This window comes from Streptomyces sp. NPDC096310 (genome assembly GCF_044763125.1).
In the GTDB taxonomy this organism is placed as follows: domain Bacteria; phylum Actinomycetota; class Actinomycetes; order Streptomycetales; family Streptomycetaceae; genus Streptomyces.
In genome coordinates this window covers 284,066-341,496 of record NZ_JBIWFO010000003.1, presented here as the reverse complement: position 1 = coordinate 341,496, position 57,431 = coordinate 284,066, and the positions used below count along the sequence as shown (strand labels likewise).

Below are 57,431 nucleotides of genomic sequence, written 5' to 3'. Positions count from 1 at the left end.
GCAGCCCTTCCTGGACCGCCGTGACCATCTCGGTGGGGCTCATCAGATAGGTGCCGTCGCCGACCAGCGCCCAGACCGGCCGGCCGGGCGCCGCGAGCTGGACGCCGATGGCCGCAGGGATCTCGTATCCCATGCAGGAGTAGCCGTACTCGACGTGGTACTGGTCGTGCGAACGCGCCCGCCACAGCTTGTGGAGATCGCCGGGGAGCGATCCCGCCGCGTTGATGACGATGTCCTCGCCGGTGACGAGGGCGTCGAGGGCCCCGAGGACCTGGGCCTGGGTGGGGCGTCCGCCGTCCTCGCCTGTGGTGAACGCGGCCTCGACACGCCGCTCCCAGCGCTTCTTGGCCCCGCTGTACTCGGCGGCGTACGCCGGTTCGACCCGGTGTCCTGCCAGTTCGGCGGTGAGCTGCCGCACGGCGGTACGGGCGTCCGCGACCAGCGGGTGCGCGGCGAGCTTGTGGGCGTCGAAGCCGGTGATGTTGAGGTTGAGGAAGCGGACGTCGGGGTTCTGGAAGAGGGTGGCGGAGGCGGTGGAGAAGTCGGTCCAGCGGGTGCCGACACCGATCACCAGGTCGGCCGCCGCCGCCAGTTCGTCGGCGGTGGCGGTGCCCGTGTGGCCGATCCCGCCGATGTCGCAGGGGTGGTCGTGGCGGAGCGACCCCTTGCCCGCCTGGGTGGAGGCGACGGGGATGCCGGTCGCATCGGCGAACTCGGCCAGCGTCTCCTCGGCCGCGCTGTGGTGGACCCCGCCGCCCGCGACGAGCAGGGGACGGCGCGCTTCCCGGACGAGCCGTACGGCGTCGGCGAGTTCGTCCGGGTCGGGCGGCCGGCGGCGGACCCGCCAGACCCGCTCGGCGAAGAACTCCTCCGGCCAGTCGTACGCCTCCACCTGGACGTCCTGGGGCAGCGCGAGGGTGACGGCGCCGGTCTCGGCCGGGTCGCTGAGCACCCGCATCGCGGCGAGCGCGGCCGGAACGAGCGCTTCGGGGCGGGTGATCCGGTCGAAGTGGACGGAGACGGGACGCAGGGCGTCGTTGACGGAGACATCCCCGGCGGAGGGGGCTTCGAGCTGCTGGAGGACGGGGTCGGCGGGGCGGGTGGCGAAGGTGTCGCCGGGCAGCAGCAGGACGGGGAGACGGTTGATGGTGGCGAGTGCCGCGCCGGTGACGAGGTTGGTGGCGCCGGGGCCGATGGAGGTGGTCACGGCCTGGGCGGAGAGGCGGTTGCTCTGGCGCGCGTACCCCACGGCCGCGTGGACCATGGACTGTTCGTTCCGTCCCTGCAAGTACCTCATGTCCTCGGAGGACTCGACAAGGGCTTGGCCGATACCCGCCACGTTGCCGTGCCCGAAGATGCCCCATGTGGCGCCGATCAGACGCTGCCTCCGGCCGTCCCGCTCGGTGTACTGCCGGGCCAGGAAACCGACCAGCGCCTGGGCGACGGTGCGCCTGCGGGTACGGGTTGCGGTGCTCGGGCGCCCACGTGCGCGACCGCTCGTACGGCCGGTCGTACGGCTGCTCATCGGGCGTCCTCCTGGGCTCCGCGCAGCGGCAGTCGGGCATCGGTCACAGTGAAGTCATACAGGGCACGGTCGGGCGGGGCGACCCGAACCTCCGGCACGGGGCCGTGACGAGCGGGGAACTTCGCTCGCGCCCCGCTCCTGCCAAAGCGAGGCGGGCTTCCGCACCGGAGGCGGTCACAGCAAGGTCTAACGGTCCTCCGGGACCATGTCAATGTTTTGTCTTTACATTCGGACCAAGGGCTTGACACTCTTTCCGTACGGGCTGAAAGCTGACCGGTATGACCTCCTCCGTACCCACGTTGAGTCGCATCCGAGTCGGGTCCGCCCCCGACTCCTGGGGGGTGTGGTTTCCCGACGATCCGCAGCAGGTGCCCTGGCGGCGTTTCCTCGACGAGGTGGCCGAAGCCGGCTACGAATGGATCGAGCTGGGCCCGTACGGATACCTCCCGTCCGATCCCGACCGGCTGAGCGAGGAGACCGCGCGACGCGGGCTGAAGGTCTCGGCCGGGACCGTCTTCACCGGGCTGCACCACGGCCCGGCGGTCTGGGAGAAGACCTGGGCGCATGTCGCCGACATCGCCGCGCTCACCCGGGCGATGGGCGCGGACCATCTCGTGGTCATCCCGTCGTTCTGGCGGGACGACAAGACCGGCGAAGTGCTGGAGGACCGGACTCTCACACCGCAGCAGTGGCGCGATCTGACCACCCAGACCGAACGGCTCGGCCGCGAGGTCCAGGACCGCTACGGCCTGAAGATCGTCGTCCACCCGCACGCCGACACGCATATCGACAGCGAGGAGAACGTGAGCCGTTTCCTCGACGCGACCGACCCCGGTCTGGTCTCGCTCTGTCTGGACACCGGGCACTACGCGTACTGCGGCGGCGACAGCGTCAAGCTGATCGAGACGTACGGCGAGCGGATCGGCTACCTCCATCTCAAGCAGGTGGATCCGGAGATCCTCGCGGATGTCGTCGCGAACGAGGTGCCGTTCGGACCGGCCGTCGGGCGCGGCGTGATGTGCGAGCCACCGGCCGGGGTGCCCGCGCTGGAGCCGGTCCTGGCGGCGGCCCAGCGGCTGGACGTCGAACTCTTCGCCATCGTCGAGCAGGACATGTACCCGTGCCCGCCCGACAAGCCGCTGCCGATCGCCACCCGCACCCGCCGGTTCCTCAGGAGCTGCGGCGCCTGACCCGGCGACATGCCGGACCGGCCGCAGACCGGTACGGCGGCCGGCCCGGCCCGGGTCGGCCCGGGGTCGGTGCCCCGCCCCGGTACGGCAGCCGCGCCGGAGCGAGCCGGGGCGCCGGGGACCCGGGGCGCCGGGACGAGCCGGGGCGCCAGGGCGAGCCGGGGTGCCAGGGCGAGCCGGGGTGCCGCTGCCGACCAGGCCCGGTACGCCGCTCGCGGCCTCCCGCGGGGCCGGGAGCGGCGGCTCCGCGCCCTTCCCCTCCCCTCAGACGCCCGCGGTGTCCCGGTCGCGGACGGGCGGTTCCGCCGGTCCTTCGGCGGGCGGCCGCGACTCCCCCTCGCTCAGCCCGAACCGCTCATGGAAGCGGCGCAGCGGTCCCGGCGCCCACCAGGTGGCCTTGCCCGTCAGCTTCATCACCGCGGGCACCAGCAGGCTGCGCACCACCATCGCGTCCATCAGGACGGCCAGCGCGAGACCGAGGCCCAGCATCTTGGTGTTGGCGACCCGTGAGGTGCCTATCGCCACCATGACCACCGCGAGGATCACAGCGGCGGCGGTGATCAGCCCTCCGGTGCGGCGCAGCCCGAACGCCACCGCGTGCTCATGGTCTCCGCTGTGGTCGTACTCCTCCTTGATCCGGGAGAGCAGGAAGACTCCGTAGTCCATGGAAAGCCCGAAGGCGACGCAGAACATCAGGACGGGCAGGCTCGTCTCGATGTCGCCGGTGGCGGTGAAGCCGAGCAGTCCTGACAGATGGCCGTCCTGGAAGACCCAGATCGTCGCCCCGAACATCGCCGTGAGGCTGAGGGCGTTGAGGACGACCGCCTGAATCGGTATCAGCACACTGCCGGTGAGCATGAAGACCAGGAGCAGGGTCACCAGCACGATGATGGCCAGGGCCCAGGGCAGCCGGTCGGCTATGGCGGCCTTCGAGTCGACCAGGACGCCGGCGATGCCGGTGACCGAGGTGTCGAAAGGGGCCGGCTCGGCACGGATGTCCTTCACGAGCCGCTGGGCGTTCTCCCCCACCGCTTGCCCCTTGGGCGTCACCGCGAAGTACGCGTGTTCGCCGGAGGAGGAGGGGACCGGTCCGTCGACCCGTGTCACGCCGGGCAGGGCCGCTATCCGGTCGCGGTAGTCGGCGTACTCGGCGGGGGTGGCGGCGCCTTCCGCCAGCACTTCCAGACCGCCGCCGGGGCTGCCGGGGAAGCCGGCCTGGATGTCCTCCTGGACCACCCGGGAGTCGGCGCCCGGCGGCAGCTGACGGTGGTCGGCGGTGCCGAACTTGACTCCCAGGAAGGGCAGTCCGAGCAGGATCAGCCCGGTGGCCGTGGCGACGGCGAAGAACGGGGCCCGCCGCATCACCACCGCGGCCGTCCGCGCCCAGCCGGCCCCTGGCTCCTCGCCCTTCTTCTCCGGCTCCGTCGCGGCGCGCCCGCGGCGCAGCGCCTTCCGCAGATCGAGGGCGTTGACCCGGTGCCCCAGCAGCATCAGTGCCGCGGGCAGCAGGACGAGGGCGGCGGCAGCGGCCAGGAGGACGACCGCGATGCCCGCGTAGGCGAAGGAGCGCAGGAAATGCTGGGGGAAGACCATCATGGCGGCCAGGGCCACGGCCACGGTCAGCGCCGAGAACAGCACCGTACGGCCGGCGGTCCGCAGCGTGGTGCCCACGGCGTCCCGTACCTCCGCGCCGTCCGCCAGCTCCTCGCGGAATCTGCGGACGATGAACAGGGCGTAGTCGATGGCCAGTCCGAGCCCGAGGGCCGTGGTGAGGTTCTGGGCGAAGACCGAGACCTCGGTGAGTTCGGTGAGCCCGCGCAGTACCGCGTTCGTCCCGAGGATGGCGACAACGCCCAGGCCCAGGGGCAGCAGGGCGGCGACCGCGCTGCCGAAGACCATGACCAGCAGGACGAGCGTCACCGGCAGGGCGATCAGCTCGGCCCGCAGCAGGTCCTCCTGGATGGTGCTCTGCATCTCGCTCCGCACGGCGACGGGCCCGCCGATGGAGACCTTCAGCGCCCCCTGCTCACCGCGGTACTCCGGCGCGATCCGGTCCAGGACCTTGAAGGCGTTGGTCTCGTCGCCCTCGATCCTCGCCGCGATCAGCGCTTCGCGGCTGTCCTCGGAGCGCAGCGCGGGGGATCCGGTCCGCCAGTAGGAGCCGACGCCGACGATTCCCTTCTCGGCCGCGAAGCGGTCGGTGAGCCGCTTGGCCGCCGCGGCCACGGCGGGGTCGTCGACGCTCCGGCTTCCGCTGTCGACCAGGAGCAGCAGGTTGGGCTGGGAGGCGGGGAATTCCCGCTCCAGGGCCTTGGTGGCGTAGGTGGACTCCGCGGTCGGGTCCTCCCAGCCCCCGTTGCTCAGCCGGTCGGCGACTCCGCTGCCGGCGACCACGGCCAGGGCCGTTATCACCAGCGCGACCAGCAGCGAGAGCCGTGGTCGTGCGGTGACCAACCTGGTCCAGCCTCCCGGACGCGGGCCAGTGTTGACTTCGGACATGGTGCGGTGTCCCCTTCACCGTGACCCGTGGCGCGGGTCAGCCGTTGCCATAGAATTGGCAAACACGAGTCATCGCTCGCATTGACCAAGAATGCGAGTCACCACTCGTGTTTGTCAAACGATTCCAGGAAGGCTGTGGATTGCCATGCCGGAGCCGACCCCGGGCCCAACTCCCGGACCGGACAGACCACGCCGCCGACAGGCCCGCGGCGAGCGCCGCGTCGCCCAGCTCCTGGAGGCGGCGGCCCGCGTCTTCTGCGCCACCGGCTACACCGCCGCGAGCACCAACTCCATCGCCCGGGAGGCCGGGGTGTCACCCGGCACGCTCTACCAGTTCTTCCCGAACAAGGAGGCGATCGCCGTCGAGCTGGGCGACCAGCTCCTGGCGCGCTGGCGCGAAACTTACGGTCAGGCCCTGATGCCGGACCACCTCGACCTGCCGCTCGACCGACTGATGGACGCCGTCGTCGACCCGCTGATCCAGTTCAACCGCGAGAACCCGGCCTTCGCGGTGCTGATGCACGGCTCCGACATCCCGGGCCAGGTCACCCGGGAGCACGACGCCCTGCACTCCTCGATGCTCGCCCGCGTCGAGGACATCCTCGGCGACTACCTCCCCGGCACACCTAGGGTCGAGACCGCCCGGATCGCACACATGCTCTTCACCGTGTTCAAGGCGGGCCTGACCCTGATCCTGGCCGCCGAGCCCGACGAGCGGGACGCGTACACGACCGAGCTGAAGAGGGTCCTCTTCCGCTATGTACAGCCGCTCGCCGAGGAGAGCGGCCTCCCCTGCCGTGCGGACGCGCCGACGTCGGCCGGCTGAGCGGGCCCAGCACGGCCAAGGGTTCGCTTTCATACCCCCTAGGGGTACAGTTCAGGAACGGGTCAGGGAGCCGTGCTGCCCACGCACCCCGGCCCGCCATGGACCGCCGCACCCGAGCCCTCGAAGAGGAGAACGTCATGACCGCAGAGACGAAGAGCCAGGTCACCACCGTCTACCAGGTCACCGGCATGACCTGCGGACACTGCGAGGGGGCCGTGACCGACGAGATCTCCGGGATCGAGGGCGTCATCTCGGTCCAGGCCACGGCCGCCACGGGACAGGTCACCGTGGTGTCCGGAGCGCCGCTGGGCGAGGCCGCCGTACGCGCCGCCGTCGACGAGGCGGGGTACGAACTGACCGGTCAGGTCTGATCCGGCCACACACCGAACCCGACCTGGGCGTACCCTCCATTTATGTGGTCGCGAACTCTCTGCACCCAAGGTCCTTCACAGGAACCACAGGACCTTCACAAAGAGATCTAGATCACATAGATTATGGGGTAACCATCGGGCCTGCTCGCGAGTCTAAGAGGACGATGCCAGAAGAACGTCTTGGGGGACGTTCGATGGGATCGCATGGGATGTCTTGGGGGACGTCTCGTGCAAGCGATTGGCCGGGGCACGTGCACCGGGGAGCTTTGAGCGGCCCTCCCGTACGTACCCCGGTCCGACCGCCCGAGTACCACTGATGGTTACGTCAGACGCCCGGCCCGGATCCCGTGGGGGGAATCCGCACCGGGGATATGGAAAGCGCCCCGTTCGCCGACCCGTGGGGGGATCGGCGGCGGGGCGCTTTTCGCTGTGTCCTGCGTCACCACCTGCGTGGTACGGATCCGGCGCCGGTACGGCGCCGCCGCCGCGCGGCAGGCACGCGGGCGGGTGCGGGATCCGGTGTCAGCGGCCTTCGACCGGGACGAAGTCGCGCAGGACCTCTCCGGTGTAGATCTGCCGCGGACGGCCGATCCGCGAACCGGGCTCCTTGATCATCTCGTGCCACTGGGCGATCCAGCCGGGAAGCCGGCCGAGCGCGAAGAGCACGGTGAACATCTCGGTCGGGAAGCCCATGGCCCGGTAGATCAGACCCGTGTAGAAGTCCACGTTCGGGTACAGCTTGCGCTCGACGAAGTAGTCGTCGGCCAGCGCGTGCTCCTCCAGCTTGAGCGCGATGTCCAGCAGCTCGTCGGACTTGCCGAGCGCCGAGAGGACGTCGTGCGCCGCCGCCTTGATGATCTTCGCCCGGGGGTCGAAGTTCTTGTAGACGCGGTGCCCGAAGCCCATGAGCTTCACGCCGTCTTCCTTGTTCTTCACCTTGCGGATGAAGGTGTCGACATCGCCGCCGGACGCCTGGATGCCTTCCAGCATCTCCAGCACCGACTGGTTGGCGCCACCGTGCAGCGGACCCCACAGGGCGCTGATGCCGGCGGAGATCGAGGCGAACATGTTCGCCTGCGACGAGCCGACCAGCCGCACGGTGGAGGTCGAACAGTTCTGCTCGTGGTCCGCGTGCAGGATGAGCAGCTTGTCGAGCGCGGCGACCACCACGGGGTCGGGCTCGTACTCCTGCGCCGGGACCGAGAAGGTCATGCGCAGGAAGTTCTCGACGTACCCGAGGTCGTTGCGCGGGTAGACGAAGGGGTGCCCGATCGACTTCTTGTACGCGTACGCCGCGATGGTCGGCAGCTTGGCGAGCAGGCGGATCGTCGAGAGGTGACGCTGCTTCTCGTCGAACGGGTTGTGACTGTCCTGGTAGAACGTCGACAGCGCGCTGACCACGGAGGACAGCATCGCCATCGGGTGGGCGTCACGCGGGAAACCGTCGTAGAAGCGCTTGACGTCCTCGTGCAGCAGCGTGTGCTGGGTGATCTCGTTCTTGAAGGAGGCCAGCTCGTCGACCGTCGGCAGCTCGCCGTTGATCAGCAGATACGCCACCTCGACAAAGCTGGAGCGCTCCGCCAACTGCTCGATCGGGTAACCGCGATACCGCAGAATGCCCTGTTCGCCGTCGAGATAGGTGATCGCGGACTTGTAGGCGGCGGTATTGCCGTAGCCGCTGTCCAGGGTGACCAGACCGGTCTGAGAACGAAGCTTCCCGATGTCGAAGCCCGTATCGCCGACGGTGCTGTCGATCACCGGGTAGGTGTACTCGCCGTCGCCGTACCGCAGTACTACCGCGTTGTCGCGTTTCTCGCTCACGTCATCCCTCACCGACGTAGTGCCTCTTCTTCGAGGTGCCCTGACTGTCTCTACCATCCCCCATTTGGCTCAGGAGAGTGCACTCGGGGTCGACCATTGGGCCTATTGGCGGCACTCAGTGCCGCCAACCTGCTCATCCTGCCCCCTTGGCCCCTGTTTCGAAAGTCCGCGACGCCCTCGTCCGCCGCGTGCCCGACCCGGTGCTCACCCTCGCGCCGCCAGCCGATGACCGAGGGCGGTGAAGCGCCTACCCGCGGAAACCGTACGTACCGCCTGGCCTATGGCCTTGCGCGAGCCGACCAGGACGACCAGCTTCTTGGCCCGGGTCACCGCCGTGTACAGCAAGTTGCGCTGGAGCATCATCCAGGCACCCGTGGTGACCGGAATGACCACGGCCGGATACTCGCTGCCCTGGGAGCGGTGGATCGTCACCGCGTACGCGTGCGCCAGCTCGTCCAGCTCGTCGAAGTCGTACGGCACCTCCTCGTCCTCGTCCGTCAGCACCGTCAGCCGCTGGTCCTCCTGGTTGAGCGACGTGACCACGCCGACCGTGCCGTTGAAGACCCCGTTCCGCCCCTTCTCGTAGTTGTTGCGGATCTGGGTCACCTTGTCGCCGACACGGAAGACCCGGCCGCCCAGCCGTTTCTCCGGCAGATCGGGCCTGCCGGGGGTGATGGCCTGCTGGAGCAGCCCGTTCAGAGTGCCCGCGCCGGCCGGGCCCCGGTGCATCGGCGCCAGGACCTGGATGTCACGCCGCGGATCGAGCCCGAACTTCGCGGGAATCCGGCGCGCCGCCACATCGACCGTCACCCGCCCCGCGTCCTCCGTCTCCTCCTCCACGAAGAGGAAGAAGTCGGACAGCCCTTCCGTGACGGGGTGCGCCCCCGAGTTGATCCGGTGGGCGTTGGTGACCACCCCCGACTGCTGCGCCTGCCGGAAGATCCGGGTGAGCCTGACGCTCGGTACGGGGCCGCTCTGGGCGAGCAGATCGCGCAGGACTTCTCCCGCGCCCACCGACGGCAACTGGTCCACATCCCCCACCAGCAGCAGATGCGCCCCCGGCGCCACCGCCTTGACCAGCTTGTTGGCGAGCAGCAGGTCCAGCATCGACGCCTCGTCGACCACCACCAGATCGGCGTCCAGCGGCCGGTCCCTGTCGTACGCCGCGTCCCCGCCCGGCCGCAGCTCCAGCAGCCGGTGGACCGTGGACGCCTCGGCCCCGGTCAGCTCGGCCAGCCGCTTGGCCGCCCGCCCGGTGGGCGCCGCCAGCACCACCTTGGCCTTCTTCGCCCGCGCCAGCTCCACGATCGAGCGGACCGTGAAGGACTTCCCGCAGCCGGGGCCGCCGGTCAGGACGGCGACCTTCTCCGTGAGGGCGAGGCGTACCGCCTGCTGCTGCTCGGGCGCCAGCTCGGCGCCCGTACGCCCGGCCAGCCAGGTCAGCGCCTTGTCCCAGGCCACGTCCCGGAAGGCCGGCATCCGGTCCTTGTCGGTCCGCAGCAGTCGCAGCACCTGGGCGGAGAGGGACAGCTCCGCCCGGTGGAAGGGCACCAGATAGACCGCGCTGATCTCCTCCTCCCCGCCCTCCGGCCCCGGCACCCTCTCCCGTACGACCCCCTCGTCCTCGGCCGCCAGCTCGGCGAGGCATTCGATGACCAGGCCCGTGTCGACCGTGAGCAGCTTCACCGCGTCGGAGATGAGCTGGTCCTCGGGCAGGAAGCAGTGCCCCTGGTCGGTGGATTGGGACAGCGCGTACTGGATGCCCGCCTTGACGCGCTCCGGGCTGTCGTGCGGGATACCGACGGCCTGGGCGATCCGGTCGGCGGTCAGGAAGCCGATCCCCCACACATCGGCCGCCAGCCGGTACGGCTCGTTCCTGACGACCGAGATCGACGCGTCCTCGTACTTCTTGTAGATGCGGACGGCGATGGAGGTCGAGACGCCCACCCCCTGCAGGAAGACCATGACCTCCTTGATGGCCTTCTGCTCCTCCCAGGCCGCCGCGATCGACTTCGTCCGCTTGGGGCCGAGGCCCGGGACCTCGACGAGCCGCTTGGGCTCCGTCTCGATGATGTCCAGCGTCTCCAGACCGAAGTGCTCGACGATCCGGTCGGCGAACACGGGGCCGATCCCCTTGATGAGACCGGAGCCGAGGTAGCGGCGGATGCCCTGGATCGTGGCCGGCAGGATCGTCGTGTAGTTCTCGCACATGAACTGTTTGCCGTACTGAGGATGCGAGGCCCAGCGGCCCTCCATCCGCAGTGACTCGCCGGGCTGTGCGCCGAGCAGCGAACCCACCACGGTGAGGAGGTCGCCACCGCGACCGGTGTCGACGCGGGCGACCGTATAGCCGTTCTCCTCGTTCGAATACGTGATCCGTTCGAGTACGGCTTCGAGCACTGCGGGTTGGGACATGATCCGACGCTACCGCCGACCTCCGACAGCGCGACCGCCCTGTGGACAACTGACGCCGCGCGGCGCCCCCGCGGCCGATGCCCCGAGGTGGGCCCACGCCCATGGTTCCCGCGCACTACAGGGGGCCCGGTCCCATGGACCGGGCCCCACGCGCTCCCCCTCCAGCAGGGCTTTCGATCCCCCCGGATCTACCCCCCGAAAGCCCTGATGACATATAGGACTCACGTCACCCCGGAAGGGTTGCACGGTTCCGCAGAGTTATTTCTTTCAGCGCGTGCCGCCTACAGCGCGTGCCGCACGTACCGCTCCGCGGTCTCCGTGAGGAGTTCGACGCCGTCCCGCTGCCAGAGGTCGTCGTTGAACAGCTCCACCTCGATCGGGCCCGAGTAGCCCGCGGCGTCGACCCGTTCGCGCCAGGCCCGCAGGTCGACGGCGCCGTCGCCGAGCTGGCCGCGCCCGTTCAGCACCCCTGCCGGGAGCGGTGTCGTCCAGTCGGCGAGCTGGAAGGTGAAGATCCGCTCCGCCGCGCGGGCGACCGCCGCGGGGGCCCGGTCGTCCCACCAGATGTGGTACGTGTCCACGGCCACCCCGACCTGGTCGGCGGGGAACCGTTCCGCCAGATCGAGTGCCTGGTCGAGGGTGGAGACCACACAGCGGTCGGACGCGAACATCGGGTGCAGCGGCTCGATGGCCAGCCTGACCCCGTGCTCCGCCCCGTACGGCGCCAGCTCCCCCAGGGCGTCGGCGATGCGTTCACGCGCCCCGTGGAGGTCCTTGTCGCCCTCGGGGAGGCCGCCGGAGACCAGCACCAGGGTGTCCGTGCCCAGGGCCGCCGCCTCGTCGACGGCGGCACGGTTGTCGGCCAGGGCCTCGGCACGCCGTGCCGGGTCGACCGCGGTGAGGAAGCCGCCGCGGCAGAGCGTGGTGACCGCGAGCCCGGCGTCCCGTACGAGCTTGGCCGCGGCCTCGACCCCGTACGCCCGGACCGGCTCGCGCCACAGGCCGACGCCCGGTACTCCGAGGCGTACGCAGGCCTCGGTCAGCTCGGGCAGGCCGAGCTGTTTGACGGTCATCTGGTTGATGCTGAAGCGCGTCAGGTCGCCTGTCGGTGATGTGTTCAATGGTCCACTCACTGCTCCACCCCGCCCACGCCGAGCAGGGATTTCATCCTGGCCGCGGCCACCGCGGGGTCCGGGAAGAGCCCCAGGCCGTCGGCCAGTTCGTACGCCGTCGCGAGGTGCGGCAGCGAACGCGCCGACTGAAGGCCGCCGACCATCGTGAAGTGGTCCTGATGGCCTGCCAGCCAGGCGAGGAGGACCACACCGGTCTTGTAGAAGCGGGTCGGTGTCCGGAAAAGGTGACGGGACAGTTCGACGGTGGGGTCGAGGAGTTCCCGGAAGCCCTTCGTGTCACCGGTGTCCAGGACCCGTACGGCCGCAGCCGCGAGCGGCCCCAGCGGGTCGAAGATACCGAGCAGCGCGTGGCTGAAACCCTGCTCGTCGCCCGCGATCAGCTCGGGGTAGTTGAAGTCGTCGCCCGTGTAGCAGCGCACGCCCTTCGGCAGCCGGCGGCGCAGCTCGATCTCGCGCTGGGCGTCCAGCAGGGAGATCTTGATGCCGTCGACCTTGTCGGGGTGTTCGGAGATGACCTGGAGGAAGGTTTCGGTGGCCGCGTCGAGATCGGCGCTGCCCCAGTACCCGTCCAGCGCGGGGTCGAACATCGGCCCGAGCCAGTGCAGCACGACCGGTTCCGACGCCTGGCGCAGCAGGTGGGAGTAGAGGTGCAGATAGTCGTCGGGGGTGGTCGCGGTGGCGGCGAGGGCGCGGGACGCCATCAGGATGGCCTGCGAGCCTGTGTCCTCGACGAGCGTCAACTGCTCCTCGTACGCGGCTCGGACCTCGTCCAGGGAACGGGGCCCCGGCGCGAGTTGGTCGGTGCCCACGCCGCAGGCGATCCGGCCGCCGACCGCCTTCGCCTCGGCGGCGGAGCGGCGGATCAGCTCGGCCGCGCCCGCCCAGTCCAGCCCCATGCCGCGCTGCGCGGTGTCCATGGCCTCGGCGACCCCGAGCCCGTGCGACCAGAGGTGGCGGCGGAAGGCGAGTGTGGCGTCCCAGTCGACGGCGGCCGGTTCGTCCGGGCTGATGTCGGCGTAGGGGTCGGCGACCACATGGGCGGCGGAGAAGACCCTGCGGGAGGCGAGGGCCGTCCCGCCCGCCGTACCGGCCACTACGAAGGGGGCCGGTTCCGAGCGGGGCGTATAGGCGCGCGATCCGCCGCCGGGGGAAGGAAGGCGGAGCGTGGTCACAGCGTCAGCTCCGGTACGTCGAAACGACGGCCCTCGGCCGAGGAACGGAGCCCCAGCTCCGCGAGTTGCACGCCGCGCGCGCCCGCGAGGAGGTCCCACTGGTAGGGCTCGTCCAGGACGACATGGCGCAGGAACAGCTCCCACTGTGCCTTGAACCCGTTGTCGAACTCCTCGTTGTCGGGCACTTCCTGCCACTGGTCGCGGAAGGACTCGGTGGCGGGGAGGTCCGGGTTCCAGACCGGCTTGGGGGTGGCGCTGCGGTGCTGGACCCGGCAGCGGCGCAGCCCGGCGACGGCCGAGCCGTGGGTGCCGTCGACCTGGAACTCGACGAGTTCGTCGCGGTTGACGCGGACGGTCCAGGAGGAGTTGATCTGGGCGACGGCGCCGCCGTCCAGTTCGAAGATGCCGTACGCCGCGTCGTCGGCGGTCGCGGCGTACGGCTTGCCGTGCTCGTCCCAGCGCTGCGGGATGTGCGTGGTGATGTGCGCCTGAACGCTGGCGACGCGGCCGAACAGCTCGTGCAGGACGTACTCCCAGTGGGGGAACATGTCGACGGTGATGCCGCCGCCGTCCTCGGAGCGGTAGTTCCAGGAGGGCCGCTGGGCGTCCTGCCAGTCGCCTTCGAAGACCCAGTAGCCGAACTCTCCCCTGATGGAGAGGATCTCGCCGAAGAAGCCGCCGTCGATGAGGCGCTTGAGCTTGAGCAGTCCCGGCAGGAAGATCTTGTCCTGGACGACGCCGTGCTTGATCCCGGCGGTGCGGGCCAGCCTGGCCAGCTCCAGGGCGCCTTCGAGGTCGGTCGCGGTCGGCTTCTCGGTGTAGATGTGCTTGCCCGCGTCGATCGCCTTCTTGATGGCCTCCACGCGGGCGGAGGTGACCTGGGCGTCGAAGTAGATGTCGATGGTCTCGTCCGCGAGAACGGCGTCGAGATCGGTCGACCACTCCGTGAGGCCGTGCTGTTCGGCGATCTCCCTGAGGGCGTGTTCCCTGCGGCCGATGAGGACGGGCTCGGGCCAGAGTGTCTCGCCGCCCCCGAGGTCGAGTCCGCCCTGTTCACGGAGGGCGAGGATGGAGCGCAACAGGTGCTGTCGGTACCCCATCCGCCCGGTGACGCCGTTCATGGCGATCCGCACTGTCCTGCGTGTCACGAAGTTCCTCCATAGGGCCGTGGCAGCCGTGGCGAGCGATATGGCCGTATGGCCGTAGCAAGCGCTTTCTATGAGGTAAGAAGCTAGCCTGCGACAGCGGTCCGGACAAGAGCCCGGCCCGATCACCGCCCGAACTCACCCGTACCCCCCCTCGGAGGAAAGCGATGACAGTCACCCTGGCGGATGTGGCGGCCCGCGCCCGGGTGTCACCCGCCACCGTCTCGCGCGTGCTGAACGGCAACTACCCGGTCGCCGCCGCCACCAGGGAGCGCGTGCTGCGGGCGGTGGACGACCTGGACTACGTACTGAACGGCCCCGCCAGCTCGCTCGCCGCCGCCACCTCCGACCTGGTGGGCATCCTCGTCAACGACATCGCGGACCCGTTCTTCGGGATCATGGCGGGGGCGGCGCAGACCGAGATCGGCGGCCAGGAGGGGGCCGGGCGCGCGGGCGGCGAGAAGCTGGCCGTCGTCTGCAACACCGGCGGGTCCCCCGAGCGTGAACTGACGTATCTGACCCTGCTCCAGCGCCAGCGCGCCGCGGCGGTCGTCCTCACCGGCGGAGCGCTCGAAGACCCCGAGCACATCGCCGCGATGACCACGAAACTGGCGAAACTCGCGGACGCGGGAACCCGAGTGGTGCTGTGCGGACGGCCGCCCCTGCCGGGCGGTGACTCGACCGTCGCCTCGCTGGCCTTCGACAACCGGGGCGGTGGACGGCGGCTGACGGAACATCTGCTGGCGCTCGGGCACCGCAGGATCGGTTACGTCGCCGGGCCGGCGGAGCGGACGACGACCCGGCACCGGCTGGAGGGGCACCGGGCGGCGCTGGAGGCCGCGGGGGCCGGCGGGAGCGGTGGCGGTGCGCGGGATCCACTGACGGTGCACGGCCCGTACACCCGCCGGTCGGGGTACGAGGCGACGCTGGAGCTGCTGCGGCGCGCGCCGGATCTGACTGCGGTGGTCGCGGCGAACGACACGGTGGCGCTGGGCGCGTGCGCGGCCGTGCGCGAGCGGGGGCTGCGGATCCCGCAGGACATCTCGGTGGCGGGCTTCGACGACCTGCCGTTCTCGGTGGACGCGACGCCGGCGCTGACAACCGTACGGCTGCCGCTGCACGAGGCGGGGGCGCGGGCGGGCCGGCTGGCGATGGGGACGGAGACGCCTCCGCCGGGCGGAATCGCGACGATCGCGGCGGAGCTGATGGCGCGGGCGTCGACGGCGCCACCACGGTCGGCCTGAGAGGCGGGCGGGGGCGCGGGGTCGGGCTCGCCTGTGCGCCCGGGCATGGCGGGCGAGTGACGGGGGCCGGTTGGCGTGTGGACGCCAAAGCGCCGGGAGGGCCTTGCCAGGCGTCGACGACCCGCCCTACCGTTGACTCAGTCAAAGGTATGGCGTGACGAGCGTCCGGAGGTGGACCATGGCTGTGCAGGAAATGCGTGCGTTCAACCGCTTTTACACGAATCTGATCGGTGCGCTGGACTACGGCAAACATCTCTATACCCCGTACACCCTCACCGAGTCGCGGGTCCTGTACGAGCTGGCCCACGCGCCGCGGACCGACGCGGCCGACCTGCGCGCCGAACTGTCGCTCGACGCCGGATATCTGAGCCGTCTGCTGACCAAGTTCGAGCGGGACGGCCTGGTCGGCCGCGCGCCGTCGGAGGAGGACGCGCGGCGGCAGCGGATCACCCTCACCTCGCAGGGGCGCGAGGCCGCGGCGCTGCTGGACGAACGGTCGCGGGAGGCCGTGGTCTCGCTCCTCGACCGGGTCGAGCCGGAGCGCCGTCCCGAACTCGCCGACGCGATGCGGACGGTGCGGGACATCCTGCGTACGGACGGGGCCACGGCCCGCGGCGGGAGCGGGGCGCCCGTCCTGCGCGAGCCGATCCCTGGCGAGCTGGGCTGGATGGTGCAGCGCCACGGCGCCCTGTACACGGCTGACTACGGATTCGACACGGAATTCGAGGGGCTCGTCGCCCGGATCGTCGCGGACTTCGCCCAGGACCACGACCCACGGCTGGAGCGGGTGTGGATCGCCGAGGTGGACGGAATACCGGTGGGCTCGATCATGTGCGTACGGGACGACAAGCCGGGTGTACGGGGTGACGACGGCGGGCCGGTGACCGCCAGACTCCGCCTGCTCCTGGTCGAGCCCGGGGCCCGGGGGCAGGGCATAGGCGAACGCCTGGTGGGCGCGGTGGTGGATTTCGCCCGCGAGGCGGGGTATGAGGAACTGACGCTCTGGACCAATGACATCCTCTCCGCCGCCCGCGTTCTCTACCAGCGTGCCGGATTCACCCTCGTGGCCGAGCAACCGCACCACTCCTACGGGGCTGACCTGATAGGCCAGGACTGGCGGCTTCCCCTCAAGGAAGGAGCCGCCGCACGCCAGAAAGGAACACCACAGTGAAGTTCGCTTTCTCCACCCTCGGAATCCCGGGCCTGCCCATCCCCGAGGTCGCCGCCCTCGCCTCCGCGGCCGGCTATCAGGGAGTCGAGCTGCGTACGCATCCGGAGGAACCGGTGCACCGGGGCTTGGGCCGCCGCGACCGCGCCCTGGTGGTCGAGGAGTTCGAACGGGCCGGCGTCGAGATAGTGGGGCTGGCCGGGTACGCCCGGGTGGCCAAGGCTGATGTGGACGAGGACCAGTTGCGCCAGGAACTGGACGAACTGCTCTCCCTGGCACATGACCTCGGCGCCTCGTTCATCCGTGTCTTCCCCGGCGGCGGCGACCAGCCCGCCGACGAGGCGGACGCGCTGGCGGCGCGGCGGCTGGCCGCGGCGGCGGAGACGGCCACGGACTACGGCGTACGCATCCTGCTGGAGACCCACGACTCGCACCGCACGGGCAAGGACGCGGCCCGCGTGCTGGGCCCGGTCGGGCATCCCCAGGTGGGGGCGCTCTGGGACGTGATGCACACCTGGCTGGGCGGTGAGTCCCCGATCACCACCCACGGGATACTCGCCCCCCACTTGGGCTACGTCCAGGTGAAGGACATCGCCTCCGCCGAGGACACCACGCCATTGCCCCTGGGAGCCGGGGTGCTGCCGCTGGGCGAGTGCCTGTCCCTGCTCGATGACGACGCCTGGGTCTGCTGGGAGTACGAGAAGCGCTGGTACCCGCAGGCGGCGGACCTCCCCGACCTGCTGGCGCCGGGGCGGGCGTACCTGGAGGGGCTGATACGCGAGCGCGGTTGAGAGGGCGGGCGGCTCCAGCGCTGGGCGCCCTGGGTGCGGGCGCCCAGCGCGGGGGCGCTCCGGGCGGGGGTCAGGCCCCGGTTGTCGAGCCGGGCCTGATGATCATCAGGATGGTGACCGTCGCCCACAGGAGGTTGAAGACTCCGGTGAACATGGCGAGCTGAACCGTCGTGGACCTCGGCACCACGGTGGTCGGGCCCTCCTCCCGCGTGCCGGGCCCGTCCGGGGCGGCCGGGCCGTCTAGGGCGGCGCCCTCGGCCGGGGCCGCCGCACGCTCGGGGCTCTCCAGCAAGGCGCTCTGGCGCGGGAGCACCAGAGCTCCCAGGACCACCGCCGCCACGAGGGTCAGGACGATGGAGACGATCAGCCAGGTGTCTCCCAGGACGCCCATGTTCTTCGCCGTGGCGAAGCCGAAGACGGGGACCGCGACGCCGACCACGGCGTAGGCGCGGCAGATGCGATGCAGCAGGGCGACATTCGCCCAGGCGTGCCGGTCGTCGGATGAGGCCATCGCGTGGCGGACGGCCGGAGGGAACATGCTGGCCGCCACGGTGACCGGACCTATGGCGACGATCGCCGCGATGACATGGAGGGAGAGGAGGAGCTTGGTCATGGTGAGGGTGGCCCGTCAGATGCGGCCGGCAGGAGCCTGGACTGTGGGGAGGACGAGGTCGATGGGAACGGCGAGGGCGGTGGCCGTGGCGGCACGCCGGGCGGTGGCCGTGGCGGCCCGGGCGGTGGCACGGCGCTTATGGACAACATCCAGCGGGTCGAACCCGTCGAACAACACGATCTGGGCGAGCACGCGGGGTCCATCCCTTTCACCTGTTCAACGCGCCCCTTGGGGCGCCGCTGTCGAAAGTAGTGATCAGCCGGAACCCCGGACAGTGGCTGGAGTGCCACGCTCCAACGGATTCCCGCCACGTCCGTCCACCGCACCGCCCCGGCACACCCCGGGCTTGGCGGGAATCCGTTGGGCATCTAGATTTTCGCCATGCACATCGTGGCTGTTCTCGCTCTCGACGGAGTCATCGCCTTCGACCTCGCCACCCCCATCGAGGTCTTCTCCCGTACCCGGCTGCCCGACGGCAGCCCCGCCTACGAGGTACGGATCTGCGCCGCGAGCGAGGAGGTCGACACGGGGACGTTCACCCTGCGGGCGCCGTGGGGGCTGGAGGCGCTGGCCGAGGCCGACACGATCGTGCTGCCGGGACTCGCCGACCCGACCGCGCCCGTCCCCGGCGAGGTCCTGGAAGCGCTGCGGCGGGCGGCGGGCGGCGGGACCCGTATCGTCTCGATCTGCGCCGGAGCGTTCACGCTGGCCGCCACCGGGCTGCTGGACGGGCTGCGGGCCACCACGCACTGGGTGGGCGCTCCGCTGCTGGCCGAGCTGTATCCGGCGGTCGAGGTGGACGCGGCGGTGCTGTACGTGGACAACGGACAGTTCCTTACCTCGGCCGGGGCCGCCGCCGGGCTCGATCTCTGTCTGCACCTCATCCGGCGGGACCATGGCTCCGCGATGGCCGCCGACGCCGCGCGGCTGTCCGTGATGCCGCTCGAACGGGACGGCGGCCAGGCCCAGTTCATCGTCCATGCCCGGCCCCCCGCGCCCCGGGGATCCGCCCTGGAGCCGCTGCTGCGCTGGCTGGAGGAGAACGCGGGACAGGATCTGACACTCGACGACATCGCCGACCGGGCCGGCATGAGCACCCGTACCCTCAACCGGCGCTTCCGGGAGCAGACCGGGACCACCCCGCTCCAGTGGCTGCACCGGGCGCGGATCCGTGAGGCGCAGTATCTGCTGGAGACGACCCCGCACCCCGTCGACAGGATCGCCACGCGGGTCGGCTTCGGCTCCCCGACCGCCTTCCGTGACCGCTTCAAGCGCCTCGTGGGGACGAGTCCGCACGCGTACCGGCATGCGTTCCGGCGGCCACCGGAGACTGCGGAGACACTGTGAGCGGATTGCTTTCCGGGGCGCCCGGGACGCCGGCCTTCGCGTCGCCGCTCCGGCTCCCGCCGGTCCGGCTCGCGGCGGCGGTCCGGCTTGCCGCGCCGCCCCGGGCCAGCGATGCCAGCGCCACTCCCCCGACCAGCAGGGCCGCCGCGCACCAGCGCAGCGGGCTGACCGACTCGTTGAGCAGTACGGCCGCCGAGGACATCCCGAAGACGGGCACGAGGAGCGAGAAGGGGGCGACGGACGAGGCCGGGTAGCGGCGCAGCAGATAGCCCCAGACGCCGAAGCCGAAGACGGTCGTGACCCAGGCCACGTAGAGGACGGTGCCGGTGCCGGACCAGTCCAGCGCGCGCAGCGCGGCCAGGTCCGCGTCCGGGCCCTCGAAGAGCAGGGAGAGCGCGAGCAGTGGGAGTACGGGGACGACGGAGACCCACACCATGAAATTCAGGGCGTCCGGCGGGGACGCCTTGCGGGTGAGCACGTTGGAGACGCCCCAGCAGGCCGCGGCGGCGATGACCAGGACAAAAGCGAGCACCGGCCCCGAGCTTCCCTCGCCGACCGCCGCGACCACGATCCCGGCGAGCGCGACCCCCATGCCCAGCAGCCGCACCCGCCCCGGCCGCTCGCCGAGGGCCACCGCCGCGAACAGCAGGGTGAAGACCGCCTGGATCTGGAGGACGAGAGACGAGAGACCGGCCGGCATGCCCCGGTCCATCCCCACGAAGAGCAGCCCGAACTTGGCCACGCCCAGCGCCAGACCGACCCCGATCACCCATCTCCACGCGACCTTCGGCCGGCCCACGAAGAAGACGGCGGGCAGCGCGGCGACCAGGAAGCGCAGTGCGGAGAAGAGCAGCGGCGGGAAGTGGCCGAGGCCGACCTCGATCACGACGAAGTTGACCCCCCAGAGGGCGGCCACGAGGACGGCGAGAGCTTTGTGTGCGGTACGCATACGGAGAGGATCACCGGTCACCACCATGTAGCACCAGCGAACATTTCTTCATGGTTGAATTGAGCGTTGCTTACGATTCCATCTCTCGGAAGGGGCTCCCGTGCTCGATCTGGCCCGGCTGCGCGCGCTGCACGCCGTCTCTGTGCACGGTTCCGTGGCGGCGGCCGCCGCTGCCCTCGGCTACACTCCCTCGGCCGTGTCGCAGCAGATCACCAAGTTGGAGCGGGAGACCCGTACGACCCTGCTGGAGCGGCGCGGGCGCGGCGTCGCGCTCACGGACGAGGCCCGGCATCTCGCGTCCACCGCCGAGGAGTTGCTCTCCCTCGTCGAGCGGGCCGAGACCACACTTGAGGAGCGCAGGGGGCAGCCGACGGGACAGCTCGTCGTCGGCGCGTTCGCCTCCTCGGCGCGCGGGCTGCTCCCCGGCGTACTGGCGGAGCTGGCCCGGCTCCACCCCACCCTCGATGTCCGGCTGCGCGAGATCGACCCGCATCTCTCCGTCGATCTCGTCGCCCGCGGCGCCCTCGACCTCGCCGTCGCCCACGACTGGGACATCGCCCCGCTGCCCGCCCCCGAGGGCGTGGAACAGGCGGTCATCGGGGACGACCTGTGCGACGTACTCGTCCATGCCTCGCACCCGCTGGCCGCACGCCCCTCCGTCCGCAGGGAGGATCTGGCGGGTGAGCGCTGGATCTGCCAGCCGCCGGGCACGGTCTGCCACGACTGGCTGGTCCGTACGTTGCGCACGGCCGGCTGCGAGCCGGATCTCGCGCACCAGGCCGAGGAGAACCACACGCAGGTCGCGCTCGTGGCCGCGGGCCTCGGCATCGCCATGATTCCCCGGCTGGGGCGCGGACCGCTGCCCGAAGAGGTACGGGCGGTCGCGCTGGAACCGGTTCCGACGCGCCGGCTGTACGCCCTGTGGCGCACCGGCGCCGCCCGGCGCCCGGCCGTCACAGCGACGGTGGACGCTCTGCGGCGTCACTGGCCGGCGGTCGCCACCGCCGCCACCACCCGAGCCATCGCCACTGCCCCCGGCATCGCCCGAGCCGTCGCCGCCACGACCTGAGCCGCCCCACCACCCGAGCCATCGCCACCCCACTGACCCGGCACCCGCCCGAGACACCGCCCCGAGTCACCGACCCGCCGACCGCCTTCGGTGGCAGATCTCTTGACCGGCAGTTACTTTCCGGATAACCGTGAACCCCTGGAAGTTTCCTTCACTTCCCTCCCAGCACACGGCCGGAAGGAGCACCCGTGCACGACCGGACCATCTCCAGACGCACCCTCCTCACCGCAACCGCCGTAGCGGCGGCTGCCGTTACCGCCACAGGCGCCGCCGCGGCCCCCGTCCCCACCCGTACGCCCGTCGCCGTCCGCGACCGGCTCCGCCGCCTCGTCGCCCGGATGAGCCTGGAGGAGAAGGTCGGCCAGCTCTTCGTCATGCGGGTGTACGGGCACTCCGCCACCGCTCCCGACCAGGCGGACATCGACGCCAATCTCACCGAGATCGGCGTCCGTACCGCCGTCGAGCTGATCTCCACGTACCACGTCGGCGGGATCATCTACTTCGCCTGGGCGCACAACACCCGCGATCCGCATCAGATCGCCGGGCTCTCCAACGGCATCCAGCGGGCGGGGCTGTCCGAGCGCACCCCCGTGCCCCTTCTGATCGCCACCGACCAGGAGCACGGCATCGTCGCCCGGGTCGGCAAGCCCGCCACGCTGCTGCCGGGCGCGATGGCGCTCGGCGCCGCCCGTTCGCGCTCCGGCGCCCGCGAGGCCGCCCGGATCGCCGGGGCGGAGCTGGCCGCGATGGGAATCAACCAGAACTACGCGCCCGACGCGGACGTCAACGTCAACCCGGCCAACCCGGTCATCGGCGTACGCTCCTTCGGCGCCGATCCGCGGGCCGTGGCCGGGATGGTCGCCGCGCAGGTGACGGGGTATCAGAGCGCCGGAATCGCCACCGCGGCCAAGCACTTCCCGGGCCACGGGGACACGACGGACGACAGCCACTACTCCCTCCCCACGATCCACCACACCCGCGAGCAGTGGACGGAACTGGACGCTCCGCCGTTCCGCGCGGCGATCGCCGCCGGTGTCACCTCGATCATGACCGCGCATATCGTCGTCCCGGCCCTGGACCCGAGCGAGGACCCGGCGACCCTCTCGCACCCCATCGTCACCGGTGTCCTGCGCGAACAGCTCGGTTACCGGGGCGTGGTGGTCACGGACGCGCTCGGCATGGAGGGCGTCCGGCAGAAGTACGGCGACGCCCGCGTCCCGGTCCTCGCGCTCAAGGCGGGCGTGGACCAGTTGCTCAACCCGCCGGATCTCAAGCTCGCCTGGAACGCGGTCCTGGCGGCGGTCAAGGACGGCGAACTGACCGTCCGGCGCATCGAGGAATCGGTTCTGCGGATCCTCGAACTCAAGGAACACCTCGGGCTGTTCCGGGATCCGTATGTGGCCGGCCGCGACGTGGACCGTACGGTCGGCACCCGCGCCCATCTCGCCGCGGCCGACCGGATCGCCGAGGCGACGACCACCCTGCTCACCAACGAACGCGGACTGCTGCCCCTGAGCCGCCGCCGGGAGCGCGACCTCCTGGTGGTCGGCGCCGACCCGGCCTCGCCCTCCGGGTCGACCGGGCCGCCGACCACCGTCCTCGCCGGCGCCCTGAACGAGCTGGGGTTCAGCGCCACCGCCCTCTCCACAGGTACGGCGCCGGCCGCCGCCAGGATCGAGGAGGCCGTGGCGGCCGCACGGGGCAAGGACGCGGTCGTCGTCGCGACGTACAACGTCTCGGCCACCAGCTCGCAGCGCACGCTGGTCGGCGCGCTGGCAGCGACCGGGGTGCCGGTCGTGACCGTCGCGATCCGCAATCCGTACGACATCGCTCGGCTGTCCGGTGTGGCCGCGTCCCTCGCCACGTACTCCTGGACGGATGTCGAACTGCGGGCCGCGGCACGGGTGATCGCGGGCCGGGTCCGGCCCAGGGGGCTGCTGCCCGTTCCCGTACAGCGGGCGGACGATCCTGCGCGGGTGCTGTACCCGGTCGGCCATGGCCTGAGCTACTGAGCTACTGAGCTGAGCATCGGAGCAGCCGCGCCGGAGCAGCACAACAGCACAGTGGGGAGTCACCGGCCGGTGACTCCCCACCCCGCCTTCAGGCGTTACGGACGCAGTGCGTGCTCCCGCTGCACCTTCTGCCGGTCGAGCTTGCTGTCGAACGGCGCCAGCGGCTTCGCCTTCGCCGCGTCCGCCTGGACCGCGGCCGGGGCGACGCCCGCCCACTCCAGGATCCGGGCCGTGGCCTTCGCCTGCTGGTCGGGCACGAGCCCGGCGACGTTGGCACCGTGGTTGGCGCCCGGCGCGACGTACACGTAGCTGTCGCGCGCGCCCTTGCCGAGGCGGAAGGGCTCGGCGCCCCACGGGTCGTTCTGCCCGTACACGAACAGCATCTGGTGCGCGTGGTGGCGGACCCAGCCGTCGACGGCGGGCATCGCCAACGGGTTGAACCTCATCGGGATGGAGCGCGGCACGAAGTTGCGCGGCGCCTGGTACCCGTACCGGCTCAGCGTGCCGAGGTGCGGCAGCTTGACGGTCGGCGAGCCCAGCTCCGTGCCCGCCTGGTAGTAGTACGGCGTGTACGGCTCAAGACCCTGGTCCGTGTAGAAGGAGAACCCGGAGACCGAGTCGATGGAGTCGTAGATCTCCTGGTCGGAGGCGGTGGCCTCCGGGATGTACGCACAGTCGGACTCCGCGCTGTACTGCCAGAAGGCCCAGACGAAGTCGAGGACCACGGCTTCGTACGCCTTGTCGAGCGAGCCGACCGTCGCGAAGGTCGCGCCCTCGGCCTCCGCCCACTCCTGGTACCGCTTCTCCAGCGGCGCGCGCCGGACGAGCGCCTCGCGCTGCACGGCGTTGAGCCGGTCGCGGCACTCCTTGGTGCCGACGCGCTCGAAGAACCGGTCGTACGCCGAGTCCTCCTTGTTCACCACGTCATTGGGGGCGACGTATGCGACGACGCCGTCCATGTCGCGCGGGTAGAAGCGCTCGTAGTACGTGGCGGTCATGCCGCCCTTGGAACCGCCCGTGGCGAGCCACTTCTTGGCGTAGATCTTCTTCAGCGCGGTGAAGATCCGGTGCTGGTCACTGGCCGCCTGCCAGATCGTCAGCTTCGACCAGTCGGCCGGCTGCGGCCGGGACGGGGTGAAGAAACGGTACTCCAGCGAGACCTGGTTGCCGTCGACGATCCGGGTCGGCTCGCTGCGGCTGGGGTTGGTGGAGACGTTGTAGCCGCTGGTGAAGAAGACGGTAGGGCGGCTGGTGTCCTTGTGCAGCAGCGTGAGGCGCTGCTGGAAGGTGCCCTTGGACGGGTGCCGGTGATCGACCGGCTGGGTGTAGTTGAGAACGAAGTAGCGGTACCCCTCGTACGGCTTCTCCTGGAGAAGACTCATCCCCGGGATGGCGAGGATACGGTCCTTGATGTCGACAGTGCCGGCGGTACCGGCGGCCTTGGAGGTACCCGCGGCGGTGGCCGCTCCCGCCGTGGCCGCACCGACCGTGGTCATGGTGCCTATGACCAGTACGAGCGACAACACCCATCTCAGCGCCTTGCGCATTCACGCTCCCTGTGTTCATGACAGACGCCGTGAACTTAGCCGGATCCGCACCCGACCCGCCAGACCCACGCCCGGCCGACCGGGCCGGTCAGCAGAGGATCCAGCCCGTGGAGGCCTTCTTTCCCGAGACCGCGCCGGAGGCCCGTACGCAGCGGTTCAGCGCGTGGACCGTGACCGGCCCCGCCTGGCGCGTGAAACTGCCGCTGTCCACCACCGGGTTTCCGCCACGCGGCTGGAGACTGACCGACATGGGGCGCTTCTTGCCCGGGTTCTTGGCGACGGTGATCGCGCAGGCGTAACCACGCGCCTTGTAGACGCGCAGTTCGCCGGTGGCGAAGGCCACGGTCTTCTCCGGCCGCCCCGAGCAGACGGACACCGCCTCGGCGCCCGGGGCGCCCGGCGCACCCACCACGAGGGCGCCGGCGGCGGTCAGCGTCACCAGGCAGTGCAGCAGAACCCCGCGCGCCCTACCGCCGTCGAATCCGAACACACGCCCTCCAGTGAGTGATTTCGTGGACGTATGTACGACGCCGGCGGCGGTCCGGATGGTTGCGAAGGCAGGGAGGTTACAGGGGTGGTGGCAGAGAGGTCATAGAGGTCATAGAGGTCACAGCAGCCGCATCAGCCACGGAGGCCACGGAGGCCACTGAGGCCGCCCAAGCCACCGAGCGGCCCGTGCCCCGGCTCATGAGACGACCGCGGGCTCTTCCTCTCCGATGAAGCTCCGCCACAGCCGCGTGTACCGGCCGTCCAGCGCGAGCAGTTCCTCGTGCGTACCGTCCTCGACCGCCCGCCCGTGGTCCATCACGACCACCCGGTCCGCGCGCGCCGCCGTGGTCAGCCGGTGCGCGACGATCAGGGTGGTACGGCCCGGCGAGGCATGGCCGCCGGGCGTACGGCGGGCGGCGAGCCGGTCGGTGGCCTGGTTGACCAGCGCCTCGGTGGCCAGGTCCAGTGCGGCGGTCGCCTCGTCCAGCAGCAGGACGTCCGGGTCGACCAGTTCGGCGCGGGCCAGGGCGACGAGCTGGCGCTGCCCGGCCGAGAGGTTACGGCCGCGCTCGGCGACCTCGTGCAGATAGCCGCCGTCGAGCGTGGCGATCATCTCGTGCGCGCCGACCGCGCGCGCCGCCGCCTCGACCTCCGCGTCGGTCGCCTCGGGGCGCCCGTACGCGATGGCGTCCCGGACCGTACCGGCGAAGAGGTACGCCTCCTGCGGTACGACGCCGAGCCGCCGGCGGTACGCCGTCAGATCGAGGTCGCGCAGGTCCGTACCGTCCGCCGTGACCCGGCCGCCGGTCGGGTCGTAGAACCGCGCGACCAGCTTGACCAGTGTCGACTTGCCCGCGCCCGTCTCGCCGACGAAGGCGACGGTCTGCCCGGCCGGGATGCGCAGGTTCACGCCCTTGAGCGCGGTCTCCCCCTCGGCACCCTCGCCGCCGTCCGCCCCGCCGTACGCGAAGTCGACGTCCTCGAAGGCGATCTCACCGCGCAGCGACAGCACGTCGAGGGCCTGCCGCGGCGCCGCCGTCGAGGTCGGCTCGCGCAGCAGCTCCTGGATCCGGCCGAGCGAGACGGTGGCCTGCTGGTAGCCGTCGAAGACCTGCGAGAGCTGCTGCACCGGGGCGAAGAACAGGTCGATGTAGAGGAGGTACGCGACCAGCGCGCCGGTCGTCAGCGTCCCGGCCTCCACCCGTCCCGCGCCCACGATCAGCACGGCCGCCGCGGCCACCGAGGACAGGAGCTGGACGAAGGGGAAGTAGACCGATATCAGCCACTGGCCGCGCACCCGCGCCGCGCGGTAGTGGTCGCTGCGGGCGGCGAAGCGCGCGCCGCTGTCGCCCTCGCGCCGGAACGCCTGCACGATCCGCAGCCCGGACACGGACTCCTGGAGGTCGGCGTTGACGACGCTGATGCGCTCGCGCGCCAGCTCGTACGCCTGGACGCTCTTGCGGCGGAAGAAGACCGTACCGACGATCAGCACGGGCAGTGTCGCGAAGACGACGAGCGCCAGCTCCAGATCGATCACCAGCAGCACGACGAGGATGCCCGCGAAGGTGACGACGGAGACGAACGCGGTGACCAGCCCGGTCTGGAGGAACGTGGACAGGGCGTCGACGTCCGTGGTCATCCTGGTCATGATGCGGCCGGTCAGCTCGCGCTCGTAGTAGTCGAGTCCGAGCCGCTGGAGCTGCGCGAAGATCTTCAGGCGCAGGGAGTAGAGAATCCTTTCGCCGGTGCGTCCGGTCTTCCTGGTCTCGCCGATCTGCGCCGCCCACTGGAGCAGTACGGTCAGCAGGCCGAGCGAGGCGGCCACCCAGACCGCGCCGAGCGCGAGCTGTTCGACGCCCTGGTCGATGCCGTGCCGGATGAGGACCGGCAGCAGCAGCCCCATCCCGGCGTCCACGGCGACAAGCGCCAGGCTGACCAGCAGCGCCGGCCAGAAGCCGCGCAGCAGCCTGCGCAGTCCGTACGACTCCTCGGCGGCGACAGCGCGCGCCTCGTCGATCTCGGGGACATCGGTGGCCGGGGGCAACGCCTTGACCTGGGCGAGCAGTTCGGGGGTGGCGCCGGGGGCCGCCGTGTCACCGGCGACGGTGTCGTCCCGTATCCACAGGGCGGGGGTGACCCCGCGCTCCGCGTCGAACTCGGCGTCGATCTCCTGCTGGACCTGGTCGACCTCCTGGTGGGCCTGCTGGGTCTGCTGGGTCTGCTGGAGGGTGAGGTCGTCCGCCGGGCAGTCGTCCGTCACCGGACAGCCGCCCTTCGTACGCGCCGGTGACGCGGTGGCGCCGCGCGCGCCCCCCGGTGAGGTGCCGGCCAGTTCGTCGGGCTCGGTCAGCAGCCGCCGGTAGAGCGCGGAGCGTTCCTGAAGCTCCTCGTGGGTGCCGACGTCGGAGAGCCGTCCGCCGTCCAGTACGGCGATACGGTCGGCCAGGCCGAGGGTGGAGCGGCGGTGGGCGATGAGCAGGGTGGTGCGCCCGGCCATCACCGCGCGCAGCGCCTCGTGGATCTCGTGCTCCACACGGGAGTCGACGGCGGAGGTGGCGTCGTCCAGGACGAGCAGCCGGGGGTCGGTGAGGATCGCGCGGGCGAGGGCGATGCGCTGGCGCTGGCCGCCGGAGAGGGTGAGGCCCTGTTCGCCGACCGTGGTGTCGTAGCCGCCGGGCAGTTCGCTGATGAAGCCGTGGGCCTGTGCGGCGCGCGTGGCCCGGACGATCTCCTCGTCGGTGGCGTCGGGTTTGCCGTACGCGATGTTGGCCCGGATGGTGTCGGAGAAGAGGAAGCTGTCCTCCGGTACGAGGCCGATCGCGGAGCGCAGCGAGGCGAAGGTGAGTTCGCGGACGTCGTGACCGCCGACGAGGACGGCGCCGTGACTCACGTCGTAGAAGCGGGGCAGCAGCAGCGAGAGGGTGGACTTGCCGCTGCCGGAGGCGCCGACGACGGCGACGGTCTCGCCGGGGGCCAGCTCCAGCGAGAAGCCGTCGAGTACGGGGCGGCCGTCCTCGTACGCGAAGGTCACGTCGTCGAACTCGACGGACGCCTCTGCGGTCGCGGCCAGTTCCTTCGTCCCGTCCTGGAGGGTGGGCTCGGTGTCGATCAGCTCCAGTACGCGTTCGACGCCGGCGCGTGCCTGCTGGCCGACGGTCAGGACCATGGCGAGCATCCTGACCGGGCCGACGAGCTGGGCCAGATAGGTGGAGAAGGCGACGAAGGTGCCGAGGGTGATCTGGCCCCGGGTGGCCAGCCAGCCGCCGAGCGCGAGCATCGCGACCTGCCCGAGCGCGGGGACCGCCTGGAGGGCGGGGGTGTAGCGGGCGTTGAACCGTATGGTCCGCAGCCGGCCCGCGAACAGTTTCCGTCCGGCCTCGCGCAGCTTCCCCGTCTCCTGGTCCTCCTGGCCGAAGCCCTTGACGACCCGGACGCCGGAGACGGCGCCGTCCACGACCCCGGCGACGGCGCCGGCCTGCGCCTGCGCGTACCAGGTGGCGGGGTGCAGCTTGGTACGGCTGCGGCGGGCGATGTACCAGAGTGCGGGTGCGACGGCCACGGCTATCAGGGTCAGCGGCGGTGACAGCCAGGCCATGATCGCCAGGGACATCAGGAAGAGCAGGACGTTGCCGATCGTCATCGGCAGCATGAAGAGCAGCCCCTGGATGAGCTGGAGGTCGCTGGTGGCGCGGCCGATGACCTGCCCGGTGGAGAGGGTGTCCTGGCGGCGTCCGTCGAGCCGGGCGATCGTGGTGTACATCTCCGTACGGAGATCGTGCTGGACGTCGAGTGCGAGCCGTCCGCCGTAGTACCGGCGGACGAAGGTGGCCGCGTAGACGACGAGGGCGGCCGCGACGAGCAGCCCGGTCCAGACGAGGAGCGAGCGGTCTCCCGCCCCGATCACATCGTCGATGACCACCTTGGTGATCAGCGGGACGAGTGCCATCACCGCCATGCCGACGAGGGACGATCCGAGCGCGAGCACCACGTTGCGCCGGTACCGCCACGCGTACCCGGTCAGCCGCCGTGCCCAGCTCTGCCCTGCCGACGCCTCCGCCACCACATGCCTCCTGGTCGTCCCGCGATCGTCCTGATCTGCCGGAAGGCACCAACGCGGGGGGCGGCGGATTTCATCCCTCCGCAACAAAGACGGGTCCCGGGACCTAGGACCGGCACAGTTGTTCGAATGATCGGCGTAAGGGCTCAGCGCGTCGCGGGGACGGCCTCCCTGGCGGCCTTCTCCGGGGTCGCGGGGACGGCCTCGTACGGCGTCTCGGGTACGGAGTGGACGGCGGCCCCGGCCAGCTTCGTCACCGGGTTCAGGTCCTTGTGGACGGCCTTGGCCACGGCCTGGATGGTGTTGACGCCGTCGTTCATCGTCTTGTTGTCGTGGGTGAGCACGCTGATCATGTAGTCGTGCCCCTTGCCGGTGAACGCGCCGACGCTGTGCACGCGCCAGCCGTGGGTGGAGCGGGAGAGCCAGCCGTTCTTGAGCTGGACGGTGGCGGTCGCCGGGGCCCCGGCGGGCACGCCCCAGCGCTGGGAGGTGACGACCTTGCGCATCCGCTCCAGGAGGAAGGCGCGCGAGTTGTCGCTGAGCACGGTGTTCTTCGCGGTGATCAGGGCCAGCAGCTTCTGCTCGTCCTGGGCGGTGATCTGGGTGAGGCCCCAGTAGCCGTCGGCGCCGGGCACGGTCCGGGTCATGCCCGCGGCCTTGACGAACCCCTTGATCTTCGTCAGGCCGAGCTGCTTCCACAGGGTGGTGGTCGCCGCGTTGTCCGACTTGGTGATCATGGCCGTGGAGAGATCGACCTCCCGCTGCGTCAGATAGCGGTTCGTCTTCTTCGCGTCCCAGAGCAGGGTGGCGAGGACTGTCACCTTGACCACGCTGGCGGAGTCGAACTTCTGCGTCGCCCGCAGGGTGCAGCTCGTCCTGGTCGTACGGTCCTGGACGGCGACGGCGGTCGTGGACTTACGGTTCTTGAGCGCCGCGGTGATGTCCTTGGTGAGCTGGGCGGCGAGCCCCGCCTTGCCCGAGGTGCAGACGACGGCCGGCGCGGCGGCGGCCGACGTCGCGGCGGGCGCGGCGGCAGCGGCGGGCGCTGCTCCCGCGACGGCGGCGACCGGGACGAGCACGCCCGCGGCGAGCGCCACGGAGAGCGCGCCGCGGGCCCGCCGGGAGGGACGCCCCGCTGTGTACGCCGGTATCTGCTGGTGTGTCATGTCGGCTTCCCGCCCCTTGGTATCGACGGGTGCGCCCCGCGGCGTACCCACCCGTATGACATACCGGTGCCAGGGAACGGTTGTACGGAACTACGTCACGCTTCCGTATTAAGCCTCATCGAGATCAAGCCTCATCGAGCGTCCAGGTGGGTCGGGGCGAACATGCGCAGCAGGACGGGGAGTACGACGACGGAGGGGCCGGGCTCCGCGAGCGCCTTCGCCAGGTCCTCGCACAGGGACTCCGGTGCGGTACGGACCGCGGGGACGCCGAAGGACTCCGCCATGGCCACGAAGTCCGGCCGGGACAGCTCCGTCCCCGCGGGCTCGCCGAAAGCGTCTGTCATGTACTCGCGCAGGATGCCGTAGCCGCCGTCGTCCACGATCAGCCAGGTGACCGGCAGGTCGTACTGGCGGGCGGTGGCCAGCTCCGCGATCGAGTACATCGCGCCGCCGTCGCCGGACACCGCCAGGACCGGTTTCGTACGGTCGGCCACCGCGGCGCCGAGCGCGGCGGGGAAGCCGTAACCGAGGCCGCCCGCGCCCTGGCCCGAGTGCATCGGGCCAGGCCAGGCCGACCAGGCCCAGTAGGCGAGGATCGTCATGTCCCAGAAGCTGGGGGACGTGGCGGGCAGGGCCCCGCGCACGGCGGCCAGCACCCGCCGCTCCAGCGTGAGGTCCTGGGCCGCGATCCGCTTCCGTACCTTCTCCAGGACCGTGCCGACGGACGCGGCGGCGGCCGGGTCCTCGCGGCGGCTCACCGACTCCAGCAGCGCGGAGAGCGCGTTCCGCGCGTCGGCGTGGATGCCGAGCGCCGGGTGGTTGGACTCCAGCTTGCCGGCGTCCGCCTCGATCTGGATCACCCGGCCGCGCGGGCGGAACGTGTGGTAGTTGGACGACAGCTCGCCCAGCCCGGAGCCGACCACCAGCACCACGTCCGCGTCCTCCAGGAAGTCCGTGGTGTGGCGGTCCTCCATCCAGGACTGGAGGGAGAGCGGGTGCTCCCAGGGGAACGCGCCCTTGCCGCCGGCCGTCGTGACGACCGGCGCGTCCAGCTTCTCGGCGAGCGCGCGGAGCTTGCCGGACGCGTCCGCCCTGACCACCCCGCCGCCCGCGATGATCACCGGCCGCTTCGCGTGCGACAGCGTGTGGGCGGCGACGGCGGTCAGCTCGGGGCGCGGACGCAGCTCGCGCGGGGTGGCGTCCATCGCCGTGACCACCGGCAGCGCGACCTCGGCGAGCAGCACGTCCTGCGGGATCTCGACCCAGACCGGGCCGTGCGGGGCGGTGAGCGCGGACTCCCAGGCGGCGGCGATCGCGGACGGGATCTGCGAGGGCGTACGGACGGGGTGCACGGACTTCACGATGTCGCGGAACGACGCCTGCTGGTCGCGCAGTTCGTGCAGATATCCGTGGCGCCCGCCGCCCAGACCGGCCGCCGGGACCTGGCTGGAGATGGCCAGCACCGGCGCCGAGGCCGCCGCCGCCTCCTGGAGCGCGGGGAGCGCGGTCAACGCGCCGGGGCCGGTGGAGAGCAGCAGCGGGGCGACCTCGCCGGTGACCCGGCCGTACGCGTCGGCGGCGAACCCCGCGTTGTTCTCCACGCGCAGCCCGATGTACCGGAGCGAGGAGCGGCGCAGGGCGTCGAACATGCCGAGCGCGTGCTGCCCCGGCAGACCGAAGACGGTCGTGGCGCCGAGGCCGTACAGCGTCTCGACGACCAGATCGCCACCGCGCCGGCCGGGCGGCGGGTCGAGCGCCGCGGCGGTCTGCTCGGGGGTCAGACGCACCGATGCGTGGTCGTGGTCGTGTTCATGCATCAGCGCGCCTCCGCCGCGAGGTCGCCGGCGGCCCCGGAGCCCTGAGCCGTCCCGGAGCCCTGAGCCGTCCCCGGCCCCCGGGCGATCTGGCGGGACATGAGCGTCGTCAGCTCGTACGCCGTGTGGGAGGCGGCCACGGAGGTGATCTCCGCGTGGTCGTACGCGGGCGCGACCTCCACCACGTCCGCCGAGACCAGCCGGCAGGAGGCCAGCCCGCGGATGATCTCCAGGAGTTCCCGTGAGGTCAGCCCGCCCGCCTCGGGCGTGCCGGTGCCCGGAGCGTGCGCCGGGTCCAGGACGTCGATGTCGACGGAGATGTACAGCGGCCGGTCCCCGACGCGCTGCCGGAGCTGGTCGGTGATCTCGTCCACACCCCGGCGCATCACATCGGCCGACGTGACGATCCCGAACCCCATCCTGGCGTCCTCGTCCAGGTCCCGCTTGCCGTACAGCGGGCCGCGCGTACCGACGTGGGACAGCGCCTCCGTGTCCAGGATGCCCTCCTCGACGGCCCGGCGGAACGGTGTGCCATGTGTGTACTCCGCGCCGAAGTAGGTGTCCCAGGTGTCGAGATGGGCATCGAAGTGGAGCAGCGCGACCGGTCCGTGCCGCTTCGCGACCGAGCGGAGCAGCGGGAGCGCGATCGTGTGGTCGCCGCCGAGGGTCATCAGCCGCGCGCCGGTGCCCAGCAGTTCGTCGGCCGCCGCCTCGATCGTGTCGACCGCCTCGTTGATGTCGAACGGGTTGGCCGCGATGTCCCCGGCGTCCGCGACCTGCGCGAGCGCGAACGGCGAGGCGTCCTGCGCCGGGTTGTACGGGCGCAGCAGCCGCGACGCCTCGCGTATCGCGTTGCCTCCGAAGCGGGCGCCGGGCCGGTAGGAGACCCCCGTGTCGAAGGGGACGCCGACGACGGCGACATCGGCCGTGCCGACCTCGTCCAGCCGGGGCAGCCGGGCGAACGTGGCCGGTCCCGCGTACCTCGGGACACGGGACGAGTCGACGGGCCCGCGCGGGCCGTTCCGGTGTCCGTGGTGTCCGTTGCTGCTCATCGTCGGGCCTTTCCGGGAATCGCTGTACCGCCTCGCGCGGCTCCGCACCGCGTGACGCACTGACGCGCTGGCGTGCTGACGCGCCATGACCGTTCTGCGGCACTCTGCCGCGCTCTGCCGTGCTCTGCCGTGCTCTGCCGCAAGTGCTCCGTCTCAAGAATGGACCAGCCCACTGACAGTGGGTCCCCCGGCCTCCTCCGGCGCCTCCCCCGCGAGCCGGGCGCGCCACACCGCGAGCACCGCCTCGTCGGTCGGCCGCGTCGCCAGGCTGACGATCACGTACGCGGCGAGCGAGGCCAGCAGACCGTAGTAGATGGGCTGGTTGGCGAGGATCCCGTACGCCGCCATCAGCCCCACGACGGTGACCCCGCCGACGATCACGGCGGCCAGCGCGCCGTACACCGTGCCGCGCCGCCACAGCAGCCCGCCGAGGATCGGTACGAGCAGCCCGCCGACAAGCAGGTTGTACGCGACGGTCAGGGCCTCGACCACGTTGTTCAGCGCGATGGCCACGGCGATCACACCGACCCCCATGACCAGGATGAACAGCCGGTTGCCCCGTACCTCGTCCATCTCACCGTGCGCGGCGCCGCCCCGTCCGACGGCTCCGCGCAGCCGCGCCCAGATGTCGTTGTTGGCCACGGTCGCGCAGGCGATCAGCGCGCCCGAGGAGGTCGACATCACGGCAGCCAGGGCGGCGGCCAGCACCAGCCCGCGTACGCCCGTGGGCAGTTCGTCCATCACGATGGTCGCGAACGCGTCGTCCGCGCTGCCCAGGTTCGGGTAGAGCACCTTGGCGGCCGTGCCGATGACCGCGCCGGCCAGTGCGTACACCAGACAGTAGGTACCGGCGACGGTGCCGCCCCAGCGCGCGACCTTGTCTCCGCGCGCGGTGAACACCCGCTGCCAGATGTCCTGTCCGATCAGCATGCCGAAGGTGTAGATCAGGACGTACGTGAAGATCGTCTCGCCGCCGATGCCGAACGGCGAGAAGTACGCGGAGGGCAGCCGCTCCTTCATCTCCGCGAAGCCGCCCGCCTTGACGACGGCTATGGGCAGCAGGAGCAGCAGCACCCCTATGGTCTTCACGACGAACTGCACCATGTCCGTCAGCGTGATGGACCACATGCCTCCGAGCGTCGAGTACGCGACGACGACGGCCCCGCCCAGGATGATCGCGACGGTGCGGTGCAGGTCGAAGAGGACGTCGAAGATCGTGGCGTACGCGATGGTCGAGGTGACGGCGAGCATCAGGGTGTACGCCCACATCACGATGCCCGAGATGAGCCCGGCCCGGCCGCCGTAGCGCAGGTCGAGCATCTCGGAGACGGTGTAGACCTTCAGCCGCGCGATCCGCGCGGAGAAGAAGACGGAGAGGGCGAGCAGCCCGAGGCCGATGGCGAAGACCATCCAGGCGCCGGAGAGACCGTGGCGGTAGCCGAGGCCGACACCGCCGATGGTCGAGGCGCCGCCCAGGACGATGGCGGCCATGGTGCCGGAGTACATCCAGGGGCCGAGCCTGCGGCCCGCCACCAGGAACTCGCTCTTGGACCGGGCGCGGCGCATGCCCCACCAGCCCATGGCGAGCATGCCGGCCAGATAGACGACGATCACCGCGTAGTCGACAGCCATGGGCTTCCTCCGTCTCGTCTCACGCCTGAAGGTGCTCGTGTCCGTTCGCTTACGTACAGAAGTGGGCGTAAGCGCCGGTGGCCGAGCGTGTGGGTCATGACGGTAGGTGGCCGGTGAGCGGCGCTGAAGTGTACGTTTCATCCATTCTTTCCGCCGAAGACGGATGGATCATCCATGCCGGACGCCACCGCCGCCCCTTCCTCCCCGCCCACTCCCCCGGTGCCGCTCGCCGATCTGCTGGCGGACCGGACACTGGGCCTGCGCCGGATCGCGGGCCCTCCGGACGACGGCTCCCAGGTGGTGCACTGGGTGCACACCTCCGAGATGGCCGACCCGTACCCGTATCTGCTCGGCGGGGAGCTGCTGCTGACGGCGGGCGTGCAGCTCACCGACGCGGACGGGGACGCGTATGTGGGGCGCGTGGTCGAGGCGGGCGCGGCGGCGCTCGGCTTCGGGGTGACACCGGTGTACGACACGGTGCCGCCCGCCCTGGTCGACGCCTGCGACCGGTACGGTCTGCCGCTGCTGGAGGTGCCGCCCCGTACCCCGTTCACAGCGGTGGTACGCGCGGTGTGGCGGCTGATGGCGGAGGCACGCCACCGCGAGCTGCGCCGGGTGACCCGGGCCCAGCAGGGCCTGGCGGCCGCGGCGGCCAGGCAGGACCCGGTGCCCGCGGTGCTGCACCAGCTCGCGGTGGGGCTCGGCGGGCGCGCGGTCCTGTTCGCGCCGGACGGCGCGGAGCTGCACTCGATCGGCCGCTCCCCGTCCCCCGGCGCCCGTACGGCGCTCGCGCGCCTGGCCAGGGTGGTCAACCCGGCGCCGAACGGTGCCGCGCCCTCCTCGGCCACGGACACGACCCAGGGCGCCCATCTCGCCGCGTACGCCCTCGGCGGCGGCCAGGGCCTGGTGCTCGGCGTGGCGGCCGAACGGCGCGAACCCGGCGACCACACCGTCGCGGGCGTCGCCGTCGTGCTGCTCTCCCTGCTGACCGCGCCCCATCAGGGCGCCGCGGAGGCGGGCCGCTCGGCCGCGCTGGTACGGCTGCTGCTGGGCGCCACCCCGGCCGAGACGGCGCCGCTGCTCGGCCCCGGGCCCTGGCGGGTCGTCCAGGGGCGCGGCGGCGCCACCCCGTTCGCGGCGGGCGCGCTGGCGGCGGCCCTGGGCAGCGCGCTGGCCGACACGGACGGCACGACGGTCCGCGTCCTCACCGACCGCGAGGTCACCGCCCTGCCCGGCTGGACCCTCGGCGTCAGCGACCCGGTCCCCCCGCAGGCCCTGGCCGCCGCGGCCACCCGCGCGCTGCGTGCTCTGGGCCGCGCGGAGGCCACCCGTACCGCCCTCGTACGCCACGACCCGACGGGCCCGGCGGCCGGACTCGCCGCCCTGATCCCCCCGGAGGAGGCCGCGTCCCACGCCCGCACCCTCCTGGCCCCCGTCCTGGCCGCCCCGGGCGCCCCGGCCCTGACGGAGACACTGCGCGCCTGGCTCTCGCTGCACGGAAGCTGGGACCGTACGGCGGTGGCCCTGACCGTCCACCGCAACACGGTCCGCCACCGCATCACCCGCTGCGCGGCCCTCCTGGACAGGGACCTGGACGACCCCGACGTACGGATGGAGCTGTGGTTCGCGCTGCGGGAGCCGCCCGAGGCCGCCTCGCGCGGCTGAAACCGGTTGAGCCCGGCTGAACCTGACTGAACCTCGTTGCGCCCGGCGTTCACCGTGCCGCAGCACCCGCGTCACCTGCGCTTTCGCCGTCCGACACCGCAGGACCCAAAGGGCCCGGGAGGCCAGGGGAATTGGGGTCCGGCGTGGGTCCCGGGGCCCACGCCGTCGCCGTTCCCCGCTCCGTAGCGTTCGGTCGAGACCGAATCATCAGCGGGGGATGAGAGGCCAAGACATGCGGAGGAACGGTTTGAGACGCCCCTCATTCTCCCGGGCCCGTGGGCAGACCTCAGTGGAATATCTCGGCCTGCTCGGCGTCGTGGTGAGTCTGGTGCTGACCTTGACGCTCACGCCGGTCGGAACACAGGTGACCGGTGGACTCCACCGTGCGATATGCCAGTTGGTCAGCAACGGCGCCTGCCCGTCGGGCCCTGGCTCCGAGAACGGCGGGGACAGCGCCCTGCCCAATCCGGACGGTTCCGGTTCCGGGGAGGACGGGGTCACGACGCTGCCGGGCCCGGACCCCAAGGACGGCAAGCCGAAGGCCGAAGATGTGGCGTTCGAGCCCGACAAGTGCATCCTGGCGTCGGAGACCGACAAGCAGAAGACCGTGATGCGCATTCTCTTCATCAAGATCAGCTCCAGCAGCGAGATGAAGGTCACGCAGTGGTCCGACGGGTCGGTCACCCTCGATTCCACGGGCACGGTCCAGGGCGGGGTGGAGGGCGGGATCGACTTCCCCGGGCTCAAGAAGTGGGGCGGCAGCGCCTCGCTGAGCGGTAGTTACACCAAGGGCGGCGGAGGCGGCGGGCGCTGGCTGTTCGACGGCCACCAGAGCGACGACCCGCAGAAGGACCTGGAGAACAACTACAACGACGCCAAGCAGTTCGCGGAATATCTCAAGGGCGCCGCGAAATGCAACAGCCGTCCACCCGGGGCCCGCAGCGCCGAACTGGGCATGATCTGCAACCACTCGAACAAGGACAAGCTCCCGGAGCTGGAGCCGGACCGGCAGCCCGACCTCGACATCACCAAGACCACCAGCGAGAAGTCCGGTGACGTCAAGTTCGGCAAGAGCCTCAGGACCGGCAAGGAGAACAAGAGCGTCGGCCAGGTCACCGGCAAGGGCGCGCAGGGCACCTGGATGAACGACACCCTCGTCATGCGCGGCAACGGCGAGATCACCTTCGTCTACACGATGGAGATCAACGGCCGTGTCGGCAACGCCTATCAGGGCGAGGGCAGCCATATGCAGCAGTTCTACGTGACGTACAACGCGGAGGACTACGACAAGGAGGAGAAGGAGGGCAAGGACCACCGCCCGACCAGGCTCCGGATCTCCACGGCCGAGCGCGGCATGAGCGGCAACCCGGGCGTCGACATACGCGGATCGGTGCCCGCAGGACCGTTCAACCTGCATGTCGAGGGCGGCGGCGGAAAGACCGACACCGAGATGCACACCGAGGTGGCGGAGCTGGACCTCAAGGACCCCAAGGACAGCGAGACCGTCGAGAACTACCTGCGCAACGGGGAGGACGGCGAGGACAGCGGGATCAAGCAGATCCACAACGCGGGCATCCCCTCCCCGCACTCCGCCTCCGAGCCGCCGGCCCCGGACGCCACCCCCTTCGAGAAGCTCCTGCACGACAAGGGCAAGCTGAGCAGCCTCGACTACAAGGTCAACATCGACTGGTGGAAGGCCGGCTTCGCGATCAGCCTGGGCACCTCCCTCCACAAACTGAGCACGGGCTTCAAGCTCTTCGGCCTGGAGACCAGCCACGAGCACGAGGAGCAGAAGCTCATCGGCGACCCGACCTACGCGGGCGCCCCGCGCGAGGACGGCAGCCGCCCCTGGCTCCCGTTCACGAAGTGCAGCTCGGTCAAGCCGATCTGAGCCCCCCGCAGTTCGGTCAGGCGGTCCGAGTCCTGCCCCTCGGCTCCCGCTCGACGCCCCCGTATCGTCCGCGCCACCCGGACGGCCTGATCAGCTCGGCACCGAGGTGATCAGGCCGCGCCCGGCCCGAGAAGCCGTGCCGTTACGCTCGGACCACTGCGGCCCAGGCCGTCGCGAACACCCGGACCATGAGGAGCATGCCCGATGGCGCGCACCACCCCGCCGCGTCCACTCGACGTCGAGGCGCTGTTTCCCGAGGTGGCGGCCTTCCGGAAGGCCGCCGTCCGCCTGCACCCGCGGCTCGGTGCCCCGTGCGCCAGGGACAGTTCGCTCGGCGGGCCCCTCCTCTGGCCACGTGCGCAGCCATGGCCCCACTGCGAGGACGACCACCCCCACACCAGGTACGCGCCCACTGAGATCCCGGTCCCGCTCGTTCCGGTCCTCCAGCTCTTCGCCACCGACGTTCCCGACCTGGTCTTCCCGGCCGGTACCGATGTGCTCCAGGTCCTGTGGTGCCCCTTCGACCACGAGGAGGGTTACGTGCCGCGCCCCGAGGTCTTCCGGTGGAACAGCTCCCGGGGCGACCTCGGCCCCGCCGACCCGCCCCGCCCGGCGGGCGCAAGCGACAACTACCTGCCGAACCCGTGTGTCCTGCACCCGGAACGCGTCACCGACTACCCGAGCTGGGATCTGCCGGACGGTCTCCGCGACGCGCTCCAGGACCGGTTCGACCAGGTGGAGGAGGAGACCGGCTGGTCGTACGAGTACCACCTCTCCGTGTCCGACGGCATCAAGGCCGGCGGCTACCCGACATGGACGCAGGAGCCGGACTGGCCGGACTGCCCGACGTGTGACCGGCGCATGGACCATCTCCTGACCCTCAACAGCGCCGAGTTCGACGGCGCGAGCTGGCGCACCTGGCTGCCGGTCGAGGACACCCCGGCCGAGGGCACGATCCGGGACCTCCCCTACGAAGAACGGACCCGGATCCAGCGACCGCCCGGGCTCATGCTCGGCGACATGGGCGGCATCTACCTGTTCGAATGCCCGGGGTGCCCGGACAGGCCCTTCGACCACCGCTCCGACTGCTCCTGAACACGGAGCCGGGGCGGTCCGTTGGTGCGGGCGGGGCCCGGTCAGGCGGGGCCCGAGCCGTTGGTTCGGGCGGTGGCCTGTCGGGGCGGGCCAGGAGCGTTTCATGGCGGGCGGGGGAAGGGTCCACTGGGGAACTGCTCTGTTCCGCAGGTGGGTTGCAGGCTGCCGGGCCGGTTCGCCCTGCGGGGCACGCGGCAGTGGAGTGGGGCAGCCCGGCTTTCGTCAAGCGTCTACCGACCGGATGCTGGCTGAGATTCATGCCCCGCTGGTCACTGTCCGGTGTTGGCTGCGGGTTCGGGCGGGGCCTGTCGGGCCGGGCCGGGGGTGTTTCATGGCGGGCGGGCCGCCCCCTCCAGCTCTGATGGTCGCGGCTCCAGGGTGCGCGTCAAGGGCGCTCCTTCGTCGCGTCGGCTTCGCCGATGTCGCTGCGCTCCACCCTTGACCCGCACCCTTGCGCCGCTGGTAGAGCTTTTTCGGGAGGGGGCGGGGGGGAAGGGTCCACTGGGGAACTGCTCTGTTCCGTCGGTGGGTTGCAGGCTGGCGGGCCGGTTCGCCCTGCGGGGCACGCGGTCGTGGAGTGGGGTGGTGGCGGCTTTCGTCAAGCGTCTACCGACCGGATGTTGGCTGGGGCTCATGCCCCGCTGGTCACTGTCCGCTGGTGAGTGCGGGTTCAGGCGGTGGCCTGCCGGGTGGGGTGGGTGCCGGGAGTCCCGATCAGCGCTTCCCCACCCAAAAGCATGCCCTATGCCCCACTTTGCCCCACCTGACAGGGGGTTGGGCGCCCGTCGTTCCACTCGTGCGGACCGAAAGCTCCCCTATCCGGGACTCTCGGTCCACCCACCCCCCTCCGAGCACCACCCCCGCCCCACATGCCACACCCGCCCCGAAGTCACCTGACCCCTCCACCCACGGCGAGTGACCAGCGGGGCATGAGCCCCAGCGCACATGCGGTCGGCGGACGCTTGACGAAAGCCGGGCCACCCCACTCCACTGCCGCGTGCCCCGCAGGGCGAACCGACCCGGCAGCCTGCAACCCACCGACGGAACAGAGCAGTTCTCCAGTGGACCCTTCCCCCCGCCCCCTCCCCTCTGCCTTTCCAGCGGTGCAGGGGCGGGGGTCAAGGGTGGAGCGCAGCGACATCGGCGAAGCCGACGCGACGAAGGAGCGCCCTTGACGCCCGGCCCGGAACCGCGACCATCGCATCAGGGAGGGGGCGGATCGCCCGCACCACACACCCCCGGCCCACCCCGACAGGCCACCGCCCGAACCCGCACCCACCACCCGACAGTGACCAGCGGGGCATGAAGCCCAACACGCATGCGGTGGGGAGCCGCTTGACGAAAGCCGGGCCACCCCACTCCACGACCGCGCGCCCCGCAGGGCGAACCAGCCCGCAAGCCTGGAACCCACCGAAGGCACAGAGCTGTTCCCCAGGAGACCCTTCCCCCCCGCCCCCTCCCGAAAAAGCTCTCTCAGCGGCGGAAGGGTGCGGGTCAAGGGTGGCCGGAGGCCATCGCGCAGCGACGCGACGCAGGAGCGCCCTTGACGCGCACCCTGGAGCCGCGATCATCAGAGCTGGAGGGGGCGGGCCGCCCGCCATGACGCACCCCGGGCCCACCCCGACAGGCCCCCGCCCGACTCAACAGATCAGCCTTCGGAGTCATCCGCGCCGGTGCACGGAGGCTCCGGGATACGGGCACCCCTGCTCTCCGCGACCCGGCAGACATCGCGCAGCGCCTCGGACATCCGGGCCACGAGGAAGCGGAGCTGTACCGAGCTGGTCTTGGAGTCGGCCAGCATGTCGGCCGCGTGGCCCAGGATTTCGGCAGCCATGTCGAGCTGGGCGTCCTCCATCTCGTCGGCCATCCGGGAGATGTAGCCGTTCCCGCCACCGGCGAGGTAGCACGGCTTGCCATCCTCACCGGACCACGGAAGCAGGCGCAATGCCTCGCCCGAGCCATTGAGGGCAGACACACTGAACACGTCGTCAACTCCTGTTGATTGAAGGGCACGCCCCACAGGAATGCCCTGTGTAGCGATTTCCTCACACAGTGCGACCGCGCTCGCTAGGCTCGCCAGGGGATTGCAGGTGACACCGCATCTGTCGCAAGGGAGTCGGCACATGGGAAGCATCTACGGCGATTGGCTCAAGGAGCAGCGAGTAGCGGCGGGGCTGACACAACAGGAGTTGGCCGACGCCGCGATCATGACCCGTTCGCACATTTCGCACATCGAGGCGGGGCGCCGCATCCCGTCCAAGGAGGACGCACAGCGACTCGACAGGGCACTGAATACGGGAAACGTACTGAGCAGTTTTCTGCCACGGGATGATTCAGTTGTTGCGGATCGATTCGAGGTCGCACGACAGCTCGAACAACAGGCCACGACGATCCGCGAATTCGCATTGTCCCTCGTGCCTGGAATTCTTCAGACGGAACGCTATATGCGTGCGGTTCTCGACACGGCTTCCCCGCCCTGGAGCAAGGAGCAGTGTGACAGGATCGTCGTCACGCGGCTGGAGCGGGCCAAGATCCTCGCCTCTCCGGTAACCCCCGTAGTATGGGCGCTGCTTGACGAATCGGTGCTGCGTCGTTCAGTCGGCGGACCGGAGGTCATGGCAGAGCAAATGAAGCACATCGTTCACCTGGCCGAGGTTCGACGCGTTCGAGTTCACGTGCTGCCGCACAGCCTGGGAGCCCACACGCTCCAGCAGAGCATGCTGACACTGATGTGGTTCGACGATCAACCGCCTGTGGCGTATTCCGAAGCCATCTACATGGCCAAGGTTCACGATGACCCCGCCATGGTCGAGCGGATCCAAGCGGCCTACGCTCTAGCGCTGGGCGAGGCTCTGCCCACAAGGGAATCACTTGCCCTGCTCAGGGCAGCAGCAGAGGAATACGGAAACTATGACCGAGAAGACCGCCGCTGACGTCACCGGCACACACCGCTGGCGCAAGTCGTCCTACAGCGGAAACGACGCGGACAGTTGCCTCGAAGTACTCGACAACCACCCCTCCGGCATCCCCGTCCGCGACTCCAAAACCCCCCACACCCCCGCCCTCCTCTTCCCTCCAGCCCCCTGGACCTCCTTCATCGCCGCCGTCAGGAGCGGAACGCTCCCCGGCCGAGTGGGCGCGCGTATGTGACGGCTTCGTGGGTCGCCGCGAAGCCTGATCTCTCGTACAGGCCCAGCGCTCCCGACGGGTTGTCCGTGTCGACGGTCAGCGACACCGTGTCGTAACCGGCGTCGCGCGCCGTCCGCAGGACGTCCGTCAGCAGTGCCTGTGCCGCGCCCCGGCCGCGCCAGGAGCGGCGGGTGCCGAGGAAGCCGACGTGGCAGTCCCGGCTGCCAGTCGCGGCCGTCTCCGCCTCGCTCTCCTCCGCGAGGAGGTACGCCGCCATCTCGTCGCCCGCGATCAGCAGCCGGGACATCGCGGGCCGGAAGGAACCGGAGCCGGTGACCCAGGTGCGCCAGTCGGTGGCGTCGTACGGGGTGAAGTTCCAGTGGTCGCGGAACGCGTCGTTGTGGGCCAGCCGGGTGGCCTCGTCGTACGTCGCCTCGAACGCGGCCGGAAGGGTGCCCTCCGGGGCGGGCCGGGGCTCCGGGCGGTGGTCGCCGGTGGGGGCCGGCTGCTTCATGTCGAACCACCAGCGGCACGGCCGGAAGCCCTGCCGCTGGGCGAGTTTCAGCAGCCCGGGGTCCCCGGCCAGCCCGTCCAGCAGCAGTTCGCCGCGCAGGGCGGAGAGCTGACCGTCCGCCTTGAGGCGGGTTTCCGCGCGGGTCTCCAGCCAGTCGACGAGCCGGGTTCCGATGCCGTGCCGCCGCCGGTCGGGGTGGACCGCCGCGTCGCCCTGAAAACGGGCCACCTCCGGTGCGCCGTGCGGTGTGTGCAGGACCGCGTACGCGACCAGGCGCGACCCGCTCCACAGGCCCAGGGTGTCCCGGGCCGGGTCGAGCTTGGGGTCCTCCAGCATTTCGACGAGGTCTTCGGCGCTGACGTGCTCGCCCGCTCCGTCGACGCTCTCGATCTCGGCGCGGAGTCTCTGCCAGTCGGCGACGGAGCCCTGGTCCAGGGGGCGGGCCTCCAGGTCGTCCGCAGGGTGCCGTCTCTCCATGCCTGTGGTCCTTTCGCGGATCGCCGCCGCCCCGGTTTCACCGTATTTCAAGCGCGCCCTCACCGCTTCGGGCTGAGCCCCGCCACCGCCAGGCCGAGCAGCCGGTGCGCCTCGGCGGCGGGGTCCGGGTGGTGTTCCGTGGCCCAGACGATGCCGGCGATCAGGGTGAGCAGGTCCGTGACGGTCAGGCCCGGCGCCACCGCCCCCTCCCGCTCGGCGCGGTGCAGGAGCGGGTCGAGCGCCACGGTGAACTTCGCCGCGCAGGCGTTCACGTGCGCCTCGTCGGAGGAGAGCGGCGCGTCGGGCGTCAGGGCGACGGCCATACCCCGGGCCGATGCGGCGTACGCGGTGACGGCGGTCAGCCACTCCAGGAGCGCGGCCCGGGCGTCGGGCCGGTCGGCCAGTTCGCGGGCGCGGGCGCACAGGGCGTCGAGGCGTTCGTGGAAGACCGCGTCCAGGAGTGCGCGGCGGCTGGGGAAGTGCCGGCGGACGGTGGCGGAGCCGACCCCCGCGACACGCGCGATCTGCTCCAGGGAGGCGTCGGCGCCGTGTTCGGCGACCTCCGCCTCGGCCACGGCGAGGATTCGCGCGTAGTTGCGCCGGGCGTCCGCGCGCTGGACGGGCATGGCGTCATCTCCGGAGTCGCTGAGTCATCGAGTCGCTGGGTCACTGAGTCACTGAGTCACTGAGGGAGTTGCTAAGTGGCGGGGCCCTCCGTATCTTACCGAAGAAGAAACGGCGGGCCACGCCGTTTAGCGCCGGTGCCAGTCCGCACCGGCCGCACCCTGCCCGAGGAGCGTCATGTCCGCAGATCCCGTACCCATCGGTTCCGCGCCCGTCCTGGTCACCGGGGCCACCGGGCGGCAGGGCGGCGCCACCGCCCGCGCCCTGCTCGCGGCGGGCGTCCCCGTCCGGGCACTGGTCCGCGACCCGGCGACCGGGCGGGCGAAGGCCGTCGAAGCCCTCGGGGCCGAGCTGGTCACCGGCGACCTCCGCGACCGCGCCTCCGTGACCAGTGCGGCCGAAGGGGCCCGCGCCGTCTTCTCCGTACAGATGCCCGAGATGAGCGGGGACGGCGTCGACTACGAGGGCGAGCTGACCCAGGGCGTCAATCTGGTCGAGGGCGCGAAGGCCGCCGGCGCCCCGCAGTTCGTGCACACCTCGGTCTCCGGTGCCGGGCAGCACACCGGGGCCCCCGGCTGGGCCGAGGGCCGCTGGGCGCCGATGGCGCCGTACTACGCCACCAAGGCCGGGCTCCAGGACCGGGTGCGCGAGGCGGGGTTCGCGCACTGGACGCTCATCAAGCCGGGCTTCTTCATGGACAACTTCCTGCCCTCCATGGCGTTCCTGTTCCCGCGCGGCGTCGAAGGCGGCCTGGTGAGCGTCGTGAAGCCCGGGACCCGTCTGTCGCTCGTCGCGGTCGGCGACATCGGCCGGGCCGCTGCCGCCGCCGTCGCCGAGCCGGAGCGGTTCGACGGGGTCGAGCTGGAGCTGGCGAGCGACCATCTGACGATGACGGAGGTCGCGGCGGTTCTCTCCCGCACTCTCGGCAGGGAGCTGACCGCGCCCGACATGACCGAGGAGGAGGCGATCGCCGCCGGGATGCCGGGAATGGGCGCCGCGCACGAGTTCATGAACGTGGCCGGTCAGCCGGCCCGCCCGGAGTTCGCGCGGGCCCTCGGTATCCCGCTCACCTCTTTCGAGGAGTGGGCGCGGGGGCATCTGCACGCCACCGCGTGACCGATTCACGCCATCCGCGGCCTCTGGACACCCGGACGAACCGCCGGGTAACTTGGACTGAGCAAGCGCTTAATCGAATGTTCGGGCCCGTCGCGAACCGCAGGAGGTTTTCCCGTGCGCCGTACCGTTTACAACGAGGACCACGAGGCGTTCCGGGAGACCATACGCGCTTTCGTCGAAGCCGAGGTCGTTCCCGTGTACGACGAGTGGTACGCGGCGGGGCAGGCGCCCCGCGACTTCTACTACACCCTGGGTGAGCTGGGCATCTTCGGCATCGAGGTGCCCGAGGAGTACGGCGGCGCCGGTGAGGAGTCCTTCAAGTTCCAGGCCGTCATCACCGAGGAGTGCGCCCGGGCCGGGGTCTCCTTCGGAGGGTCGGGCGTGCATGTCGCGCTCTGTCTGCCGTATCTGAAGGCGTACGCCACCGAAGAGCAGAAGAAGCGGTGGCTGCCCGACTTCGTCAGCGGCCGGACGATGTACGCGATCGCCATGACCGAGCCCGGCACCGGCTCGGACCTGGCCGGGATGAAGACGACGGCCAAGCTGTCCGAGGACGGGACGCACTACGTCCTCAACGGCGCGAAGACGTTCATCACCGGCGGCGTCCACGCGGACCGCGTCATCGTCTGCGCGCGGACCGCCGCGCCGACGCCCGAGGACCGGCGGTACGGGATCTCGCTGCTGGTCGTGGACACGAAGGCGGAGGGGTACGCGGTCGGCCGCAAGCTCGACAAGCTGGGCCTGAAGACCTCGGACACCGCCGAGCTGTCCTTCACCGACGTGAAGGTGCCGGTCGGGGATCTGCTCGGCGAGGAGAACAAGGGCTTCTCCTACCTCGGCCAGAATCTGCCGCAGGAGCGTCTGGGCATCGCGGTCGGGGCGTACGCGCAGGCCGCGGCGGCGGTCCGGTTCGCGCAGGCGTACGTGCAGGACCGTACGGTCTTCGGCAAGAGCGTGGCGTCCTTCCAGAACACCAAGTTCGAGCTGGCCGCCTGCAAGGCGGAGGTGGACGCGGCGGAGGCCGTCGTGGACCGTGCGCTGGAGGCGCACGACCTGGGCGAGCTGTCCGCCGCCGAGGCCGCCTCGGCGAAGCTGTTCACCACCGAGGTCGCGCACCGCGTGATCGACAAGTGCCTCCAGCTCCACGGCGGCTACGGCTACATGAACGAGTACCCGATCGCCCGCCTGTACGCGGACAACCGCGTCAACCGGATCTACGGCGGCACCAGCGAGGTCATGAAGATGATCATCGCCAAGTCGATGGGGCTGTAAGCCACACCGATGAACGACGTCCCTGACGCCCCGGGCGCCCCCGGCGCTCCTGACGCCCTGTCCGCGCTGCTCGATCTGCTCGACCTGGAGCGGATCGAGCGGGACATCTTCCGCGGGCGCGGCTCCTCCGCGTCCGCGGTCGTCCCGCGCGTCTTCGGCGGCCAGGTCGCCGCCCAGGCGCTGGTGGCCGCGGGCCGTACGGTCCCCGCCGACCGTACGGCCCACTCCCTGCACGCGTACTTCCTGCGGCCGGGTGACCCCGGCGCGCCGATCGTCTACACCGTCGACCGGATCAGGGACGGGCGCTCCTTCACCACACGGCGGGTCGTCGCCGTCCAGCACGGCCGGCCGGTCTTCCATCTCTCGGCCTCCTTCCAGACGTACGAGGAGGGGCTGGAGCACCAGACGCGGATGCCGCGGGCGCCGGATCCGGAGACGCTGCCGACGGGTGCGGAGCTGCTGCCCCGGTACGCCGACCGGTTCGTCCACCCGGAGGTGGTGGACCGGCTGCTGGAGGCGCGCGCGGCGGTCGATCTGCGCTATGTGGACGCGCCGCCGTACGCCGAGGTGGGAGAGCCGCGCGAGCCGCGCTCCCAGGTGTGGTTCCGTACGACGGGGAAGCTGAGCGACGATCCCCTGCTGCATGTCTGTCTGGCGACCTATGTCTCCGACATGACGCTGCTCGACTCGGTGCTACTGGCCCACGGGCGGGGCGGCTGGACGGTCGGGGACGTGGTGGGGGCGAGCCTGGACCACGCCATGTGGTTCCACCGGCCGTTCCGGGCGGACGAGTGGCTGCTGTACGACCAGCAGTCCCCGTCGTCCTCGGGCGGGCGCGGGCTGGGGCAGGCGCGGATCTTCACCCAGGACGGCAGGCTGGCGATCTCGGTGATCCAGGAGGGCGTGATCCGGGTACCGCGCGACGGAGAGCCGCGCGACTGAGAGCCTGTCGGGTGGCCTTCGATCGGACAGGCTCCGAGCCGGCCGTCCCGCTCCGGGGGCGGCGCCAGCCGTCAGAGCAGCCCCGCCGCGTCGAGCAGATAGGCAGTCATCGGGTCGTAGAAACGCGGGTCGGTGACATGGTCGTCCAGCGGGACCGTGACGCTGAGGGTGCCCTCCGACTCGCCGAGGAAGAGCGCGGGGTCGTTGCAGTCCGCGTACCCCATCGAGTCGAGACCGCGCTGCCCCGCGCACCCCGCCCAGCCGTGGTCGGCGACCACCAGGTCCGGCTGGGGTCTGCCGTCGCGCTCCAGGCCGTCGAGGATCGCCCGCATCGGCTCCGGCGAGTGCGTGTGCCACAGGGTCGCGCCGCGCTCCAGCACGGCGACGTCGGCGAACTGGAAGACCATGCCCTCGTCCGCCGTGAGCCCGGCGGGAATCGTGACGATCTCGCAGCCCGCGGCGCGCAGCGCGTCGGCGGTCTGCCGGTGCACGTCCAGCAGCCCGCCCGGGTGGCCGGTCGCGAAGAGGACGCGCTCCTGGGCGTCGGCGGCCTTGCGCAGCCGCGCGGCCATCCGCTCCAGGGCGTCGACGGTCAGCTCGGGGTCGATGGTGTCCTGGCCGGCGCGGTGCTGCGGGTCGTCGTTCACGCCGCAGCGTTCTGCCATCACGGCGAGCACGTCCTGCTCGTCGGTCCAGCGGTCGCCCAGCTCCAGGCCCAGCCAGTAGTGGCGGTCGCCGTTGGCGAGCTTGCGGTAGTGGCGGAGGTTGTTGTCGCGGGGCGTCGCGACGTTGCCCGCGATGCGCGTACGGACGAGATGGTCGACGAGGGCGGGGCGGCTCGGTATCGGCATGAGCCCATTGTGCCGTCAGGCCCGCTGTGCCGTCAGGCCCGCACGGCGCGCCGGGTGTCCCGCGCCCCGGGAGGGATCGCCCCGGGCGGTCCGGCGGGACCCCGGTGCCGAACGCCCCGCGAGGGGTGGTCCACTGTCCGTACGTCCGTCCCTCTCATCCGGCCCTCTCATCCGGCCCTCTCATCCGGCCCTCAACCCTCAACCGGGAGTCCCCTGTGGCAGCTTCACCCGATATCGGCCGTCCCGTAGAGCCCTTCACGCTGCCGGGCGGCGTGCTCGACGGCGACACCTTCGTACGGCGGGAGTACCGGCTGGAAGAGCGGCGGGGGCATCCGCTGGTGCTCGCCTTCTACCCCGGGGACGACACCACCGTCTGCACCAAGCAGCTCTGCTCGTACTCCAGCGGCCTGGAGACGTTCACGGATCTGGGGGCCGAGGTCTGGGGGGTCAGCCCGCAGGACGTCGACAGCCATGAAACCTTCGCACGTAAGTACGATCTTCGGATTCCGCTGCTCGCCGACACCGACCGGTCGGTCGCGAAGGCGTTCGGGGTGGCCGCGCCCGGGATCGGGGTGCGCCGCTCGGTGTTCCTGATCGCGCCGGACGGCTCGCTGCACTGGAAGCATGTCGCGCTGCTCGGGGTGACTTTCCAGCCCGTGGAGACCCTGGCCAGGGAGCTGTCGGGGCTCAAGGCCGCCTGAACCGGTCCCCTTCGCGTACGTCGCCCTCGTCGCCCAGCGCGGCGAAGGCGCCGTGCGCCAGGCGCCGCAGCAGCGCCTCCGCCCTGGCCCGGCCGGGCGGGCCGCCGCCGTACGGGCCGAGGTGCGGCGTCGAGTTGAGCAGCCCGAAGACGGCGTGCACGGCGCCGCGCGCCTGCGCCTCCGGTACGCGCGGGTACAGCTCCCGTACGACCGTGACCCACAGCTCCACGTACTGCCGCTGGAGCTGACGCACCAGCTTGCGGTCGCTGTCCCTGAGCCGGTCCAGCTCACGGTCGTGGAGGGTGATCAGCGGACGGTCGTCCAGCGCGAAGTCGATATGGCCGTCGATCAGCGAGGCCAGCAGCGCGGCCGGGTCCCGGCCCTCGCCCGCCTCCCCCGCCGCCCCGTCGGCCTCCCGGACCCGCAGCCGCCCGCCGTCCAGCAGCCGGCCGCTGATGCCCACCAGCAGTTCGGCGAGCATGGCGTCCTTGCCCGCGAAATGGCGGTACAGACCCGGTCCGCTGATACCGACGGCCGCCCCTATCTCGTCGACGCCCACGCCGTGGAAGCCACGCTCGGCGAAGAGGCGCGCGGCCTGCTTGAGGATCTGTTCGCGGCGGGTCGGCGCGGCGGTCCGGGTGCTCATGGGAAATCATTCTAGACAGGGTCGTTAGCGATCGTTAACCTGGAGCGTGCGAGGTTAACGCTCATTAACATCTGGGCAGGAACAGGTGGGCGGACGGACGCGGGCCGGAGCAAGGGAGCTACCAGCGATGAAGCAGCCGACGAGGCAGGTGGACGGGCGGGCGGCGGTGCGCGAGGCCGTGCGGCCGGCGGCGCAGCGGGCACCCGTGCTGACCAGCTCCGCCGACCCCGCCTCCGCGGCCTGGAAGGCCAACGAGGTGGCGCACGGCGCGCTGGCCGACGCGCTGCGCGCCCGGCTCGGCGCGGCGCGCCTGGGCGGCGGCGAGAAGGCCCGCGCCCGGCACACCGCGCGCGGGAAGCTGCTGCCGCGCGAGCGGGTGGACGCGCTCCTCGACCCCGGCTCTCCCTTCCTGGAGCTGGCGCCGCTGGCGGCGGAGGGGATGTATGGAGGGGCGGCCCCGGCCGCCGGGGTGATCGCCGGGATCGGCCGGGTCAGCGGCCGTGAGGTGGTGATCGTCGCCAATGACGCCACGGTCAAGGGCGGCACGTACTACCCCATGACGGTGAAGAAGCATCTGCGCGCCCAGGAGGTGGCCCTGGAGAACCGGCTGCCGTGCCTGTATCTCGTCGACTCGGGCGGCGCCTTCCTGCCGCTCCAGGACGAGGTCTTCCCCGACCGGGACCACTTCGGGCGGATCTTCTACAACCAGGCCAGGATGTCGGGCGCCGGCATCCCGCAGATCGCCGCCGTCCTCGGCTCCTGCACGGCGGGCGGGGCGTATGTCCCGGCGATGAGCGACGAGGCGGTGATCGTGCGCGGGCAGGGCACGATCTTCCTGGGCGGACCGCCGCTGGTGAAGGCGGCGACGGGCGAGGTGGTCACGGCCGAGGAGCTGGGCGGCGGCGAGGTCCACTCCCGTACGTCGGGGGTGACCGACCATCTCGCGGAGGACGACGCGCACGCGCTGCGGATCGTGCGCACCATCGTCTCGACGCTGCCCGCGCGCGGGGCGCTCCCCTGGTCGGTGGAGCCGGCCGAGGAGCCCGTGGTGGATCCGGCCGGGCTGTACGGCGCGGTGCCGGTGGATTCCCGGACGCCCTACGACGTGCGCGAGGTGATCGCGCGGGTGGTGGACGGCTCACGGTTCGCGGAGTTCAAGGCCGAGTTCGGTACGACGCTGGTGACGGGGTTCGCGCACATCCACGGTCATCCGGTCGGGATCATCGCCAACAACGGCATCCTCTTCTCGGAGTCCGCCCAGAAGGGGGCGCACTTCATCGAGCTGTGCGACCAGCGCGGCATTCCGCTGCTCTTCCTCCAGAACATCTCCGGCTTCATGGTCGGCCGGGACTACGAGGCGGGCGGGATCGCCAAGCACGGCGCGAAGATGGTGACGGCGGTGGCCTGCGCGCGGGTCCCGAAGCTGACGGTCGTGGTCGGCGGATCGTACGGGGCGGGCAACTACTCGATGTGCGGCCGGGCCTACTCCCCCCGCTTCCTGTGGATGTGGCCCAACGCCAAGATCTCCGTGATGGGCGGTGAGCAGGCCGCCTCCGTTCTCGCGACGGTCAAGCGGGACCAGATCGAGGGGCGCGGCGAGGAGTGGGGCGCCGAGGACGAGGAGGCGTTCAAGGATCCGATCCGCGCGCAGTACGAGACGCAGGGCAACGCCTACTACGCGACGGCGCGCCTCTGGGACGACGGTGTGATCGACCCGCTGGAGACCCGCCAGGTGGTGGGTCTCGCCCTGACCGCGTGTGCCAACGCCCCGCTCAATGAAGCGGGCTTCGGCGTCTTCCGGATGTGAGAGGGCGAGGGTGAGGGTGGGAGCGGCAATGTTCGACACGGTCCTGGTGGCCAATCGCGGCGAGATCGCGGTGCGCGTCATCCGTACGCTGCGCGCCCTCGGCGTGCGCTCGGTCGCGGTGTTCAGCGACGCGGACGCGGACGCCCGTCATGTGCGCGAGGCGGACACGGCGGTACGGATCGGGCCGGCGGCGGCCTCGGAGAGCTATCTCCGCGCCGACCGGCTGCTCGACGCGGCGGCGCGTACAGGGGCGCGGGCGGTCCACCCGGGGTACGGCTTCCTCTCGGAGAACGCGGCGTTCGCGCGGGCCTGCGCGGACGCGGGGCTGGTCTTCATCGGGCCGCCGGCCGCCGCGATCGAGCTGATGGGCGACAAGATCCGGGCGAAGGAGACGGTACGGGCGGCGGGCGTCCCGGTGGTGCCCGGCTCCTCGGGCAGCGGGCTGACGGACGCCCAGCTGACCGAGGCGGCGGCCCTGATCGGAATGCCGGTGCTGCTGAAACCGTCGGCGGGCGGCGGCGGCAAGGGCATGCGGCTGGTGCGCGCGGAGGCGGCGCTCGCCGAGGAGATCGCGGCGGCGCGGCGCGAAGCACGCTCCTCCTTCGGGGACGACACGCTGCTGCTGGAGCGGTGGGTGGACCGGCCGCGCCATATCGAGATCCAGGTCCTCGGCGACACGTACGGGAACGTGGTGCATCTCGGCGAGCGCGAGTGCTCGCTCCAGCGCCGCCACCAGAAGGTGGTGGAGGAGGCGCCGTCCGTGCTGCTGGACGGGGCGACGCGCGCGGCGATGGGCGAGGCGGCGGTCCGCGCGGCTCGCTCGTGCGGCTACACGGGTGCGGGGACGGTCGAGTTCATCGTCCCGGGCGACGACCCGGCGTCGTACTTCTTCATGGAGATGAACACCCGCCTCCAGGTCGAGCATCCGGTCACGGAGCTGATCACCGGCCTCGATCTGGTGGAGTGGCAGCTCCGGGTGGCCGCCGGGGAGGAACTTCCGCTCACCCAGGAGGACATCACCTTCACCGGGCACGCGGTGGAGGCCCGGATCTACGCGGAGACGGTCTCCGTGAAGGAGGGCAGCCGGGGCTTCCTGCCCTCCGGGGGTACGGTGCTGGCGCTGCGCGAGCCCCAGGGCGGTGGCGTACGGACGGACTCGGGCCTGGCGGTCGGCACGGAGGTCGGCAGTACGTACGACCCGATGCTGTCGAAGGTGGTCGCCCACGGCCCGGACCGGGCCACCGCGCTGCGCACCCTGCGGGCGGCCCTCGCGGACACGGTCACGCTCGGGGTCCCGACGAACGCCGGGTTCCTGCGCCGGCTGCTGGCCCATCCGGCGGTGGTCGCGGGCGAGCTGGACACGGGACTGGTGGAGCGCGAGATGGCCGGCCTGGTGCCGGACGGCGTGGCGCCGGAGGTGTACGCGGCGGCGGCGGCCGTCCGCCAGGCGGAGCTGGAGCCCTCCGCGGCGACGGGGCCCGGAGGGGCCGCCGGGTGGGTGGACCCCTTCTCCGTGCCGAGCGGCTGGCGGCTGGGCGGCGCCCCCGCGCCCGTACGGCACGCGCTGCGCATCGCGGGACAGGACCCGGTGACGTACGAGGTGTCGCCCTCGGACGTGTTCCGGGTCGAGCCCGGTCGCGTCACCGTCACCCTAAACGGCGTGACCCACACCTTCCACCGGGCGGGGCGATGGCTCGGCAGGGACGGCGAGAGCTGGCACGTACAGGACTTCGACCCGGTGGAGGCGGCGCTGCGGGGCGCCGGGGCGGCGGGCGGCGTGGACGCGCTGACCGCGCCGATGCCGGGGACGGTCACCGTCGTGAAGGTGGGTGTCGGTGACCCGGTCGTGGCGGGGCAGAGCCTGCTGGTCGTGGAGGCGATGAAGATGGAGCACGTCATCTCCGCCCCGCACGACGGGACGGTCGCCGAACTGGAGGTCACCCCCGGCGCCACGGTCGCCATGGACCAGGTGCTGGCCGTCGTCACCCCGGCCGGGCCGCCCCGGGAGCCGGTCCCCGAGCCGTCCGGCGTAGCGACGTCCGCCGTACCGGCGCCCGGCGCGGAGGCGCCCGGCGTACCCGCATCCGACGCCCAGGCATCCGGCGTACCCGCGTCCGGCGTACAGGAGGAGTCATGACCGACGAGCTGCCCATGGCCGTTCCCGCGCAGGGGCTGCCGCCCCGGGCCCGTATCCACGAGGTGGGCGCGCGGGACGGGCTCCAGAACGAGAAGAACGTCGTACCTACCGAGGTGAAGGCCGAGTTCATCCACCGGCTCGCGCACGCCGGGCTGACCACCATCGAGGCCACCAGCTTCGTCCACCCGGAGTGGGTGCCCCAACTGGCCGACGCCGAGGCGCTCTTCCCGCTGCTGGCGGATCTCCCGGCCGAGGTGGCGCTCCCGGTCCTCGTGCCGAACGGACGCGGCCTGGACCGCGCGCTGGCGCTCGGGGCCCGCCGGGTCGCCGTGTTCGCCAGCGCCACGGAGTCCTTCGCCAAGGCCAATCTGAACCGGACCGTGGACGAATCGCTCGCCATGTTCGCGCCGGTCGTCGCCCGCGCCCGTGAGGAGCGGATGTGGGTGCGCGGCTATCTCTCCATGTGCTTCGGCGACCCGTGGGAGGGGCCCGTCCCGATCCATCAGGTCGTCGCCGTCGCCAAGGCGCTCCGGGACCTGGGGTGCGACGAGCTGAGCCTCGGCGACACCATCGGGGTGGCCACCCCCGGTCATGTCCAGGCCCTGCTGGCCGAGTTGAACGAGGAGGGCGTGGAGACCAGCGCCCTCGCCGTGCACTTCCACGACACCTACGGCCAGGCGCTCGCCAACACCCTCGCCGCGCTCCAGCACGGCGTGACGACGGTGGACGCGTCGGCGGGCGGCCTGGGCGGCTGCCCGTTCGCCAGGAGCGCCACCGGGAATCTCGCCACCGAGGACCTGGTGTGGATGCTCGACGGCCTCGGGGTGGAGACCGGTGTCGACCTCGGCCGGCTCACCGCCACCAGCGTCTGGCTGGCCGGGGAGCTGGGCCGCCCCAGCCCCTCCCGTACCGTCCGCGCGCTGTCCGGCCGGACGGCGTCCGACACGGCCCGGTCCGCCACGGCCCAGTCCCCCAAGGAGTGACCCGATGTCCCTGGACCACCGCCTCTCCACCGAGCACGAAGAACTGCGGCGCACTGTCGAGGAGTTCGCCCGCGAGGTGGTCGCGCCCAAGATCGGCGACTTCTACGAGCGGCACGAGTTCCCGTACGAGATCGTCCGCGAGATGGGGCGGATGGGGCTGTTCGGGCTGCCGTTCCCGGAGGAGTACGGCGGTATGGGCGGCGACTATCTCGCGCTCGGGATCGCGCTGGAGGAACTGGCGCGCGTCGACTCGTCGGTGGCGATCACCCTGGAGGCCGGGGTGTCGCTGGGCGCCATGCCGGTGTACCGGTTCGGCACGGAGGAGCAGAAGCTCGCGTGGCTGCCCCGGCTCTGTTCGGGCGAGATGCTGGGCGCGTTCGGGCTGACCGAGCCCGACTGCGGTTCCGACGCGGGGGGTACGCGCACCACGGCGGTGCGCGACGGCGAGACCTGGGTGATCAACGGCACCAAGTGCTTCATCACCAACTCGGGCACGGACATCACGGGCCTGGTGACCGTCACCGCCGTCACCGGCCGCAAGGCGGACGGACGTCCGGAGATCTCCTCGATCATCGTCCCGTCCGGCACCCCGGGCTTCACCGTCGCCGCCCCGTACTCGAAGGTCGGGTGGAACGCGTCGGACACCCGCGAGCTGTCCTTCTCCGACGTACGGGTCCCGCTGGCGAATCTGCTGGGCGAGGAGGGCCGCGGGTACGCCCAGTTCCTGCGGATCCTGGACGAGGGCCGGGTCGCGATCTCCGCGCTGGCGACGGGGCTCGCCCAGGGGTGTGTGGACGAGTCGGTGGCGTACGCCGGGGAGCGGCACGCGTTCGGCCGGCCGATCGGCGCCAACCAGGCGATCCAGTTCAAGATCGCGGACATGGAGACACGCGCGCACATGGCGCGGATCGGCTGGCGGGACGCGGCCTCGCGGCTGACGCGCGGAGAGCCGTTCAAGAAGGAGGCGGCGATCGCGAAGCTGTACTCGTCGACGGTCGCCGTGGACAACGCCCGTGACGCCACCCAGATCCATGGCGGTTACGGGTTCATGAACGAGTATCCGGTGGCCCGGATGTGGCGCGACTCCAAGATCCTGGAGATCGGCGAGGGGACCAGCGAGGTCCAACGGATGCTCATCGCCCGGGAGCTGGGCCTGCCCGACTAGGGCCGGTCGGCGGGGCCCGCTCGGCGGGGGGCCGGTCGACCGGCCCCTGTTCTTCCGCGTCCGGGTGCCGGACGCACCCTGGGATACTCGGTGAGGTTAGGCTAACCTACCTTCGAATGAGCAACCTGTCCGTGACAGGCCGTACCCAGCGCCCAGGGATGGAGACCGTCATGCCCACAGACTCCGGTCCGGCCAAGGCAACCGAAACCGCGAGGAAGGCCGGCTGACCTCCATGAAGACGGCCGAGACAGCCCCGTTCCGTTTCTTCCCCCTCCAGGTCGTACGGGTGCGGCGCCTCAGCCCGTCCCTGGTCCGCGTCACCTTCGGCGGCCGGAGCGACGGCGATCTCGCCGGCTTCGCCGCCGGGGGCCGCGACCAGAGCCTGTCGCTCTTCCTTCCGCACCCGGGCCAGGCCGCGCCCGTCGTGCCGGTGGAGGAGGGCGAGGGCTGGTGGACGGCCTGGCGCGCGCTGCCCGACGACATACGGGCCGTGATGCGCTCGTACACCCTGCGGGAGCAGCGCCGCGACCCGGACGAGGTCGACATCGACTTCGCGCTCCACCCCGACGGCGGCCCCGCCTGCCGCTGGGCGGGCCGGGCCTCGCCCGGTGACCGGGCGCTGGTGCTGGGCCCCGCCGTGGCGGACAACACGGCGGTGCGGTTCCGGCCGCCTGCCGACTCCGACTCCATACTGATCTGGGCCGACGAGACGGCACTGCCCGCCGCGTCGGCGATCCTGGAGTGGCTGCCCGCGGGCCTGAGGGCCGACGTCTGGATCGATGTGCCGCACGCCGCCGACCGGCAGCCGCTGCCCACCGCCGCCGACGCCAGGATCACCTGGCTGGTACGGGACGAGGGCGCGCCGTCCGCGCTGGAGGCCGTACGCGCCTTCGAGCCGCGCGGGAGCGCCCCGTACGCGTGGATCGCCGGGGAATCGGGCACGGTCAAGGCGCTGCGCCGCCATCTCGTACACGAACGGGGTGTCGACCGGCGCCGGGTGACCTTCGTCGGCTACTGGCGGCTCGGACTGAGCGAGGAGCAACTGCGCGCGGCCGCGGCCGAGTCGGCCGGGAAGGCCGCCGCGTAGCCCCGTACACGTACAGCCCGGCCGTACACGTACAGCCCGGCCGTACGCCCACGTGCCCCCACGCGTACGCGGACAGCGGACACCCGCACAACTCAACGCACCACAGATACACCCTCGTCGCGCCGGCGGCGTGACGAGGACGGTTCGATGCGGGATTGAAGGAAAAAGTTAGGTTAGGCTAACCTAACTAAGCCTATCGGCATCACCCCCGCACCCCCACATCCGGGAGGACCCCAGCATGCGTGCGCACCTGCTCAATGGCGCGACGGCGGACCGCTATCG

Annotated in this window: 46 protein-coding genes (2 of these 46 running past the window's edge); 24 read left to right on the top strand and 22 right to left on the bottom strand. The window is 71.2% G+C overall.

The annotated features are described in order from the left end of the window. Nucleotides 1-1,525 carry the 5' portion of a 3D-(3,5/4)-trihydroxycyclohexane-1,2-dione acylhydrolase (decyclizing) gene (gene iolD, locus ACIQ7D_RS09810; protein WP_403935625.1) on the bottom strand. 410 nt of this gene lie to the left of the window's left edge, so the window shows 1,525 of its 1,935 coding nt (coding positions 1-1,525); it begins with the start codon at nt 1,523-1,525; the stop codon falls past the left edge of the window. 278 nt (nt 1,526-1,803) lie between these two features. Here iolD and ACIQ7D_RS09805 point away from each other — a divergent pair, with 278 nt between their 5' ends. Continuing rightward, nucleotides 1,804-2,715 (top strand): sugar phosphate isomerase/epimerase family protein, encoded by a 912-nt coding sequence (locus tag ACIQ7D_RS09805; protein ID WP_403935623.1) that lies wholly within the window; start codon nt 1,804-1,806, stop codon nt 2,713-2,715. Between the two features lie 264 nt (nt 2,716-2,979). Here ACIQ7D_RS09805 and ACIQ7D_RS09800 read toward each other — a convergent pair whose 3' ends face one another. Further along, nucleotides 2,980-5,214, bottom strand: a complete 2,235-nt coding sequence (locus ACIQ7D_RS09800) for an MMPL family transporter (RefSeq protein WP_403935621.1) — start codon at nt 5,212-5,214, stop codon at nt 2,980-2,982. Nucleotides 5,215-5,359: 145 nt separating this feature from the next. On the opposite strand from ACIQ7D_RS09800, the gene ACIQ7D_RS09795 reads away from it, so the two are divergent. Together ACIQ7D_RS09795 and ACIQ7D_RS09790 are read left to right on the top strand one after the other, a co-directional pair. Beyond that, entirely contained in the window at nt 5,360-6,040 is a 681-nt protein-coding gene (locus tag ACIQ7D_RS09795) for a TetR family transcriptional regulator (RefSeq protein ID WP_403935619.1), read from the top strand. A 137-nt stretch (nt 6,041-6,177) separates the two neighbouring features. Continuing rightward, nucleotides 6,178-6,411, top strand: a complete 234-nt coding sequence (locus ACIQ7D_RS09790; RefSeq protein ID WP_403935617.1) for a heavy-metal-associated domain-containing protein — start codon at nt 6,178-6,180, stop codon at nt 6,409-6,411. A gap of 522 nt (nt 6,412-6,933) precedes the next feature. Here the strand turns inward: ACIQ7D_RS09790 and ACIQ7D_RS09785 are convergent. From ACIQ7D_RS09785 to ACIQ7D_RS09765, 5 genes are all read right to left on the bottom strand, one after another. Then, on the bottom strand, nt 6,934-8,232 hold the full coding sequence (locus ACIQ7D_RS09785; protein ID WP_385007598.1) for a citrate synthase: 1,299 nt from the start codon (nt 8,230-8,232) through the stop codon (nt 6,934-6,936). Nucleotides 8,233-8,436: 204 nt separating this feature from the next. Beyond that, the gene (locus ACIQ7D_RS09780; RefSeq protein WP_403935615.1) at nt 8,437-10,647 is read right to left on the bottom strand and encodes an ATP-dependent RecD-like DNA helicase; all 2,211 of its coding nucleotides are present in this window, start codon (nt 10,645-10,647) and stop codon (nt 8,437-8,439) included. Nucleotides 10,648-10,928: 281 nt separating this feature from the next. Next, nucleotides 10,929-11,720, bottom strand: coding sequence for a sugar phosphate isomerase/epimerase family protein (locus ACIQ7D_RS09775; RefSeq protein ID WP_403935613.1), 792 nt, complete (start codon nt 11,718-11,720; stop codon nt 10,929-10,931). Nucleotides 11,721-11,776: 56 nt separating this feature from the next. Further along, the gene (locus ACIQ7D_RS09770; RefSeq protein WP_403935611.1) at nt 11,777-12,952 is read right to left on the bottom strand and encodes a dihydrodipicolinate synthase family protein; all 1,176 of its coding nucleotides are present in this window, start codon (nt 12,950-12,952) and stop codon (nt 11,777-11,779) included. Beyond that, the gene (locus tag ACIQ7D_RS09765) at nt 12,949-14,100 is read right to left on the bottom strand and encodes a Gfo/Idh/MocA family protein (protein WP_403935609.1); all 1,152 of its coding nucleotides are present in this window, start codon (nt 14,098-14,100) and stop codon (nt 12,949-12,951) included. Before ACIQ7D_RS09765 ends, ACIQ7D_RS09770 begins: the two co-directional genes overlap by 4 nt. Before the next feature lie 164 nt (nt 14,101-14,264). Here ACIQ7D_RS09765 and ACIQ7D_RS09760 point away from each other — a divergent pair, with 164 nt between their 5' ends. From ACIQ7D_RS09760 to ACIQ7D_RS09750, 3 genes are all read left to right on the top strand, one after another. Then, entirely contained in the window at nt 14,265-15,341 is a 1,077-nt protein-coding gene (locus tag ACIQ7D_RS09760) for a LacI family DNA-binding transcriptional regulator (protein WP_403935607.1), read from the top strand. A gap of 178 nt (nt 15,342-15,519) precedes the next feature. Beyond that, the gene (locus ACIQ7D_RS09755) at nt 15,520-16,512 is read left to right on the top strand and encodes a GNAT family N-acetyltransferase (RefSeq protein ID WP_403935605.1); all 993 of its coding nucleotides are present in this window, start codon (nt 15,520-15,522) and stop codon (nt 16,510-16,512) included. Beyond that, complete coding sequence (locus ACIQ7D_RS09750) at nt 16,509-17,300, top strand: sugar phosphate isomerase/epimerase family protein (protein ID WP_403935604.1); 792 nt, start codon at nt 16,509-16,511, stop codon at nt 17,298-17,300. Before ACIQ7D_RS09755 ends, ACIQ7D_RS09750 begins: the two co-directional genes overlap by 4 nt. A 70-nt stretch (nt 17,301-17,370) precedes the next feature. Here ACIQ7D_RS09750 and ACIQ7D_RS09745 read toward each other — a convergent pair whose 3' ends face one another. Both ACIQ7D_RS09745 and ACIQ7D_RS09740 read right to left on the bottom strand, forming a co-directional pair. Next, nucleotides 17,371-17,913, bottom strand: a complete 543-nt coding sequence (locus ACIQ7D_RS09745) for a protease (RefSeq protein ID WP_403935602.1) — start codon at nt 17,911-17,913, stop codon at nt 17,371-17,373. A gap of 15 nt (nt 17,914-17,928) precedes the next feature. Beyond that, nucleotides 17,929-18,105 (bottom strand): hypothetical protein, encoded by a 177-nt coding sequence (locus tag ACIQ7D_RS09740; protein WP_403935600.1) that lies wholly within the window; start codon nt 18,103-18,105, stop codon nt 17,929-17,931. A 189-nt stretch (nt 18,106-18,294) separates the two neighbouring features. On the opposite strand from ACIQ7D_RS09740, the gene ACIQ7D_RS09735 reads away from it, so the two are divergent. Next, nucleotides 18,295-19,260, top strand: a complete 966-nt coding sequence (locus ACIQ7D_RS09735) for a GlxA family transcriptional regulator (RefSeq protein ID WP_403935598.1) — start codon at nt 18,295-18,297, stop codon at nt 19,258-19,260. On the opposite strand, the gene ACIQ7D_RS09730 is transcribed toward ACIQ7D_RS09735, so the two are convergent. After that, complete coding sequence (locus ACIQ7D_RS09730) at nt 19,181-20,209, bottom strand: EamA family transporter (protein WP_403935596.1); 1,029 nt, start codon at nt 20,207-20,209, stop codon at nt 19,181-19,183. The genes ACIQ7D_RS09735 and ACIQ7D_RS09730 overlap by 80 nt on opposite strands. A 100-nt stretch (nt 20,210-20,309) precedes the next feature. Here ACIQ7D_RS09730 and ACIQ7D_RS09725 point away from each other — a divergent pair, with 100 nt between their 5' ends. Together ACIQ7D_RS09725 and ACIQ7D_RS09720 are read left to right on the top strand one after the other, a co-directional pair. Then, nucleotides 20,310-21,278: a LysR substrate-binding domain-containing protein gene (locus ACIQ7D_RS09725; protein WP_403935594.1), complete on the top strand. Its 969-nt coding sequence runs from the start codon at nt 20,310-20,312 to the stop codon at nt 21,276-21,278. A gap of 188 nt (nt 21,279-21,466) precedes the next feature. Next, a complete protein-coding gene (locus ACIQ7D_RS09720; RefSeq protein ID WP_403935592.1) occupies nt 21,467-23,290 on the top strand; it encodes a glycoside hydrolase family 3 protein in 1,824 nt (607 codons plus the stop codon). Nucleotides 23,291-23,385: 95 nt separating this feature from the next. Here the strand turns inward: ACIQ7D_RS09720 and ACIQ7D_RS09715 are convergent, their stop codons facing one another. The 7 genes from ACIQ7D_RS09715 to ACIQ7D_RS09685 form a co-directional block, all read right to left on the bottom strand. Beyond that, nucleotides 23,386-24,837: a S28 family serine protease gene (locus ACIQ7D_RS09715; RefSeq protein ID WP_403935590.1), complete on the bottom strand. Its 1,452-nt coding sequence runs from the start codon at nt 24,835-24,837 to the stop codon at nt 23,386-23,388. Nucleotides 24,838-24,925: 88 nt separating this feature from the next. Then, nucleotides 24,926-25,291 carry a hypothetical protein gene (locus tag ACIQ7D_RS09710; RefSeq protein WP_403936080.1) on the bottom strand — a complete coding sequence of 122 codons (366 nt, stop codon included), beginning with the start codon at nt 25,289-25,291 and terminating at the stop codon, nt 24,926-24,928. Between the two features lie 231 nt (nt 25,292-25,522). Further along, nucleotides 25,523-29,386 (bottom strand): ABC transporter ATP-binding protein, encoded by a 3,864-nt coding sequence (locus ACIQ7D_RS09705; protein WP_403935588.1) that lies wholly within the window; start codon nt 29,384-29,386, stop codon nt 25,523-25,525. A gap of 143 nt (nt 29,387-29,529) precedes the next feature. Further along, complete coding sequence (locus ACIQ7D_RS09700) at nt 29,530-30,549, bottom strand: serine hydrolase (RefSeq protein ID WP_403935586.1); 1,020 nt, start codon at nt 30,547-30,549, stop codon at nt 29,530-29,532. A 131-nt stretch (nt 30,550-30,680) separates the two neighbouring features. Further along, nucleotides 30,681-32,366: a thiamine pyrophosphate-binding protein gene (locus tag ACIQ7D_RS09695; protein ID WP_403935584.1), complete on the bottom strand. Its 1,686-nt coding sequence runs from the start codon at nt 32,364-32,366 to the stop codon at nt 30,681-30,683. After that, nucleotides 32,366-33,415: an agmatinase gene (gene speB, locus ACIQ7D_RS09690; RefSeq protein ID WP_403935582.1), complete on the bottom strand. Its 1,050-nt coding sequence runs from the start codon at nt 33,413-33,415 to the stop codon at nt 32,366-32,368. Before speB ends, ACIQ7D_RS09695 begins: the two co-directional genes overlap by 1 nt. 153 nt (nt 33,416-33,568) lie before the next feature. After that, the gene (locus ACIQ7D_RS09685) at nt 33,569-35,047 is read right to left on the bottom strand and encodes a sodium:solute symporter (protein WP_403935580.1); all 1,479 of its coding nucleotides are present in this window, start codon (nt 35,045-35,047) and stop codon (nt 33,569-33,571) included. Between the two features lie 174 nt (nt 35,048-35,221). Between ACIQ7D_RS09685 and ACIQ7D_RS09680 the strand changes: the two genes are divergently transcribed. The 3 genes from ACIQ7D_RS09680 to ACIQ7D_RS09670 all read left to right on the top strand — a co-directional run bounded on the left by ACIQ7D_RS09680 (nt 35,222) and on the right by ACIQ7D_RS09670 (nt 39,698). After that, complete coding sequence (locus tag ACIQ7D_RS09680; RefSeq protein ID WP_403935578.1) at nt 35,222-36,712, top strand: PucR family transcriptional regulator ligand-binding domain-containing protein; 1,491 nt, start codon at nt 35,222-35,224, stop codon at nt 36,710-36,712. 289 nt (nt 36,713-37,001) lie between these two features. Continuing rightward, nucleotides 37,002-38,603, top strand: a complete 1,602-nt coding sequence (locus ACIQ7D_RS09675; RefSeq protein WP_403935576.1) for a hypothetical protein — start codon at nt 37,002-37,004, stop codon at nt 38,601-38,603. A gap of 204 nt (nt 38,604-38,807) precedes the next feature. Continuing rightward, complete coding sequence (locus tag ACIQ7D_RS09670) at nt 38,808-39,698, top strand: DUF1963 domain-containing protein (RefSeq protein WP_403935575.1); 891 nt, start codon at nt 38,808-38,810, stop codon at nt 39,696-39,698. Nucleotides 39,699-41,346: 1,648 nt separating this feature from the next. Here the strand turns inward: ACIQ7D_RS09670 and ACIQ7D_RS09665 are convergent. Continuing rightward, nucleotides 41,347-41,682 (bottom strand): hypothetical protein, encoded by a 336-nt coding sequence (locus ACIQ7D_RS09665; RefSeq protein ID WP_403935573.1) that lies wholly within the window; start codon nt 41,680-41,682, stop codon nt 41,347-41,349. 139 nt (nt 41,683-41,821) lie between these two features. Between ACIQ7D_RS09665 and ACIQ7D_RS09660 the strand changes: the two genes are divergently transcribed. Both ACIQ7D_RS09660 and ACIQ7D_RS09655 read left to right on the top strand, forming a co-directional pair. Further along, nucleotides 41,822-42,631 (top strand): helix-turn-helix domain-containing protein, encoded by an 810-nt coding sequence (locus tag ACIQ7D_RS09660; protein ID WP_403935572.1) that lies wholly within the window; start codon nt 41,822-41,824, stop codon nt 42,629-42,631. Continuing rightward, nucleotides 42,609-42,848, top strand: coding sequence for a DUF397 domain-containing protein (locus ACIQ7D_RS09655; protein WP_403935570.1), 240 nt, complete (start codon nt 42,609-42,611; stop codon nt 42,846-42,848). The genes ACIQ7D_RS09660 and ACIQ7D_RS09655 overlap by 23 nt, the downstream gene beginning before the upstream one ends. Here ACIQ7D_RS09655 and ACIQ7D_RS09650 read toward each other — a convergent pair. Next, nucleotides 42,805-43,818, bottom strand: coding sequence for a GNAT family N-acetyltransferase (locus ACIQ7D_RS09650; protein ID WP_403935568.1), 1,014 nt, complete (start codon nt 43,816-43,818; stop codon nt 42,805-42,807). The two genes, ACIQ7D_RS09655 and ACIQ7D_RS09650, sit on opposite strands and share 44 nt — an antisense overlap. Nucleotides 43,819-43,877: 59 nt before the next feature. Further along, on the bottom strand, nt 43,878-44,444 hold the full coding sequence (locus ACIQ7D_RS09645; RefSeq protein ID WP_403935566.1) for a TetR/AcrR family transcriptional regulator: 567 nt from the start codon (nt 44,442-44,444) through the stop codon (nt 43,878-43,880). 175 nt (nt 44,445-44,619) lie between these two features. Between ACIQ7D_RS09645 and ACIQ7D_RS09640 the strand changes: the two genes are divergently transcribed. From ACIQ7D_RS09640 to tesB, 3 genes are all read left to right on the top strand, one after another. Continuing rightward, complete coding sequence (locus ACIQ7D_RS09640) at nt 44,620-45,558, top strand: NmrA family NAD(P)-binding protein (RefSeq protein WP_403935564.1); 939 nt, start codon at nt 44,620-44,622, stop codon at nt 45,556-45,558. A 114-nt stretch (nt 45,559-45,672) separates the two neighbouring features. Next, nucleotides 45,673-46,830, top strand: a complete 1,158-nt coding sequence (locus ACIQ7D_RS09635; protein WP_403935562.1) for an acyl-CoA dehydrogenase family protein — start codon at nt 45,673-45,675, stop codon at nt 46,828-46,830. Nucleotides 46,831-46,839: 9 nt separating this feature from the next. After that, complete coding sequence (gene tesB / locus ACIQ7D_RS09630) at nt 46,840-47,772, top strand: acyl-CoA thioesterase II (protein WP_403935560.1); 933 nt, start codon at nt 46,840-46,842, stop codon at nt 47,770-47,772. A 71-nt stretch (nt 47,773-47,843) separates the two neighbouring features. On the opposite strand, the gene ACIQ7D_RS09625 is transcribed toward tesB, so the two are convergent. Beyond that, nucleotides 47,844-48,623, bottom strand: a complete 780-nt coding sequence (locus ACIQ7D_RS09625; protein WP_403935558.1) for a phosphatase — start codon at nt 48,621-48,623, stop codon at nt 47,844-47,846. Nucleotides 48,624-48,838: 215 nt separating this feature from the next. On the opposite strand from ACIQ7D_RS09625, the gene ACIQ7D_RS09620 reads away from it, so the two are divergent. Beyond that, the gene (locus ACIQ7D_RS09620; protein ID WP_403935556.1) at nt 48,839-49,324 is read left to right on the top strand and encodes a peroxiredoxin; all 486 of its coding nucleotides are present in this window, start codon (nt 48,839-48,841) and stop codon (nt 49,322-49,324) included. Here the strand turns inward: ACIQ7D_RS09620 and ACIQ7D_RS09615 are convergent. Further along, a complete protein-coding gene (locus tag ACIQ7D_RS09615; RefSeq protein ID WP_403935554.1) occupies nt 49,311-49,970 on the bottom strand; it encodes a TetR/AcrR family transcriptional regulator in 660 nt (219 codons plus the stop codon). The two genes, ACIQ7D_RS09620 and ACIQ7D_RS09615, sit on opposite strands and share 14 nt — an antisense overlap. A 205-nt stretch (nt 49,971-50,175) precedes the next feature. On the opposite strand from ACIQ7D_RS09615, the gene ACIQ7D_RS09610 reads away from it, so the two are divergent. From ACIQ7D_RS09610 to ACIQ7D_RS09585, 6 genes are all read left to right on the top strand, one after another. After that, nucleotides 50,176-51,777 (top strand): carboxyl transferase domain-containing protein, encoded by a 1,602-nt coding sequence (locus ACIQ7D_RS09610; RefSeq protein WP_403936078.1) that lies wholly within the window; start codon nt 50,176-50,178, stop codon nt 51,775-51,777. A 28-nt stretch (nt 51,778-51,805) separates the two neighbouring features. After that, nucleotides 51,806-53,914 (top strand): biotin carboxylase N-terminal domain-containing protein, encoded by a 2,109-nt coding sequence (locus ACIQ7D_RS09605; RefSeq protein WP_403935552.1) that lies wholly within the window; start codon nt 51,806-51,808, stop codon nt 53,912-53,914. Then, the gene (locus ACIQ7D_RS09600; protein ID WP_403935550.1) at nt 53,911-54,897 is read left to right on the top strand and encodes a hydroxymethylglutaryl-CoA lyase; all 987 of its coding nucleotides are present in this window, start codon (nt 53,911-53,913) and stop codon (nt 54,895-54,897) included. Before ACIQ7D_RS09605 ends, ACIQ7D_RS09600 begins: the two co-directional genes overlap by 4 nt. A 4-nt stretch (nt 54,898-54,901) precedes the next feature. Continuing rightward, a complete protein-coding gene (locus ACIQ7D_RS09595) occupies nt 54,902-56,062 on the top strand; it encodes an acyl-CoA dehydrogenase family protein (protein WP_403935548.1) in 1,161 nt (386 codons plus the stop codon). Nucleotides 56,063-56,294: 232 nt separating this feature from the next. Further along, nucleotides 56,295-57,149: a siderophore-interacting protein gene (locus ACIQ7D_RS09590; protein WP_403935546.1), complete on the top strand. Its 855-nt coding sequence runs from the start codon at nt 56,295-56,297 to the stop codon at nt 57,147-57,149. Between the two features lie 238 nt (nt 57,150-57,387). After that, on the top strand, nt 57,388-57,431 hold the 5' end (the start) of the coding sequence (locus tag ACIQ7D_RS09585) for a pyridoxal phosphate-dependent decarboxylase family protein (protein WP_403935544.1). It continues 1,399 nt past the right edge of the window; 44 of the gene's 1,443 nt are visible here — the first part of the coding sequence; its start codon is at nt 57,388-57,390; the stop codon falls past the right edge of the window.

Excerpts from the sequence above, each read along its gene's own strand:
- ACIQ7D_RS09805 (WP_403935623.1), top strand. The coding sequence starts at position 1,804 with ATGACCTCCTCCGTACCCACGTTGAGTCGCATCCGAGTCGGGTCCGCC.
- ACIQ7D_RS09800 (WP_403935621.1), bottom strand. The coding sequence starts at position 5,214 with ATGTCCGAAGTCAACACTGGCCCGCGTCCGGGAGGCTGGACCAGGTTG.
- ACIQ7D_RS09795 (WP_403935619.1), top strand. The coding sequence starts at position 5,360 with ATGCCGGAGCCGACCCCGGGCCCAACTCCCGGACCGGACAGACCACGC.
- ACIQ7D_RS09790 (WP_403935617.1), top strand. The coding sequence starts at position 6,178 with ATGACCGCAGAGACGAAGAGCCAGGTCACCACCGTCTACCAGGTCACC.
- ACIQ7D_RS09780 (WP_403935615.1), bottom strand. The coding sequence starts at position 10,647 with ATGTCCCAACCCGCAGTGCTCGAAGCCGTACTCGAACGGATCACGTAT.
- ACIQ7D_RS09775 (WP_403935613.1), bottom strand. The coding sequence starts at position 11,720 with ATGACCGTCAAACAGCTCGGCCTGCCCGAGCTGACCGAGGCCTGCGTA.
- ACIQ7D_RS09760 (WP_403935607.1), top strand. The coding sequence starts at position 14,265 with ATGACAGTCACCCTGGCGGATGTGGCGGCCCGCGCCCGGGTGTCACCC.
- ACIQ7D_RS09755 (WP_403935605.1), top strand. The coding sequence starts at position 15,520 with ATGGCTGTGCAGGAAATGCGTGCGTTCAACCGCTTTTACACGAATCTG.
- ACIQ7D_RS09745 (WP_403935602.1), bottom strand. The coding sequence starts at position 17,913 with ATGACCAAGCTCCTCCTCTCCCTCCATGTCATCGCGGCGATCGTCGCC.
- ACIQ7D_RS09735 (WP_403935598.1), top strand. The coding sequence starts at position 18,295 with ATGCACATCGTGGCTGTTCTCGCTCTCGACGGAGTCATCGCCTTCGAC.
- ACIQ7D_RS09730 (WP_403935596.1), bottom strand. The coding sequence starts at position 20,209 with ATGCGTACCGCACACAAAGCTCTCGCCGTCCTCGTGGCCGCCCTCTGG.
- ACIQ7D_RS09715 (WP_403935590.1), bottom strand. The coding sequence starts at position 24,837 with ATGCGCAAGGCGCTGAGATGGGTGTTGTCGCTCGTACTGGTCATAGGC.
- ACIQ7D_RS09700 (WP_403935586.1), bottom strand. The coding sequence starts at position 30,549 with ATGACACACCAGCAGATACCGGCGTACACAGCGGGGCGTCCCTCCCGG.
- ACIQ7D_RS09695 (WP_403935584.1), bottom strand. The coding sequence starts at position 32,366 with ATGCATGAACACGACCACGACCACGCATCGGTGCGTCTGACCCCCGAG.
- speB (WP_403935582.1), bottom strand. The coding sequence starts at position 33,415 with ATGAGCAGCAACGGACACCACGGACACCGGAACGGCCCGCGCGGGCCC.
- ACIQ7D_RS09685 (WP_403935580.1), bottom strand. The coding sequence starts at position 35,047 with ATGGCTGTCGACTACGCGGTGATCGTCGTCTATCTGGCCGGCATGCTC.
- ACIQ7D_RS09680 (WP_403935578.1), top strand. The coding sequence starts at position 35,222 with ATGCCGGACGCCACCGCCGCCCCTTCCTCCCCGCCCACTCCCCCGGTG.
- ACIQ7D_RS09670 (WP_403935575.1), top strand. The coding sequence starts at position 38,808 with ATGGCGCGCACCACCCCGCCGCGTCCACTCGACGTCGAGGCGCTGTTT.
- ACIQ7D_RS09660 (WP_403935572.1), top strand. The coding sequence starts at position 41,822 with ATGGGAAGCATCTACGGCGATTGGCTCAAGGAGCAGCGAGTAGCGGCG.
- ACIQ7D_RS09655 (WP_403935570.1), top strand. The coding sequence starts at position 42,609 with ATGACCGAGAAGACCGCCGCTGACGTCACCGGCACACACCGCTGGCGC.
- ACIQ7D_RS09650 (WP_403935568.1), bottom strand. The coding sequence starts at position 43,818 with ATGGAGAGACGGCACCCTGCGGACGACCTGGAGGCCCGCCCCCTGGAC.
- ACIQ7D_RS09645 (WP_403935566.1), bottom strand. The coding sequence starts at position 44,444 with ATGCCCGTCCAGCGCGCGGACGCCCGGCGCAACTACGCGCGAATCCTC.
- ACIQ7D_RS09640 (WP_403935564.1), top strand. The coding sequence starts at position 44,620 with ATGTCCGCAGATCCCGTACCCATCGGTTCCGCGCCCGTCCTGGTCACC.
- tesB (WP_403935560.1), top strand. The coding sequence starts at position 46,840 with ATGAACGACGTCCCTGACGCCCCGGGCGCCCCCGGCGCTCCTGACGCC.
- ACIQ7D_RS09625 (WP_403935558.1), bottom strand. The coding sequence starts at position 48,623 with ATGCCGATACCGAGCCGCCCCGCCCTCGTCGACCATCTCGTCCGTACG.
- ACIQ7D_RS09615 (WP_403935554.1), bottom strand. The coding sequence starts at position 49,970 with ATGAGCACCCGGACCGCCGCGCCGACCCGCCGCGAACAGATCCTCAAG.
- ACIQ7D_RS09605 (WP_403935552.1), top strand. The coding sequence starts at position 51,806 with ATGTTCGACACGGTCCTGGTGGCCAATCGCGGCGAGATCGCGGTGCGC.
- ACIQ7D_RS09600 (WP_403935550.1), top strand. The coding sequence starts at position 53,911 with ATGACCGACGAGCTGCCCATGGCCGTTCCCGCGCAGGGGCTGCCGCCC.
- ACIQ7D_RS09595 (WP_403935548.1), top strand. The coding sequence starts at position 54,902 with ATGTCCCTGGACCACCGCCTCTCCACCGAGCACGAAGAACTGCGGCGC.
- ACIQ7D_RS09590 (WP_403935546.1), top strand. The coding sequence starts at position 56,295 with ATGAAGACGGCCGAGACAGCCCCGTTCCGTTTCTTCCCCCTCCAGGTC.